This window comes from Rhizobium sp. GCM10022189, from assembly GCF_042656325.1.
Classification (GTDB): Bacteria; Pseudomonadota; Alphaproteobacteria; order Rhizobiales; family Rhizobiaceae; genus Rhizobium.
Window position 1 is genome coordinate 55959 of sequence record NZ_JBHSOR010000003.1, and the last position, 57671, is coordinate 113629.

The window sequence follows — 57671 nt, forward strand, 5'->3', positions numbered from 1 at the left end:
CGGAACTGTATGTAAGTGATTCCGAAACAAGCTTCGGCAATTGCCGGCGCGGCTATCAACCACGAGGATCTTTTTCATGATGCAGTTTCTGGCGAAGGCAGGGTTTGCAGCCCTTCTTTCCGCTGCTGCGCTGGCCGGCACGGTTGCGCCGGCTTCCGCACAGGTCAATATCATTATCGGCGAACCCGACCGTCGTCCGCCGCCGCCGGATTGGCGCCGTCCGCCGCCGCCGCTGCCGGGTTACGGCCGTCCGCCGCGTGGCGGCTGCAATCCGCGCATGGCGGAAAATATCGCCGAGGATTACGGCCTGCGCCGCACGCATGTCGTGGATATCACGCCGCGCCGTGTCGTCGTGCAGGGCTGGAGCCGTCGCGGCCCCGACGAGATGACCTTCGGCAACGTTCGCGGTTGCCCGCTGCTGCGCCGCTGATATCAGGCGCCCGACCGCCTATCGCATAAAAACCGCCCTTGCCGACAGCAGGGGCGGTTTTCTTTTGCGCGGCTTTCCGGCAGGGCAGGGCGCCGAAGCGCCCCCACGGACCTTACTGCTCGATTGCGAAGGTCACGCTGACGGTGACGTTGTAGCTGTTCTCGCCGCCCTGGACCGGCACGGAAGCGGCATCGGCGGCTTCCTTCATCATCGCGGTGCGGTAGACCGGCTGCGGCATCGGGCGCATGGCATTCTCGCTGATTTCGATGACGCGGCCGATCTTGACGCCGGCGGCCTCGCTCAGCGTCTTCGCCTTCTTGATCGCGTTGGCGACGGCATCCTTGCGGGCGGCCTCAAGCGCCGCTTCCGGCTTGTCGTTGGTGAACTGGATATCGCCGCCCTGATTGACGCCGAGAGTGACGGACTGGTCGATGATCTCGCCCAGTTTGGACAGGTCGCGGACGCGCACCGTGACCGAGTTGCTGGTCTGATAGCCGATCAGTTGCGGCGGCTGCGGCTGGTTGTCGACCGGCTGCGGGTAATTGTACTGCGGCTGGATCGAGAAGCCCGAGGTCTGCAGGTCGCGGTCGGCAATGCCGCTCTTCTTCAGCGCGGCGAGCACCTCGCTCATTGCCTTGTTGTTTTCGTCGAGCGCTTCGCGGGCGGTCTTTGCCTGCTTGACCACGGCCAGATTGACGACGGCCATATCGGGAGCCAGCGTCGATTCGCCCTCTGCGGACACATTGATGACCGCTTCGCGCGGCCGGTTCTCCTGCGCCAGAAGCGGAGCGGATGCCGCCAGCGGCAGGCTCAGAAAGGCTGTCAGAAGGGCAGTCTTGGTATAGTTCGGCGCCATGTTCGTTCCTCGGCTGTTTGCGTCCCTGCGCGCTTTGTGTCTGGGGATTGTGAAGCTATTGCGGCAGAAACCGATAAGGGAAAAGCTTTACCATGACGATCGTTTTCGACTAAAGGGTGTAGAGGGGCAATCAACGCATGGTAGATAATGCGAGCATGTGGCTGTTGCCCGCGGTTCAGCCACGACTTATAGAGAACCGCATTTCCGTCTCCTGCTGAAATTTCGCCTCTATGAAAATCGGTGCCTATGTCATCAACCTGAACCGTTCCATCGCCCGCTGGGAAGGGCTGTCGCGGAAGGCCAGTTCGCTTGGGCTCGACGTCGTCAGGATATCCGGGGTGGATGGCTCGCAGATCGAGGCCCACGACAAGGCTGATATCGACAGGCGGCAGTTTCTCCTTCGCAACGGCAGGAACTATCTGCCGGGCGAGCACGGCTGCTATCGCAGCCACGTCAAGGCGCTGACCGAGTTTCTCGACAGCGGCAATGATGCGGCGATCATCATGGAGGACGATGTCGAACTGCAGGCCGATCTGATCGAGCGTGCGGAAGCCGTGCTTGCCGCGCTCCCGAAAGCGGAACTGGTCAAGCTGCTGAACCACCGCTCCAAGGGGTTCATGCAGAAGGCGACGACGAAATTCGGCGATGCCATAGGCCGTTGCATCCACGGGCCGCAGGGCTCGGCCGCCTGTTATCTGGTCACGCGATCGGGGGCAGGCAAGCTCCTGCGGACCATGGCCGTCATGGTCTATCCCTTCGATGTGGCATTAGAGCGCGGGTGGTCTACCGAGGTTAATACCTTTACGGTCAAGAACAATCTGATAGAGCTAGGGCCGAACAGCCACGAGACCGCGATTGCGACGAAGCTCGACTACAGGCGGCAGAAATTCAAGGGAATACGCCGCTCCGTCACGCATCTGCTTCGCGCCGCCGATTATGCAAGAAGGGTGCAATATTCTCTATGGTAGCGAGCGAAGAGCCGATCGCCACGCCCTCCCGCGTCACATCCGTCCTTGTCATCCTGTGGCTGCTGATGATTTCGGCTCCCATCGTGGAAAGCGATACCTATCGCTATGTGGCGCTGCTGCTGATCGGGACGACTTTCGTCTGGTTCAAGCCGAATCTGAACCTGCTGCGGCGCGACTGGCTGGCGAATGCCTGTATCGCATGGGGCGCCTATGCGCTGCTGCGCTTCCTTTTCGGCCTGATCGTCGACGGCGAGAAGGGCGCGTCGGACTGGCTCTATGCCTTTCCGCTGTTTTTCCCCGCGGTCGGCATCGCGCTTTATTCCGGGCGCAAACATGTCGAAACGGTCTTTGCGATCTATTTCCCGGCGGCGCTCGCCGCCCTGCTGGTCTCCACCGACTACCGGCTGATCCTTGAAGGCGACGTGCGCATTTCGCCGCTCTACCACAACAACCTCATTCATGGCGCGATCGGCTGCGGCTTCCTGATGATCGGCGCCTTCTACTGGCTGCTGAATGCCTGGGAGACCGGCAAGCTGGCGCGCCGTTCCGGTGCGTGGATCATTGCCGTCAGCATGTCGATTATCGCGCTCTGCCTCTTCAATATCTACGGCTCGAAGGCGAAGGGCGTCTGGCTGAGCCTCGTTCTCGTCGGGCCTCTCATGCTCGCTTCGCTGCTGCTTTACGCAGACAGGCGCCGTGCCGCCGTTGCGGGTCTGGTCGCTTTGCTCCTCATTTCGCTCGGGATCTGGGTCGGCTGGAACAGTATCTGGACCTTCGCCGGCCCGACCTATGAGGCGGCCGCGCGGATCGCCACAGAGGTTTCGCAGCGCGGGGGAGTGTGGAACGCTGTCGCCGCCGCCATTGCGTCCAGCGATACGCCGAATGCCATGAGCGAGCGGCTGCAGCTCTGGGCGAACGCTTCGGAAGTGATTGCCCAGGCGCCGTTCTTTGGCGCCGGAAACCATTGGCTCACGCTCTGGCGCTCGACCACCTATGCCAGCGTGCCTTACACGCTTCTCCACAACGGCTATTTCGAAATGCTCGTCCGCCACGGGCTGTTCGGCATCGTGGTTTTCGCCATTCTGGCGGGCGCCATGTACAGGCGCGTCGTGGCCGCGCGGAGGCAGAGGCTGATCAGCCTCAGCGCATTGCTGGCATATACGATGGTGACGCTGTTCTTCCTTGGAACGATCCTGTCCAATTCCAACAACCGGCTGGCAATCGGCGAATCGTTCTTCTTCGTGTTTTCCGCGGTCGCATTCGCCTGCGGGATCATGATGAAGAAGGGGGAGATCAGGCAGGATACCGGCATCGTATCTCGGGACCGGAAGGCTGCCTGAGAGGGCCGGGGACCTCAGCCCAAAGGCATTGCAGAGCGCTCCTGCAACGGAGCGCCCGCGTTGTCAGATACCGAAATCGTCCAGAAACGAAGGATGGATGGCGGTTTTGCGTGCCTCGCGCGCATCACGATAGCGCTGCTGGGCAGAACCGAAACCATTGACGATCCGTCGCATGAGGCCGCTTTTGCGGCGTTTGAAAATCAGGGGCATAGAAAGCTCACTTTTTCTTATTTTTGTTAGCCGGCGAGCATATAATTTGTGCGCGATGCTGCAGCAATGGGCATTTTGGCATGCCACCTATGCAGAATATGACAGTGATATGACATCGGGCGCAACGTCTCGTTGTCCATTGCAGCCAATGGCATCGGTTATGGCGGTCATGTAAGATGCCGGCCATGTCGTCCTTTCGGGGGAAGAGACGGACATGGAACGCCGCCTTGCAGCAGTACTGATTGCCGACATTGTGGGCTATGGCCGTCTAAGCCAGGTCGACGAGGAGGGCACGCGTCTGCGTTTCCAGGCAGATCTGAGGGACGTCGTCGCGCCGCTGATCGCACGCCACAGCGGACGGCTGGTCAAGACGATGGGCGATGGGCTGCTGGTCGAATTCCACAGCGTCGTCGATGCCATGAACTGCGCCATAGACGTGCAGAAGCAGAAGGCCGAGCGGAATGTCGGCGTACAGGCCGACCGGCGCCTGGACTTTCGCATCGGCATCAACCTGGGCGACATTATCGTCGAGGGCGAGGATATCCATGGCGACGGCGTCAATCTTGCCGACCGGATGCAGGCGCTCGCAGAGCCCGGCGGAATCGCGATCTCGGGTGCGGCCTACGACCAGGTGAAATCGAAGCTCGCGGTCGGTTTCGTCTCTCTCGGCACTCAAAGGGTCAAAAGCATCGCCGAACCCGTGCGTGTCTACCGCGTGGTGTTCGATCCGGCCGCGGCGAAGACGTTCGCCAACCTGCGCAGCTATCTCGGCCGCCGGCGCACCGGGGCGATCGCCGCTGCCGCCGTCCTCGCCGTTCTGGCGGGAGCGGCACTGTGGTGGCAGCCGTGGGGGCTGCTCGAAAGCCCGTCCTTGACCCAGCGCTTCGCCTATCCCCTGCCGGACAAGCCTTCCGTTGCCGTTCTGCCGTTCATCAATGTCAGCGGCGACGTGGCGCACGATCATCTTGCCGAAGGCCTGACCGACGATCTGATTACGGAATTGTCGAAAGTTTCCGGCCTGTTCGTCATCGCGCGCCATTCCGTTTTCGCGGTGCGCGACGATGGCGGCAAGATACAGGATGTGGCCGCCGAACTCGGGGTTCACTATGTGCTGGAGGGCACGTTGCAGCGCGCCGGTTCGCGATTGCGCATCAACGTCAAACTGATCGATGCGCTGACCGGGCTTTCGATCTGGGCCGAGCGCTATGACCGCGAATATGCCGATCTCTTTGCGGTGCAGGACGACGTCATCAGCAAGATCATCGCCGCACTTGCCATCAGGCTCAGCGACGGCGAGCGCACGCAGCTGGCGCAGATCCCGACGGAAAATCTCGAAGCCTATGATTATTACATGCGCGCCGAACAGGCGGGGCTCACCTATGGAGACGTGGCGACCTATCGTGAGGCGCTGTCCTATTACCAGAAGGCGATCGATCTCGATGCGAATTTTGCCGATGCGCATGCGGGAATCGCGCGGATTGCCGTCGATGTCTGGCGCAACGACTACAATATCCTCTGGTCGGCCGCCGTTGCCCGCAAGATCGCCTACGACGCGGCAGGGGAGGCGCTGAAGATCGATCCGAACAATGCGCGCGCGCATACGGTGCTTGCCCTCCTGCAACTGGTCGACGGGCGCCAGACGGAGGCGCTGATTTCGGCCAACCGCGCCGTGCAGGCGCAGCCGAGCGATGCCGAAGCCTATGCCAACCTGGCGCTGGTGCTTGCGCATATCGGCAGTCACGAGCAGGCGGTCGAGGAAATGGAGAAGGCGCTGCGTTTCGATCCTTCGCCTTCGGCAGGCTTCCAGCTGCTGGCCGGCATCGTTTTCTACATCGTCGGAGACGAGGACCGGGCGATCTCGCTGATGGAGGCCGCCCGCGACGCCTTGCCCAATGCGGAGGCGGCACGCGAATATCTGACGGCGGCCTATATAGACGACGGGGACAGGACGCGCAGCCTGCAGGAGAAAACCAAGCTGCTCGAACTCTTTCCCGAGAGCAACCTGACCTATTACAGCTATCTCTACGACTACTGGCGCAGCGACGATCTGAGCAAGCATCTCGGCCGCCTGCGCAAAGCCGGCATTCCCGATTGGCCCTTTGGTTTCCAGGGCGAGAAGGGCGATCTCGTCACCGGCGAAGAGCTGCGCGACCTCATCGGCGACAAGACCTGGACCGGCAAACACCGCAACGGCACGCAGTTCGTGCAGTTCTTCGACAAGGCGGGCAATACCGCCTATCGCAGCGCCAATACGAACATTACCGGTACTGTCGAGATCAGGGGAGACTGGCTCTGCGAGAAATTTCCGGGCTATTTCCTCGACCGGATGGTCTGCGGCAACGTCTACCGCAATCACGCCACCGAAGAGCCCGGCGCGACATATGTGCATGTCACGCCGCAGGCGCTGAAATTCTTCTCGATCGAGCGCTGACGGGCAAAGCCCGGATTGTCAAAAGGGCAGCCGCCTATTGGGCGGACGGATGCTGCCAGTCCTTCTGCGCCTTTTCCGAGATCAGGATGTTCTGCACTTCCGACCAGTGCTTCTGGGAATCGACCACTTTCGTCGGGTTCTTCACCAGCCCCTCGGCGGCCCCCGGATCGTAGCTGATATAGAGCTTGCCGTCGATGATCCGCCAGGCATTCGGGTCGATATTGGTCGTCACCGTTCCGAAGGACACGCCATCGGCGCAGTAGCCGCCATATTGCGGGGCATATTTGCCGGGATCCTTGACGAACATGTCGCGATGTTCGGCGCTGGCGAAATACCAGGTCGCGCCCAGCCAGTGGTGGGAATATTGCGGCGATCCCTGCACCGCCTTGTCGTCGGTGAAATAGGCGACCGGGTCATAACCCTTGATCGCCACATCCCCGAAATAGCCGGTATTGACGAAATCCTCCGCCGGGGCGGGTTCGGCAAGCAGCAGGACGGCAAGGCCGCCCATGGCCGCAGCCTTCACAAATCCATTCCAGTGAGACATTTCATTGCTCCCGTTTCCAGGCGCGCACGGTCATTTGCGCTTCGTGCACTCGTCATAGAGCCACTGACCCGTAAGGTCCGCGCCCTGACAGGCGGCGCCCGCTTTCAACAATAGGGTGACGGAATCCCAGTGCGACCGCCATCCGGCCTGCGTCACCGGCGTGTAGCCGTTTCGTTCCTTCGGCTCGATATCGGCCTTCTGCGCGAGCAGGAAAGCAATGATATCGGCGTGGCCTTCTTCGGCTGCGGCGTGCAGCGGCGTCATGCTGTAGAAGTTCTTGTGGTCGTTGACCGAGGCACCTCTCGCCACGAGAAGTTCCACGACATCGAGATGGCCGCCATAGGCCGCCGCATGCAGGGCCGTCAGCCCGCCCTTGTTGCGGATTTCGATATCGCAGCCCCGGTCGAGAAGAAGGGTAACGACATCGGCCTTGCCCGAAAGAGCTGCAATCAGCAGCGCCGGCTCGCCGGTGGCGTCAGGCTCGGAGAGGTTTGCACCCTGATCCGCAAGCTGCCTGACGCGCTCGACATTGCCCTCGCGCGCAGCGTCATGCAGCGGTCCCGCCGAAGCGGCGGAAATCCCAAGGCCGAGACAGATGAAGCTTGCCCAAAACACATTCATCGCGCACCCCCGTCTTGCCATCCCTGGCCTCACAAGCGCGAAAACGTGGTTAAGCTATCATGAATATGCGCAACCGACAATAAACAGGGGTGCCATTGAAGGGGACCTATGGCCACTTTGGCGGCTTTGGAAAATGGTGGGCCCGGAGGGACTCGAACCCCCAACCAAGCGGTTATGAGCAGTTTGGCCGGTCGGTACCAGGCGGTGTCATTCGGTAACATTTGGTACTAACCAATTGAAATCATTGACTTCACTATCGCCGAGGGGTTTGATTCCCGACAGGCGGCTAAACACGACCGTTCGGCGGCATTGCCGCCCATCGCGCTGCCCAAACTGGAGCACGGCAATGAAAAGAGCGCGTGTATTGGATGAAGAAAGGATCGAGAGGCTGAAGCCCACCAAGTCCGGGAGGCGATATGACGTCCACGACGGCGACGTCGCCAACCTCGTCGTCAGGGTGGGCACGCGGACCAAGGTGTTCGTGCTGATGGCCAGGTTCCCCGGCGATGCCAGGACTACCCGCAGGAAGATCGACGAATTTCCGAAAATCTCACTGGAGGCGGCGCGGATCACCGCCCGCGATTGGAACGAGAAGATCAAGCGTGGAATCGACCCGGCGGAAGAACAGGAGCGGACAGAGCGGGAGAAGCGCCTCGAGGAGCGAAGGGTCTTTCGCTCGGCCCTCGTAGATTTCATCTCCTGGTTGCCAGACCGGCGATACACGCGACATGTTCCGGACGACATCGGCGTGATCCGTCGGACCCTTCTCGACAATCCCGAGGCCGCCGAAACGCTGGAAAAGCCCGTCGCCGAGGTGACACGAGCGGACCTCGGTGTAATCATCGAGGACGTGAGCTGGCGGACCATGAGCCAAGCCTATCTGCTCTTCGAGCAGCTCCAGGCATTCTTCAAGTGGGTCAACTCGCCGCTCCGCTGCGGGCCCTACGGAATAGCAGTCAACCCGTTGGAGGGGGTGAATCCCGGAGACCTCGAGCTTTGGAAGAACGCGCGGCTGCATGTCCTGGAACCATGGGAGTTGCGGGCGTACTGGCAGGCCGCCGAGGAAATGCCCTATCCATACGGTCCGTATTTCAAAGTCCTCCTTCTGATTGTCGAGCGGAGGAGCGCGGTCGCGGGGATGCGCTGGTCAGAGTTGGACCCGGGGCGGAGAGTCTGGAGAGCGCCTCCCATTAGAGTCAAGGGCAAGCTCGTCGAGCACCTTGTCCCGCTTTCGGACCAACTGATGGAGTTGCTCGCCGACATTCGCCGCAGTCTCTCCACGGGGCATGGAGACTACGTGTTCAGCTCGAGCCACGGCCAGTCGCCGATCAACGGTTTCGGCGCGGCGACGAACGCTTTGCGCGCCAGGGCGGAGGCGGCCCTACGGGAGATCGATCCGACCAAGGTCATGCGGCATTTCGTGCTGCACGACGGGAGGCGGGTGGACCGGACGGCGCTGTCGGCTCTGGATGTTCCCAGCGACGTGGCGGAGGGAATCCTCAACCACAGCAAGAAGGGAATGGAGGGACTGTATGACCAGTTCCGCCAAATTCCACAACGACGAAAGGCGATGGCGAAGCTGCATGACAGGCTCGGCGAAGTGGTCGAGGGTTCCAAGGGAGATTTCTGGGACGACGAACCCGCGGGCGGTTCATGGGAGGACTTCCGCCCCGCGGAGGCGACGGAAGCCGAGAAGACAACGCGAGGGAGGCGGCGATGACCACAATCACCCGCGACGACCTCTACGCGTTGGTCTGGAGCGTCCCCGGCGTCGAGGCAGCAGCGCGTCTGAAAATCTCCGACAGCTACCTCGGCCACGTCTGCCGGGCCCTGGAAGTTCCAAAGCCGTCGCGCGGTTATTGGAGAAATCACGAAACCGGCAACGCCGGCCCCGTGCCCGAGCTCCCCGCGGCAGGCCCGGGTACGCGGCAGTCGTGGAAAAAAGGGGATGCCATCGGGTTTGCGCGCCGCCGCAAGCCAAAGAAGCTGAAGCTCGCCGCGCCCCAGAAGGAAAGGCCGGCCCTCGCACCTAGAAAGAAAGACGAACCGCACGAACTGGTGCGGCGAGCGGAGGATGACTTCCGGACTGCTCAAACCGGTTCCGACGGTTATTACCTCAAGCCACGCCGGAAGCTCCTCGTCGATATCGCGACGTCGGCTGCGGGACTGGACAGCTGCCTGCGGTTCGCAAGCGCGCTGTTCAACCGACTTGAGGCGTCCGGCCATCCCGTCGGAATCGCAACCGGTTCTAAAATCCTTATCCGGGTCGATATCGACAACTACGACGAGGCTGTCCAGCCTGATCCGGCACGACCGGACAGCCCGCTCCCGTGGACACCGCTTCGGCCGACCGTGGTGCACATCGGAGGCGTTCCGCTCGGCCTTTCGCTCGTGGAGGTCAGCGAGAAACAGCATCTGGCATATGCTGGCGACGGCAATTTTGTCCCAGCGTCGCAATTCAACATGGCCGAGTTCGTTGGCTATACATGGAAGACGTACCGGAGGAGGCCGAGCGGCCGATTGAAGCTTACGGCCTACAGCCCGTTCCACGACGTTCCGTGGCGGCACCAATGGATCGAGAAGCCGAAATCGGCGCTCGGCGATAGACTGGAGGAGATCGTGGCGGTCCTAGAGGCCGGCGCGATCGATCTCTCGCTGAGGCTCGAAAAGGCCGGACGCTTCTTTGTATGAGCGGTGCCTGAAACCGACGAGAGCGGCGGGGCCGCCCTCCATCCGCCATCCCCGTCATCGTCGTCCTCGCCGTCCTCGTCGTCGCCGTCGTCATCCGCGGGCGAGTCCTGTCCCAACCGGCTCGCCATCCACCGGTGGATGACCGGTATCGGCCAGACTTTGGGGCCATTGGGGTTGTCCGTAAGGTTCCCGGGCTCGGGAAACAAGCCCTTCTTCCGGAGGCGGTAGATCGTCTGCCTGGAAAGCTTTGTCAGCTCGCAGACCTCGCGGTAGGTATAAACGCCATGCGGATTGGAGAACGCACGAACATCTCGTGGTCTGCGCGGGGGGCGCTTGGCCATCGCTGTCACCTTCCGATTTCATCGATACCAAGCGAGAAAAGCACAACGCGAGAGTGGAATCAAAATCGGTAATTGAGGTAACAAATACGATACGCGAATTACAAAATCGGCAGGAATTTAGGAGCGTCGCCACCCGGCCTCGCGGTTTGCCCAAAGCCCTGGGCGCAAGCGTGCTTCCTTGGATGCAACTCGAACCCCAAGCCCGATGTAATCGCGGACGCTCGTCCTGAAGCTAAGAAACTCCACTCCGCTGTCTTCGAAGAAGCCGCGGAGCCGATCGTAACCCTTCCTGGTGAAGGACCGCCCGCTTTCGAGGTTCCCGATCTGCCTCGGCGTCAGGCCCGCACCCCTGGCCACCTCCCGCTCCTCGAGCCCCAGGAGCGCCCTGGCGGCAGAAAAGTTCGCATCGCCGGGAAACAACGATGACGCACATCTACACCACAGTGCCGCCAGTTTCCAGCAAGCGCCCGACCCGTGAACCTCGTTGGTGGTCAAGTTGACCGTCCCGAGGAATTCTATGCCAGAGCGTTCGTAGTAATCCCGAAGCGCGGCGATCGTCTTCAGCGTGGCACCCGCTCCCGTCTCGCAAGCGGCCAGCGACCTCCGCGACATCCCAAGACAAGCCGCCAGTTGAGTCTGCGTGAGACCCACCATCGCCCGTGCCGCTCGAAATGCGCCGGGATGGGCATAAGCGATCGGAGAGGCGACCGACCCTGGCTCCCGCGTTCCAGAGCGCTCCCGCGGCCCCGTGTCGCGGATGATCATGACGGGACCGGCTGCGACGCGGGTTCCGCCTCAAGTGACCTCGGAGACCAGCGGACGCCCACGCCGAAATAAGACCGCTCCCCACCAGCGTCGACGCCGACACCGAGGAATTCCATGCCGGTTTCTTCGTAGTAGTCCCGAAGCGTATCGAAGCTCCGCCGGGTAAAGCCGCCGTATCCCTGCTCGAGGTTTCTCACCTGCTTGGGAGCAAGCTTGGCCCGTGACGCGACCTGCCGCTGTTCAAGCCCCGAAAGTGCCCTCGCGGCAGTGAAGGCGAAGCCCATGTGCTCGCGATGCCATTGGCTGCCGGTCGAGGCTCCGTCCGGCGACGCCTGATACTTCCACCGCACGCCGGCACCGACAACGCGGTTCGTCGTGAAATTCAGGCAACCCAGGAACTCGATGCCGAGGCTGTCGTAAAATTGCCGAAGGCGGGCAATTGGCTCCAGCGTAGGAGAACCGTCGGTCTCGCACGCCCTCAAAACCTTTCTCGAGACATGCGCTCGGCTTTCCACGGAGCGCTGGTCGAGCCTTGCGAGCGCTCGGGCCGCCCGCAAGGCATCCGGACTGAGAAAGACGATCATGGACACGAGGAGCCGGCGAAACCGGAAATTGTCAAATAATGCCCTTGCGGAGTCCTTTTAGACTCCACAAAGGACTATTTCTGCTCTATTGCAATTCGTGACGCCAGCGACACGACGAATCAGGAGAGAAAATGAAGACCCTGAACCCACCCGGAAGGTCGCCGGCCTGCCACGTTCGCCGATCACGGCTAGCCGCCTCGGCGATGGTGTTGGCCGCACCGCGAGACGGTTTCCGATTCATTGACCGCAGGACAGACAACAGATGGACGATAGAGAAGCAAACGGTGCCCTGCCTGGGTCGTTCAATCGGACATCCCATCCCGTCTCCGATGGCAGGTCGACGTGTCCGAGCGCGCTTATTTACATGGATTTCCGATCGGTGATCGCGCGTACGGTGTCCCGTTGGCATCGGCTGGGCCCTCTGGTCGATCCGGATTGCTGGAGCGATCGCACCCAGCAAACTGCGACGATGAATCTTTCCGCGCTCAGCGCTGGGTGACCCAGCCACCGGAATTTTCGAAATTCGAGGAGATAGCAATGCCGACAACACGTTCCGGCAAACGCACACGTGTGCCTTGGAAGACGGATACGCAGGTCCGCAATACGACTGTCACGTTGCCTGTTTTCATGGCGTACTGCGGGGTCGCGGCGTCACTCCGGGCTTGGAACATATCGCAATCGAAATTCATTGTGACCCTTCGAGCCAAGGATGATTTCTACTATCCGGTCTATGCGGAAGCGGTGGAGGCTTTCGCTGCCGGCATCTGGACGTGCCGGGAGTTCACATCCTACGCCTACGAGTGGAAGGACCGGTCATTTCGCGATGAAATGGAGGCTCATAAAAACAAAAGAGCGATCTTCATCGCTCCGCCCGACTACAATCTCGACGACGACGAGAGACTGTTTTCCGACGCGCTCCTGGATTTGAAGCCACGGACGAGGCGACATGCAGAAGCTGCGCTTCGACGTGCCGGTCTGCCGCTATGTGAGCGGGACGTCGACCTGCTTCTCTCGGAGCCCTGGCCGCGATTGGTCAAGGCTTTTCAGGATCGACGTCATCCCATGCTTGCCCTGGAGAGATTGCGAACTCATTCGCGCATGCCGTCGAAACCCGCGCCAGAGGTCTCAAAATCGTTGGGACCGACACTTGCCGACATGCACGGATACGGACCTGCCCTCGAATGGGGAACCAGTCTTGCGAAGGACCTCGCCGACTACAAGGCGGGTGTTCTCCCGTGGAGCGATGTAGACAATGGGGTCTTACTTTCCGGACCTCCAGGTGTCGGAAAGACGATGTTTGTAAGCGCGCTCGCCAATTCCTGCCAGGTGCCGATCATCTACGGGTCGGTTTCGGAATGGCAGGAAGCAGGCGCGCTTGATAGTCACTTGAAAGCCATGCGGGCTTCCTTTGCCGAGGCGAGAGAGAAAGCGCCGTCTATCCTGTTCGTCGACGAGGTCGATACGTTCGGCGATCGCACGGAGACAGATCGAAACCGCGGCTATTTACGAGCCGCGATGGCGGGGTTCCTGCAGCTTCTGGATGGCTTCGATCGTCGCGAGGGCGTCGTTGTGATTGGAGCCTGCAATTATCCCGACCAACTCGATCCCGCGATCCGGCGGCCAGGGCGACTGGATCGGCAACTCGAAATTGCGCTTCCTGATGCGAGGTCACGGTTATCGATCCTGGCATTCCACAGCGGCCTCGATTTGGATCAGTCCCAGGCCGAGAAGTTCGGCATGGCGACAAATGGCCTGTCCGGTGCCGACATCGAACAACTCGTCCGGGATGCCAAGCGGGTGGCGCGGCGGCGTGTGGAAGTCCTTTCGGGAGATCACATCGTCGAGCAATTGCCGAGGGTAACGGAGCTGCCGGAGGAGTTTCTGCGCTCGCTTGCCGTTCACGAGGCAGGTCACGCTATCGTGGCATTCGAAATCGGCTACGGGCGCGTGAGCGAGGTCAGGATTTCGCGCTACAGGATCGATGGGAAACGCAGTGGACTGGGCTACGTCCAGTACGATCAAACCCGCGATAGGCCAAAGACGCCTGCCGACTATCGTAACGCGATCGCCGTGTGCCTTGGCGGCATAGCTGCCGAACTGGAACTCTTCGGATCATTTACCGACGGCGCTTCGGGCTCGGACACCGCCGACTTAAACAGAGCAACCGAGCTAGCGACAATCCTCGAGGGGGGGCTCGGCATGGGGCATACCCTCGTCGTCGAGGACCAGGTCCAGCTTGAGCGGTTGCGTACATACAATCTCGAATTTCGGAGACACGTTCACGCGGTCCTGGAAAGCGAGTTCGAGCGCGCGAAGTCCGCTGTGCGAGCCCGGCGGGCCGCTCTGGATACCATTGTCGATCGACTGATGGACGTGACGGTGATGTCAGGCGACGAAGTCTTCGAAATCATGGACAGGCATCGGCGACCGACCGTGAGTTTAGCGAAGAAGGCGGCTACGTGATGGGAAAAGCAAGGCGACCTCGCAACAGCCGAACGGTTAAATCGAAAACAGCATTGCCCGGCTCTTTGGGAGAGGTGCTCGACAGCGCTGGCTTCACATCGCTCGGACGCCGCATCGTGGTCGGTGGGCCTAAGCACGGCGATGAGGAACGGTGGCAGACCGTCGCACCGCAGCGGGCGGAGTCCGAATGTCGCTTTGATAACCGCACGACCGCCCCTGCGTGGACAGCGCCGGTCATCGAGTTTCTTTCGGACAATCTGCCCGGCGATCCCTCCGTCGCGTGGGACCACCTCTTTATCACAGCGTACGAGGTCGGTTGCGACGCGTTGGCGGCACTCGGACAGGCAAGGACGATATTTGGCGGAGCAATACCGATCGCTGAACCCGAAATACCCGAAGTCCTACCACGCTGGGATGACGTAGCGACCGCAGTCATTTGGGTCGCGGCGCAGAGCAACCTCCTCGGTTACCGTCATTTCGCAGGCTCCCGCGGACAGCCCAATCCGCTGGGGCGCTTTCGGCCAAACATCCGTGCTTCGCATGGCTGCGGTCCAGCTTACCTCGCACCGGAAGCGTTCGACGCTTTTCGATGTCTGGGGCTCATCGTCGGCGGGTGGTGGACCGAGGCTGCGGAACCGATCTTGTGGCGTGACGATCCGCCCGAATGGGCGATGGATTTCACTCGGAACGAGCGTTTCCTCGCAGCATGTAGTTCGGCGCTGGAGAGCGTTCCCGCTGATATTGCCGCCGAGATCGAAGAGATCGCATTGGTAACCGACGACGAGGTCTGCGTCCGGCATGCGCTCGAGGTGCAGCATCGAGCCCAGCCGAGAACGAAGGACGAAATCCGGGTCCTGCTGGAGGGTTTCCACCGGGATCATCTGGATGACCTCTTCTGCCGCCGATGGCGTCTACAGGACGGATGGCTTCCACCGGATGAAGTCAAACGGTCGCTCCGTTTACCTTACGACCCGCTTGCCATGGAACTGAGGCGAGCGTTCGCGGCTCGATACCTGCCTCACCATCCATTTCTTTCCAAATAGGACCTGCGTTAACTGGAAGACGCCGATGGAATTGGGATCGCCCGCACGCGAGGCCGAAAGCGCCGCTCCCCCATCTGCAGCGATGGATAGGCACGACAAGGGATAGTGAATGAGAATCTGGATCGTTTCCGATCTTCACCTGGAATTCGGATGGCCATTTACAGAGACCCCGCCGGAAAACGTCGACGTCATGGTTTGCGCCGGCGACGTACTGACGAAAGGCGTGGTGCCCAGTATCAAATGGCTCACCCAATTCGCGGCCGACATTCCGGTAGTTTTCGTCGCGGGCAACCACGAGTTCTACGGTGCTTGCTTGCAGTCAGGGATTCTGGACGCCCGTGGGGCCGCCAGAGGTCATTCAAACGTCCACTTCCTGGAAAACGACGCCATCGACATCGGCGACGTCCGGTTCATCGGCGGGACCCTATGGTCGGATTTCCGGCTTTTCGGTCGAAATCCCGGAGTCAGCATGGCTTATGCGCAAAGCGGGATGAACGACTTCAAGAAGATCAAGTATTCAAAGACCCCATATCGCAGGTTCAAGCCAATCCACGCGTATGGGAAGCACGTCGAGACCAGGGACTACATCGCATCTGAACTTCGTGCACGTACGGGTCGGAAGGCGGTAGTGGTCACGCATCACGCGCCATCTCCTCGCTCGATTTCCGCCGAGTTTCGACATGATCCGCTTTCGGCTTGCTATGCTTCGGATTTGGAAGACCTGATCTCCGAGGTCGGGCCAACGCTGTGGGTGCACGGACATGTCCATCACCGTAGCGACTACCTGGTTGGCGATACGCGCGTTGTCTCGAATGCCCGTGGTTATCCAGGGGAAAGCACAGGGTTCGATCCGAGTCTTCTTGTTGAAATCTAACATCCCCCACGGTTCCGACTCTCGGCCCGGGAGGGCTTGCAGAGCCGTTCGACGGCAAGCCTCGTTCTATTGCGCAAGGGTTCACAGCTCACGCATAATGACTACGAAGTCGCTTAGTCGGCGTCGGGGTCTTCTTTTCCAATCAACTCAGCATACATCGAGTCCTTGAACGGGCGTATGAATTTGCTCACGCTGTCGAACTCACTCGCCTTCAAGAGATGATAAGGCTCGTCGAATTTTATCACCTTGTCGAAGCGGAACGTCGTAGGCGCTTCCACAGCCAATATGATCTGCATGTCCGCGGGCAGTTTGGTGGCGATGTACTCGATCATGATTGGTAGGTTAGCGGCGTCCTGTCCTTGTTGCTGAGGGGAGTCGATCACGGCAGGCACAGAGAACGAGCCGTAATCACTCAGCGAGGTTCGCCAGAGCGCCGCATAGTACGCCAAAATAGACCTCGGCCCCCCACTGCCGGAAAGCTTGGGACGGCTGGACAACTTCATTCCCTTCGTGTCCACAGGCGGCATGTTCAGGGCCTGCAAGGCAACCGCATAGGACGTTCGAAAAATGGTGAGGATATCCTTGGACCTCCTCGTGCTAGTCAATTCTCTGAGTTGGTCAGTCAGCCTATCGATGGTGATCACAAGCGGATTGATCTTCGCTTCGAGATCGACCAATTCAGCCTCAAAGGCGGCGAACGCTGTCTCGGCCCCCATGGCCCGGACGACGTCTTCCAATAGCAGGTCGCCGCGCCGTGTCTCGAGGATCGTCGAAATCCGCGCGTATTTTTCGTCGAGTTGTCGGAGACGGGCCTTCGATGTGGCTAGGACATTGCTCGCCTTGCGAGACTCGTCTTTCAATTGAACGACCAGGCTCCGGAGCACACGAGCGTCCTCGGAATACCGCAGAATATCCATGAAGGTCTTGTCGTGCTCGGCATGGCAGATTGGACAAACCAGCACCTCGTGCGGCTCCATCTGCAGAAAGGCCGCATCGCTGTCGTAATGGGCCAGGGCCTGTTCCGCCATTTTCGTCTGCAGCGTCAGACTTTCGGCGGTTTCTCTCTCCCGAACGATCGTATTCCTGAGTTGCTCTTGCTCGATGTTCAGCGCCGTGATCTCTTCGGTCAGCCGCGCAATGTCTTGGTCGAACATCTTCGGTATCGTCTTCGGGCCATCGAGAGGCACGGTTTTGCCGAACCGCTCCTTGATGCTCTTGATGATTTTCTCCTCGCTTTTGAATTCCGCGAGTTCCTTCTGATGGACGAGCTTCTGGGAATTGAGCTCGTAGTACTCGGGCGGCTTAACGCCCGTAAAGTACTCAAGCACGGATTCGATCGGCTTTTGGTACTGCTGCAGGTTGGCGAATGTCGACCAGGCGGAGAGCCAGCTTCCGTCCTGGTTGATGTAGAACGGCAGGAAGAAAGTCCTCGCATCACCCGTCACTGACCTCAACTGCCTGTCGGTCAGAACTAAATTGAAACCGGTGAGATCGGCGAACCTGCGCCCCCAATCGGTCGCGTTGGCGGACGCAAATTCCAAATTTCCCCCGGCGCTGAAAAGCCCGCGGTGATTGTGCTGCTGGACGACGTAATAGACCACGTCGTCGACGGAAAACTCCACCAGAACCGTCGCGTCCTTGCTCCATCGATCGAGATCGCCAGTGGGAAAGGCCCCAAGCGCGATGAAGAGTGACTTAATCAGGCTCGACTTGCCCGTGTGGTTCATCCCCACCAACAACGTTTTCTTCGGGCTGAAGCTCTCCGTCCTGGCCCGCTGCTCGTTTTCGGAGAGCAGCCATATGCTTTTGAATCTGAAGTTTTTCATATGATTTTGTCCGCAGACTCCTGACGAGGCGCGCTAACTCGGGTCCACGCATTTCTCGATCGCTTTCAACAGAAAATGGGCTTGGAGATCGGCTTTCTTAGCCAACGGGAATTCCGAGCGCAAATGTGCCATGCCGCTCTCGAAAACAGGCATGAGACTAGCGCCCATCGTGTTGACGGCGAGCCACGCTTCGCAGCATGCCGAAATGTCGACATCTGCAGGCAGTGGGGTCCCGAGCAGCTTCCGACTGAATATTCCAGTAGACGCCGCGAGTATCTGCGAAATCTCCCAGAACACGAGCCCTTCTTTCGCGAGCTGGTCGAGCCATTGCCTGAGGTGGAAGTCGACGTCGGGGGTCTGCTGTAGGGCTCCGAGCGCAGCGTTCAGCTGTTCCAAGCTATAGCCGTGCCTGGACTTCATGTCTTCTATCGTCGTGGCCTTCGCTGTCTTCGCTCCGAGCGGACCGAGCTTGGCCAGCAGGCTCTCGACGAAAGACCGCGCCTGTCCGGCGTGCATGGGGCTCACACTGTCCAGGAATTTGTGGACGATCCCAATGGTATAGGTCTGGGCGTCGTCCACGGGAACGTCGACCTTCTCGAGCAGGACCTGCGACAGGTCAGATTTCGCGCTTCCTGGCTTGTGAACGGTATCGAGCGCCGCGTGGAGCAGGTCCGTGAAGTGTGCCGGGAGCTCGGAAAGCGCGATAGGGAGGGAAGTTGCCGCGTTACCGCCCGCAGCGAGCTCGAGGTCGCATCCCGCGTTCGAGATGAAGCCTCCCGAGACTTTCAAGGTCTTGAAACCAGAGAGGGCGGCGAAGAGCTTTCCGAGTGGGCTTTCGGCGAATCCGTCCAGCGGCTTCGTCTTCTTAGCTTTTGCCTTCGATTTTTTTGAAGGATCATCGGGGACATGTAGGTTCGTGAGCGACGCCCACGTCCATTCCTTGCGGTCCTTCTTTTTGACCTGAAAGACTTCGATTGTGGTGGGCGCGGTCGAAGAGTTCAGAACGGCAATATCCTGTACAGCCTCAAAGAGGAACAGGAAGTCGATGTCGCCCTTTGCCTTCAAGGCGAACATCTTCACGATCGCCCAGTTCTTTTGGAACTCGATTCCTTTCTGATTGTGAGCGCCGCCCCTTTCTGCGGTGTCGGGATCACCTAAGGCCAGCATGACCTCTTGTAACGCAGTGCTCAACTAAAAACGCCCCCCGCGAATTCGATGCAACCTACGTCCACACTCGGCCGGGGGTCAAGGAACTCCTCGTTGGTTATCGGAAGTGAGCTGTCGACACAGAGGCATCGCGCCTTGGCGCGGTCGATCTGGCTCTGCTTATGGCCGTTGCCAATGGCCGTGAGCGTGGCGGTCAGATAGGCCAGGGACAGGGACGACATCTCCTTGGACAAGCTCGAGGTCGACGCGGTCGAAGGCCTCGTCACGCGCCGTCATGGCGCGTCTCGAGGACCAGATTCTTGGTGCACGTTGCGCCGCCTGCGATCCCGACAATCGGGTCAACCGGTGGGAGATCGCGAGAAGATGGGGTGGCGACGCATTGCCGTCGGCTTGCAATGTTGCCGCTGGGTGATCCCAGGGCCAAGGTGGCAGCTGCTCGTGTCCTGCTCGGGGACGATGCTCGAGCGAACGCCGAACTGCGAGCGCCAAGCGATAGGCTCGGCTTCACGGCATCGACCTCGGCCCCGTATCCGTTGGCGGAAGGCAACGTGCAGGTCCGTGATGGCCTGCAATCTATCCATGACATTTCGTTTCTCTCCAGAGAGAATACAGAGAGAAACGTCATTCTTTTTTGCCTCATGGGCCTGTTCTAGTTTTTCATTGACATTGTCGGGGAAATCTCTATGTTTGTTCCAAACAGTATTTAGAGAGAAATGAGAAAGAGAGGAGAAATGACAAACGTCTCTGGAACAGCCGAAAAAATCAGCACCCGCGCTCATCTATTTCAAATTGCCGTTCGCGCTTTGGAAAACGAAGGATGGATGGTCGAGCGCATTAGCAGGATCGGCAAGGCGAGCGTTCGCAGGATTACAAAAGGCAAAGTATCAAAGAAGGTTTCAATTCGGACATCCCAAGACACATGGATAGCATTCCCTCGCAACAAAACTGATACCGACTGGGCAACGCTCGCTGACGTCGATTTCGTTGTCGCTTCCAGCGTCGACGACCGTGACAATCCCAAGTTTGCCCAAGTCCACATGATCGACGCGGACGACATGAGGGCGAGATATGACCGCGCCTATGCCGCGCGAAAGGCGGCTGACTATACAATGCCGGTCGGCCGGGGGATTTGGCTCTCTCTCTATGACGAGGAAAAAGACCAGCCTGTAACCCTGGTTGGGGCTGGGGCCGGATTGGCTAACCCTGCAATAGCTAAGGTGCCGATGATTGCGACCACTCTCGATGAACAGGAAGAGGATGACGTTGAATCTCAGGAGAAGGCCGAAGCAACTGAGGCTCCGCTGACTATTGCTGAAGCGAAACGCCGCTTAGCTGTCACCCTGGGGGTGTCTGAGGCCGACATCAAAATCACCATCACGGGATAATCCGCGTCGCCCGGCCAGAAAGACGGGCGTTCTGAAAGAGGCCGAATCGAGATGCTGGGTTGCAATTGAGCGAATGTTTAGCTCTCTATCCACCAGGGCTTGCAAGTGCCTTCGGTGGCAAAATAAAGATGAACTTACAAAACAATTCGTTAGGGACAAAGGCGCGAAGGGGGCGACCGTGAACGTCATTAACAAGGTTAAGAACACGGAGACTCCCGGCGCGATCAGTTATTACACCACGAAGAGGTTCGATGAGGCGCTCCACAAGGCCTTCGTGGGTGGCGCGCAGCGCCACAAAAAGGCTGTAAGGGTCAAAGCAATACTTGGCAGCCTAATGGACCCCAATCCATTTTTGGGCATATCTGTAACAAACCACGGTGAGACTCGTATCTCCAACGCCGTCAAATATGACCTCGGTGACGGCTGGAGGCTAGTCACCCAACAGACCAACAAGGTCTGTGCATTTCTGTTCGTTGGTGACCACGAAGACACCGAAAAATGGCTAAACGGACAAAAGGGGTTGAAGTTAGGCGTGCGCGATTGGCGTGCTGTTGTCATACCAGGCGCTGGCGAGGAGATTTCCCATAAGAATGGTGTCCGTGCCGAGCACCATGACACGCCGTTGGTGGATCGGTTGGACCAGGAGGGAATGGATCATGTACTCGAGGGCCTGCCCCGTAGCGTCGCCCGACGTCTTGAAGCACTCGATGCCAGATCGACGACCAAGGAACTCGAAGCGATCGTACCGGATGTCCCGGAAGACAGGCAGGAACTCGTTTATGCCGTTTTTAACCTCTTGCTTTCCGGAAACTACGAAGGAGCGCAGGATCATGTCGACTACAGCCTCGGCCGTATAAGCGGACTCGACGACGTCGACGAAGGAGAAATTCTTGAAGTCGAGGACGGAGAAGATATTCGCCGTCTGCGTATAGGTTCACCTGCATATGAAGAGTGGCTGAACTCGTTCGAAAGGCGTTCTACTTGGCAGGAATGGTTTCTCTATTTGCATCCTGAGCAGGAAAAAGTGGTCAACGCTGACTATCAGGGTAGCTCGCAGTTGTCAGGAGTTTCAGGAGCGGGCAAGACCTGCGTTGCCGTTCGTCGCGCCTTGCGCCTGGCAGAGAACGATTCTGCGCGCGTTCTCCTACTGACGTTGAACCGTAGCCTTGCAGGCCTGCTAAAACAGTTGATCGAAACCGCCTGCACAAAGTCAGAGGTGCGGGAGAGAATTGAGGTCATTTCTTTTTTCGAACTCGCACAGAAACTCCTGCACGAATTCGAACCAGAGAACGACAAGCTCTATGTCGACGTCACCTGGAAACATGATGAGCATGTGGACCTGATCTTCCGCGAGTACTATCGCCAGTGGCTGAACAATTCGACCGCCAAGGTGCTTCTGGCGTTGCACAAGTCTCTGACCGCCAGGGGCGTCAACAGCGAGATGTACGTAAGGGAAGAATTCGACTGGATCAGAAGTGCTGTCACACCCGAACAGCGTGCCTCTTACCTTAACCTGGAACGGCGCGGGCGAAAATTTCCTGTTCTTCCCGAGCGCAGGGCTGACGTTCTCAACGGTCTGTTGGGTTGGGAGCGGAAAATGCAAGACGTCGGAGTTATCGACTATCTGGGTCTGACTGCAGCCCTCGCCAAGCATCTGTCGTCTATTTCGCCTCGCTTCACACATATACTGGTCGATGAGGCACAAGACTTCGGGACCACGGAACTCAGCGTAGTCCGTCGCCTTGTGGCTTTCGGAGCAAATGACATTTTTCTATGCGGAGACATTGCCCAGACAATCTTGCCCAAGCACCGGAGTCTCGCGGAAGCCGGCATAAACTCGGTCACTCGCGAGCGGATTCAGAAGAACTACCGCAATAGCAGAGAAATTCTCAAAGCCGCGTACGAAGTTCTTCGAAAGAACCTCAGCGAGGATATGCTCGATAGCGAAGACCTCGAAATCTTAGACCCCAAATTTGCGAATTTCAGCGGATCGGTGCCGATGGCACTGGCGGCCGATAATCTGGAGGAGGAGATTGCCTATGCGCGAGCTTATGCGCAGACAGCACTCGAAAGCACCGCACGCACCGTGTGTATAGCGTTCGCTGGCTTTTCTGCGCGTGACGTAAAGGCCTATGCGGCCAATTGCAACATAACAGCTCTCGATGGCGCATATGATCCTAGTACCGACCGCTTGGTGTTTTGTGATCTGGAACAAACCAAGGGATATGAATTCGATGTATTGATCATTTTGAATTGCCGAGACGGTGTGCTGCCGCCCTTCGACGCCCCTGAGGAAGAGGCTTACCGCGCATCCTGTAAATTATATGTGGCGATGACGCGAGCAAAGCGCGAACTGATTCTGTCCTTCCATGGTTCGGCAAGTCCGTGGATCGCTGAAGTCAGCGAGACGATCGGCAGTGATCTTTGGAGCTCATTCGAGGAATTGAAGCCTGATCTGATTAAAGGCGTTCCCGATGTGCTACCGGAATTCGAACCAGATCGTGAAGTTGATGACATCGGCAAGCTGACGGGCCAACAATTTGTCTACTCATCCGCGGCGCTTCCACTTTCGGTCGAAGCGCAGGACAAACTGATCGAACTCGTGGACGGGAGAGGCATGCGTTCAGCAGGGTCCGGCCCTGGAGGCGGACGTAGGCTAAGATGGCCAACCATGCAGGACCTGCTATACGACCTGGGGGAGAACCGGAGAAGTGACACTTTGTTCGGCCCTAATGTCGCAGTCGAGCTTCGCAGCCTTGCCGCTCGCCTGAAGGGAGCTGGGCGGTAACATCTCGCTGTAACAGACCTTATTTCGGTGTCGACTCCGTGACAGGTGTGGCACTTAGTTGGCTCAACACTCTGTTGATCAATCTGTCCGAGAGGGCAATTCACATGGAATGCTTGCGCAGCGTCCGCAAACACGCGTCGACGGACGTGGGGGCAACGACAATAAGGACCACGCCAAAGGTCCGGCGATCGTGAAGCCATTGGAGAAACACTACCTAGAATCGCTGTTTGCAGCGGCGAAGGAATCTCTCGGCCGTGTTCTCGGATAAAAAGAGCAAATCGGGAGAAGATAAAACTTGGGGGCAAGGTCAATCAATGATCCGGCAGACAAATCCCTGCGCGCTGGCGATGGCGTTCGATTCAGCTTGGTCCGTAACCCCAAGAATGATCGACTGGATGCATTCAATGTGGAGCCGAGCGAACTGCCCGACAAGGACGTCAAGCTCGTGCATGGCCAGCTCCGCCGCAATCCAAGGGGTTCGCTTTCGTGGATGACGCCTTCGTCGCGCCTGCCTTGATCGATTCCGTCGACTGTACCATTGAGGGCGTGGTCGGCGTGGCCGTTTACGGAAAACATCCAAAGGAAGACAAGCGCACATGGCGCGTGATCTCCTTGAAGGCGGCGGTGTAAAGGCTTCGAGCGCCGCCCCAACTGCAGCGTCCGGCGACATGTCTATTGATGAAATTGCGAGCCGTCTTTCCCGTCTGGGCAAGATCATCAGAAGCGAAACAGCCTACCGAAAACCTCCCTCAAACTGCACCCTAGCTGGCGAGAATGTCGCTTTCGATGTATCTCTTTAAATCCGCAACACTCTGGAAGCAACGGTAACCAGCCTGGCTGGCAATGGCGATCACCTCGCCGGGTTCGTTGAGAAGCAAGGCCGCGGGCTGGCTCAATTCCTCCTGAATACCATTCGGCCAAGCAAGATCAAATACGGCCCGCTGCTCCCCGGTTGCCGCATCCGAAAAGTCAAACGAGACTATTCCATGCGGCAGGCCGTGCTCTTCCATCCAACGATTGAGAGCTTCAACCTGCTGTTCTTCCTCTTCACTGGTGATGCCACCAACGACCGGCACAGCGACAGGTACTGGCGCAGCTGCTCCCTCGAGCCAGCGCAAATCACTATGCAGGAGCTCCTCCATCCGTTTGTTGACTTCCTGCGCCAACAGTTTCTTGCGCTCATCCAGGAAGGCACGGAAGTTTTCAATTTTCCATAGCTTCGGATCATCCGGTATCCATTGCGATGCCAACGCACCCGGATGAGCCTTTTCGACCTCAGGAAAATATTCTTCTGGTAGTCGGTCGCTTATGTGGAGATTGGTGTCTTTGGTCAGGAAACAGAAATTGGCCAATGCGTTGACTTCAGCGCGCCGGAAACTCAAATCGTCGCGCTTATAGAGCTGCCCCTTAGGGAAGATATGATGCACTTCCAGCCTGCTCATTTTTCCGAGCAAGTTCGCTTTCAACGGCAGTCCGCTACCCCAATCCTTGGCCTGCCCCATCCGCGAGAGCATATACAGAACCGGGTAAAACCGCGCTCCCAGGCTCCACCCTGTAAAATGAGCTGGTTCCACACGCAACCCACCATGCCACAATCGCAGCTGCGTCAAGAGCTTGTCGAGCCCGCCTTCCGTGCCTTCTAACGCTTCAAGGTCCTGATCGATCACCGTCTCTGTCGAACCTGAGAAACGTCCCCACATTCCGGCCTGGGCGAACCAGAATAGCAGCTTGTCACGATCCCTTTCGTTCAGAGCACCGCCATGCTTGTCAAGAAATCGCACCATGACCGGCACTCCGAAACGGCCGAAGAATACCTGGTCGTGGTCGAGCCCAAGACGACTGCCGATCATGTTCAGGCAGGAATCGATATGTTTCGTTGCGCGCTTGAGAGCCGTCTCGATTTCGTCCGCTCCCTTATCGTGCAGGTAGAGGAACTTTGCCTCTCCAGTCAGGACCGTATTAACCGAGCGCAACAACCAATCGAGATTGAAGTCATAGCCGGCGGCCTGCCATTCCTTCAATCTCGCTTTCATCGTGTCTCTGGCCTCAGGCCAATCTGCGCAAATCTTCGCAAGTGCCAGATCGCCCTTCGACAGTTTGGTGCCGCCACTATTCACCCGATTGAAAATATCGACCACGACGTCCAGAGACTTGTCGGCACCGGTCACTTCTTCAATGTGCAGGTCGATATCCGTCGTGCCGAGCAATTTACTCAGGCGACCGACATAGTCGCCCACCTTGGCGGAATGCGCCGGTATCGCACTAACCCGGGCGACATATGCGCCGAGACCGGAATTTCCAGCCTTCATGAGTTCCGTGACATCGATCCACAGCGGATCGTCTTTCATCTTCACTGGCTGATAGAACCCGAAGGTCTCGGTATCCAAATGAAAATAAAGCCCGCTGAATGCCTGCGCGTTTCCATCGAAGAACTTGGGAGCCCTACCCCGCACAACGCCATAGAGAGAGGTAATGCGCTGCTGCCCATCGAGCAGAAGCTTCACAACACCACTGGCCAACGGCCCTTCGCCTCGATGAGCGGCGGTCCTGGACTCGGTGGCCCAAACGAGCAAGCCGCCGACGGGATGCCGCCGATAGAGGGAATCGAACAAGCCGCGGACCTGGTCACGATTCCAGACATAACCCCGCTGAAACTCTGGCAATGCCATGTGACCATTGTCGATGTGGTCAAGTATCGTCGAAATCCGCATTCAAAAATCCCCGGATATATTGCGTTCAGTCCGCGGCTTTCAGCCTTCCCAGCTGTCCAGGAAATGCTCGGATATCGGGATCATCTCCAGAGGAACTTCACCAGTAAAGGTAAGACCGAAATATGTAGCCGCTCGCGTTGCGCCGACGTAAAGGTACTTGTTGAACAAAGTAGGTTTCTTCTGGATGAGACTATCCATATCCATGAAGAATGCTGCCTGGAACTCCAATCCCTTAATGTGCTGAATGTCGAAGACCCTTATAGTCTTTTCACTCCCGATCGACTTGCCATCCTTGCAAGCCTCGGCCCTGTAGTTGATGTCGTGCAGCATCTTGTTGAGCTCGAGCGCCAACGGCTCGACGTCCTCCTCGCTGTTGACCAGTACAGCGATTGATGGCAGCCGATTGTCCCGAGCTTCGATTTCTCCAATACGCGCCCGAAGCCAACGAGCTTTCCCCTCGACGGTACTAAGCCCCTCTCCCCATACCGGAGCAATCCCATCGATGTCATTGAAGTCCGGCAGGCTCACTTCCTGGTTTGCTCCATCAAGCGCAGTGACAGCACTTGCGAGCTCAACCAGCTTGCGTGTTTGGCGATAAGATATCGATACGGACCGTCGCTCGAAGCTTTTGCTGATCCAATCGAAATCGCGGTCGGAGGTTATTCCCCACTCCGTCAAACGCTGGTTGAAGTCACCACATACGAAGAAGGAGTGCAGGTTCGGATGTGCAAGCTCGTGCATGAGAGCAAGTTGGATGAGAGAGAAGTCGGTGACTTCGTCGACCAGAATTTGATTGCGGTAGAGCGTCTTGATGTCAGCTAAGATGCCGCGGCTCGGTGGCTCGGCATCCGGGATACGAGCGACGTTGCTGCTGACTTCCGCGCCGACCCGCATCGTCGCCAACATCAGCACATCGAGCTCTTGCCAAGATATCACCGATGCGGACGATGGAGCCTGTGTGTACCAAGCCCTTGACGAGGCTTCCTCGGCGCGGAAGCTCCTGAACTTCGTAATGATCGAGCGCATGATGAGACGGTCAGGCCGCATGAACTTGCGCAGCCGGCGTTGCGACCGCGCAATCTGCGCAAGTTGTTTCATCTGTTCGTCATTTGGAAGGCGTTCGTCGCCCAACCAGGCAGCAAGCTTGCCAGCGTAGCTTTTGGGACCGGGTTTCTTGCCGTTTGACCGCGCGTTGGCAAGTGTTCGAAGGAGCTGCGCATAGCGCGCGTAAGCCGCTTGGACAGTCTGCGACGTGGGATGCGAGGGTTCTTCGTCCTCATCACCATCGAAAATCTCGTCAGTATCCTCGTCCTCCGGCTCCTCTTGCTGACCGCGGCGAAGGTCCGCGGAAACCTTGCCGAACTTGTCGAGGAAGTGCTGATCTGACAACAGAATGCTTCTGAGTAGCGCATCCGAAACTTTTGCGAACGCTTTCTGCAGACTGGAGACGGTCTGTTCCAATTCGTCTCGAATCCGCGCCAAATCCACGATCACCCGAGCGTCCAACCCACTTCTCTGCGTGGTGAGAATGCCCGAGACCTTCGTCCCCACTGGGGCGACCGAGGAATCGGGAGAGCGAGCGAGCGCATCAGCTTCGGATGCGAGGTCTGCACCCAAGGCATCCCAGAAATATGAGAGGAATGCATCATACCAGGCAGCATCCCCCGATGATCCGCACCGGTCAGCCAGATAATCCGGCTTTTCCTTTGCCAGCACAAACAGGCCCTTGCGATTGGTGGTGTTCAAGAGGCCGAGATAGTCGCGCGCCACCTCGACCCGATACTGGCTCCATGTCTTGATGTTCTCTTCGGATGCCGGCACGCCTTCCCGCGCGAAGTTCTCCTTCACGTACTGCTTGAGCAACTCCGTCGGTGAAAACAGCATCCAGCTCCTTGGATGGTCGGCAAGGTCGCCAACCCGCTGAATTGCCGCGCGCTCCGTCTCTGAGAGCACGTCTTCGCTGAGATCGACTTTCTGGCCCAGCCTGCGGATCAGTGTCGTGGTCTTGCCTGTTCCGGGCGGACCGGAGAGGAACAGTCTCCGATTGATCGGCATACGGAAGATTTCATCCTGGTATTCGTCGACGATGCGCTGCTGGCGCAACGTGACGCCGTCGACCTCGGGGCGAACAATGCCTGAGATAACAAGGGAGTCCTGCTCCGCTGTCGCAAGAATTCGGGCCAGGATGTCTTCCTGTTCCTGAGCGGGCTGAGTACCGGATGTGCTGCTCTTGAGATAGCGCAGCAGCGAGGGGATCGTGCGAGTATCATCCCGCAGGATGATCTGGCTGTTTATCGAGTCCCATTCCTTCGCGTGCTTCTCCGGGTAGAGCTTGGTAACGGCCGTAATCAGAACATCGTGTTCGCGCCCATCGACCTTGAGTGTGTACTCAGCGCCCGGCTTTTTCGATGCAATGCTTCCGACCGGGGAATTGAGGCTGGCAACACGCGGCCCGCCAAGTCCCGCTGGTGGCGCGACCGGTGCGATGAATATCGCGTCGCGCTTGCCATCTTCGTCCTCGTAATCGACGCGAGCTAGAATAGGCTCCTTGCGAAGTCGCTCAAGTGAAGCCGTGGTTTCACGGCGTACTTTCGCGTATTCCTTGACCTGGTTGGGCGTATTGAAGGCATGAACCACAGCGAACTGTCCACCCGCCTCAGGTATCGATGCTTCAGGTTCGGCTTCGACCTTGCCCGCTATTTTCTGCATGCAGTCGAGAGATGTCCTCGCCGCATTTTCTATGATCGGCCTGCTTTCTTCCATCCTAAGCTGTTCCCCCCGACGCGTAATAAGCGCCTAAATTTTTTGCATGTTTCCAGAAAACAGCGTGATCTGTAAACAGGCTTGATTCACTTTCTGGAACAGCAAAAGGTTGCGTCATCAACAATGGTCGCCCATGCCATGGGATCAGCCTGTCAATCGGCCCGCCAGCGACGAAGCCGGTGCCAGGCGAGGTTTTCCCGATGGGCGGGCGTCAGCGAGAGCGGTGGGGCAGTAGAAAGGGAAAGCTCTTCGGCGGCGATGTCAGACAGTGCGGGGGAAGCAATGGGCTTGCCGTCGTCGCCAAAGCTGATCAGGCCGGCATCGAACGCGGCATCCCAGAGAGAGGACAGCAATATGCCATTGTGCACATCGAGGCGCAGGGCATCGGATGAGCATTCCGCCCAAGGAATGATGTGCGAGGCGCGGAGGAGTTCGCGGTCGATGATGCCGGTTAGCGGGCACGCGCCGTTCCAATAGTCCATGAGCGCATCCCGGAAGATGTTTTGGCCGATCCGAATGCGAGTGACCGCTTCCGCCTCGGTTTCCCCCAGCTCGGATGTCTCCTCGTGAAACCGCTCGAGTGGAAGCGTGGGGAGGCTCATCGAAAGTCGGTAGACCTGGCTGACCCCGGCATAGAGCTGTTCGAGATCGGTGAATAGGAAGGCCGCGGAATGTCCCTTGGCGCATGGTATGGCCTGATCAAAGCCGCGCCCGATCATTTCCCGCGCGGCACCTGCGTGTTGCACAGACAGGAAGAATGGTCCGGCCTCCGACACCGCTGCCAAGGCGATTTCGCCCGGCGCAGACGCCGAGCGGAAAAATATCCACCCGGCCGCCTGCTCAGGCCCGATGCGATAACCCTGATCAAAGGCTGCGTCCCGAAGGTTAGACTCCGTTACGATGGGGATAATCCAAAGGCGCTGGTTGACGTCGGTCATTTCGCTACCAGACGATCGTAGGCCCCAAGTATTAGGTGGCTTGTGCGATATTCATCAAATCGTCGAATTTCAGTGTTTTTCAATACACGGAAAGTTTCCGTGGGATAGTCTGGGCCCATGACCTCGGCCGGATCGAGAATATAGCGTAGTTCGTCACGGGTCAGGCCGTACTTAATGGCGTAAAACGCATCCAACTCGCACTGCATTCGATGACGCGTCCCAGCAGACCAACTAACCGTACTTTCGCCTTGGTCAAGATCAGACGAGAAGCATTTTAGCGCCTCTGTCGTGGATACAAGCTTCGCACAACGCTGCCTGATGAAGTCAAGTTCCTCTGCAGAATAGCAGTATGGCGGAAGCACTGGGAATTGCTCAATAAAATAGAAACTCATGTTGATGCCGCCGACTTTTTGACGGACTACAAAATCATGCACGAGAGAATTCAGATTGCATAGCAACGCCGCCATAAGGATTGGTGACTGGCCGGAAGTGAGAAGAAAAATGCTATCGCCGATTCCAACCCTCGGAAGGATGGAGGATATCATTGTGCGCTCGTCGGTCGCGCGAGCATTTCTTCGCCAGCCCACCAGCCAATTTCGAGTCCAACCCTTTACCGCAAGCCTACCTTCAACTTCCTCTTCTGGAACCCAGTAACGCGGGGTAACTTCGAAGTCAGGATTCTGTTTGTCGATATCTGTTACATCGATGGTCTCCGTTCCCTGGTAGCTAGCCCAACGATGATCAAACTGATGTATCATCTTAGCCTCGTATAGCGGAACGTAACGTTTATTGGCTTGCCTCCAATTGGTTCCGTCCCGCGTGAAGCCAGCCTTGGCCAAATCAGCAGCGGTTTGAAATAAGCCACTATCAGAGGTCATATTGAACAGCCCCTGTCGAAACTCGATACCCCAAGGGTTTCCGTCGGCACCCTTGCTCTGGTCGATCAGCACCGGCACGCGGCCATAAATCTTCGCAGTCAATTCCGCGTCGCGCTTTGATCGGAATACCGGTGCAGTCTTGGTGTTGGGGTTGATCCGGGCAATCTGCTCCGGCGAGAGGCGGAAGCGCCGTCTTTCATCGTCCATCTGCGACGGGTTAGTGAGGAAAAAGGAAAACTCCGCCGACATCACGCCCGCGCCGATGGTCAACAGACAGAACTTCATGCGGCTGTCGACTGCGGCGAACAGCTTTTCTCTATTCTCGAAATCTATCAAACCAGCTAGTCGCTGTGTTTCGACCAGATGTCCGAAGAACGGTGCCGTCGTCGCATCCGTCGCAATGCCGGTTGGGACAATGATGCCGGCTCGACCGCTCTTCTTGTTTGCCAAGCGAAGAAAATGCTCGGCAAAAAGCGCATAGGTGTTGACCTTCCCGCGTGCGGTCAGATCAAATCGGCCAGACTCCCGCGAAAACTCGTTGACAGCCTCGAATGTGCGCTTAGCCCGCTCGTAGGATCGATGGAGTTCCGGGTTTGCCCTTGTCAGTTCAGCAATGGCCCTCTTTCGAGCGGCACCGGCCAGCGCGGCGATATCGGCGTCGCGGGTGGCGAAGTACTCTTCTTCCGAGAGCTGCATAACTTCCCAGGGTGGATTGCCGATGACGACATCAAAGCCACCGGCAGCCATGATATCGGCGAACTCCAGCGGCCAATGGAAGGCGTAGGCACTGCCGCCGAGATCAATTGCGGTTGCGGTCAGTTGAGGGTTGCCCTGCCCGCCGGCAAGCGCGGTTCGGACATCGAGCGTCGTTGGCACCAGATCGAGTTCCTTCGACGTCGTCATGGCCGACTTGCGGAACTGCTTTGGTCGTAGAAAAGCGGCAATGTACAGATCACTGGCGGTCTTCTTTGCCCACCAGCCTTTGCCACGATGAAGCGCTGCAAAGGCCTCCGCCTTGGCCCGCAATTGCGCCGGCGTTTCCTCGCTCATCTCGTGCAGCTTCTTCGCGGCGGCAGCGAGATCGGTGGCATCTGCATGGCCGAACAGATCACAGTTCCTCGAGTCGCGCTGTTGCTTGTTGACCTTGCCGGCAACTTTTGCGGCTTCCTTTTCATCTCCGGTCAGCGGCTTGTAAGCCGCATCCGGAATTCCTTTTTCCAAGACCTTGAGATCGAAGATTCCAAGCAGGCTGTCGCCGCAGCGAATATTGGCATCGAGGAATCCGAGCGGTTTGCCGGGTTCGACCGTCTCGATCCACAGCGCCACCTTGGTCAGCTCTACGGCCATGGGATTGCGGTCGACGCCGTAGATCGAATTGCGCACGACATCGCGCATGGCGGCGTTGTAATCCGGCGCATCCGGGTTCCTGCTTTGCGCCACGCGCGTCGCCATGCGTCGCGCGGCACCTAGCAGAAAGTGACCCGAGCCGCAGGCCGGATCAATGACGGTAAGATTGAGGATAGCGTCTGCGCCGCCTTCGGCCTCTGCCTTGTCGAGCACGGGATCGAGGGTCGTGTCGAGCAGCGCCTGAACGAGGGTATCCGGCGTGTAGTAGGAACCCGAAACCTTCCTCGAATTGCCCTTGGTCTCCGCGCCGCCGGCGAACGCGAAGGTACGTCCCTGGTTCTCGCGGATTGGCACGAGTTCGAGCAGGCTCTCATAGACCGAGCCTAGCTCCTCGGTCGCTATGTCGCGCCAGTTGATGCGCACACGCTGGCCGTCATCGACCAGATAGCTCAGCCGGAAGACCGCGGCCAGAAACGCCTTGTTCGGGAGCTTCAGAGCATTGATGTCGCGCGTCAATTCCGGTGCGAACAGGCCGCCAAGCGACGGCAAGCCGAGCAGCTTTTCACCACGTTCGAGCGCGGAGAACACAACCTGCATGCCTTCCCAGGCGTCATGATGATGGTCATGGGCGGTGCGCCTCGCGGAGCGCTCACGAAGATAGTCAAAGCCATAGGCGCTCTGGTAGAGACCTCGTACGTGGGCTGAAGCCTGTCGGGGATGCAGAAGATCGCGATCCTCGGCGACCGCAAGGAAGATGAGCCGATACACTACCCGGAGCAATTGCTCGAACCAGATGTTGATCTGGACTTCGTTGTTATCCAGCCGGGTACGAAATTCCGGATTAGCGTCCAGGAAGCCTTGACCGAGTGCGACCAGGGCATCCTCAACGTTTCCACGCAGACGATCACGGGCGGCCGTGCCAGCCTGCTGACCGGCGACCCGCCAACGTTCGAGCGGGCAATTTTCCGGAGCTGCGTCTTCTGCGCCGAAGCGCGTTGCATGAATGAGCAACCAGAGTGCGGTAAAGTCCGCGAACATCTCATCGCGGAAGATCGCCCCAAGGTCGGCTTCGATGAAGGCTTGCCGGGTGATCGAGGCATTGTCGCGCATCAGTCTCAGGCGATCACCAGCAAAGCACAGGCCCCAAAGGACCCTGTCGTTGGCGTTCAACCAGTCCTGCAAAAGAACGACGGGAGAGCGGCGGGCGATCGTGCCGCCGTTGTTATCGCCTAGTTCGGGCAGCGACTTGGTGAAGGCATCCGCATCTGGCAAAGGAGCGGCAACAACGATCGGCACGCGTCCATTTTTCGCTTCGAATGTAATGCGGTAGTCATGCTCCTCGAGATGATGCCGGCGCGGCCCGATGAGCTTGTCGAAACCGAAACCCTGTTCCAGGAGTGCACGGACAAACTCTGCCGTCTGGACGCTGTTGGGCCGCTCGATCCGGGCAAAACCTTGCCAATGGGCCTGTGCTATGCGGAAGTAGCGGGTAATTTCGTCGCGGAGGCTTGTGCCCTTGGGGCACCCGTAATCCTGCGCAGCCTTCTGGTCCGGCGTGGTGGCAGCGACAAGCGCAACCTGCGCCGGCGAGATGAGACCGCCCTCTATGCTGATTGCCGACAGGCCGATATCGCTCGATCTTCTGGCGTGACGCGCCATTATGCCCCCTCCGGCAACAGTACATAGATGCCAATAACGTCGGCCGGCATGACCGCCTGAACCTCGACCGTCGCACCGCCGCGCGCCGCTTCGGTCAACCGCAAATGGTCTTCTGAAAGGACGTCGGCCCGCAAGCGGGCAAATCCCTCGATGGCAGGTTCATAGATTGCATATCGCTCGAGTGCCCTCGTGATCTGTCGCTGGATGGCCATCTGATCGAGGTTGCCCGATGCTTCATGCTCAAGGAGAGCGAGTGCGCCCGAACCAGTGAGCGAAGCAACGAGTTCCGTTCCGGGAAATGCAATACCGGTCGCTTCCTCTGCGAGCAGGAGTCGGTTGGCTTTGCTACTGGTGACGAGCTTGAAGCGGAGGCGCAACACCAGAACGGTCGTCATTTCCGTAACCGCATTCGTTCGCCATGCGCCGGCACGCCCTAATGGCGTGAAGGTCGCAGAGCGTGGGTCCAATGCGCCCTCGGTCATCCCCTCCGCGAGGGCCGCGACAAGGGGATGGGCGCGGCCAACCAACATCGTTTCGGGCTCGGGTTCGTCTGTGAAACCGACGCGACGGGTGCCGCGGATACCACGGAGTTCCAGTCGCTCGCGAAGGCGGTCGGGCAGCTTGTGGAAATGGACTTGCGGCACTTTGCCGGTTCGGTCGATCGGCGAGCCAATTCGCTTGAGAGCGCGGTCGGCGAAACGGGCAACCTCCTGCGGCCCTCCGTTCAACGCTCGCATCTTCGACCACTCCGGAATGACCTCATCAGGCTTCAGGGCACCTTGTGCATAGCGCGCCCGGCTGGCTTTGGCATTCTCTTCGGCATCACGCCATTTGGCTTCGAACCGGTTGACGGAGGAACCGAAATCGAAATTGTACTGAGTGCGGGGCGTCTTGGACCGCAACAGGAGTGCCTGCATCAATGCCGCGGTCAGCCCGTCGCTGTCCTCCGGCATCGGTACCGCGATACCTGTCGCCTTTTGGATCGCGTCCGCCTTTTTCTTGATAACTTGGAGTACCGCACCGTCGATCGCGCTGTTCTCGCCAAACACAGTAATCGAGATGACTTCCTTCGATCTCTGGCCATAACGATCGACACGCCCTTCCCGTTGCTGATGACGGGTTGGGTTCCAGGAAAGGTCATAGTGGATGACGGAATTGAACAGGCTCTGTAGGTTGATGCCTTCCGACAAGCAATCCGTCGCGACGAGAATGCGTTTCTCGTGCTCTTCCATGGAATCGACGCGGGCGCGTCGCTCTTCCGGCGGAAGGATACCCGTTACCACCTCAACACGATGAGACGGGAACAACTTCCGCAACTCCTCGCCGACGGCCTCGGCGGTGGCAATGAAGCGGCAGAAAACTACAGGCTTTGCTCCCTCGGGTAGAATTTGCTTCAGGATAGCCTTGATGTGGCTGATCTTCGGATCACGGTCACGCTTGTTGTCCAGCGCATCTGCTAAGCCGATCAACTCGTGGAGAGCTCTCGTTTCCTCATTGTCGGCGTCGGGCGTGCCCGGCTCGATATCGCTCTCATCAATCAATCCGTCAGTTTCATCGAAGACGACCGGCTCGATCGCCTCCGCATCTGAAATGCCTGATAACCTGTTGCGGAGAGCATTGGCAGCAGCCGCAGGCGACGAGCCAACGCATCGCATCAGCGCCAGCGTTCCCCAAAAAGCAAGCCGACGCCGCCCCTGGTCCTCGCCCGCACGGTTGGTCACCGCCATGCAATAATCGAGAACCTTTTCTTGAAAATCCGCAAAATCGCCCGCAAGCGTGTAGGCGAGATCGGTCTTCTTGTGCTTTGCGAACGCGCGCTGCTCGTTCCAGCCCCCCTCCATAATATCGGGCCGTCGGCGTTGAACGTAGTGCTGAGCAAGCCGACGTCGGTATCGCTCCTGGGCATTGGCGTCGTGTGCCGAGGGACGATTTGCGAAATCATTGTCGACGAGACTCAGCAAGCGATCGAACGCATCCTCGTCCCCGCTGTGCGGTGTCGCGGTCAACAGCAAAAGCTGTCGGTCATCGCTTGAGGCGAGACGCTGCAACAGTTCGTAGCGTTGGTGTCTGCCCTTTTCTCCGCCGACACAGGTGTGCGCCTCGTCGACAATCACCATGTTCGGGCAGGCTCGCGCAAAATCATCACGGCGACCATCCGCCTTGATGTAATCAAGGCTGACGACCGTGAAGGGGTAAGCCTCAAACAGGCTCTGCGAGGCCGGCAAACCCCGTTCGAGGCTGCGGGCGCGAGCTGAGGTGACTGCCACAGCATCGATATCGAACTTTTCGGCAAGCTCGGAGACCCATTGTTCGACGAGATGCGGAGGGCAAATGACGGTGAAACGATCGATTGTTCCGCGATCCAGGAGCTCGCGTACGATCAGACCGGCTTCGATGGTTTTGCCTATACCCACGTCGTCGGCGATCAGGAGACGAACCGTGGGTAACTTGAGTGCCATCATAAGTGGGACGAGCTGATAGGCACGTGGCTCAACTCCTAGATGGGCGGCGCTTCGGAACGGACCGGCCCCGCGTCGTAAGGATAGCCTCAATGCATCCGCGAGGAGCCTGGCTCCATCTTGAGTATCGATTCGATCGTTGCCCGGGAGGGCGAACGTCGCCGGTTTGACGGGCTCTCGCTCAAGGGCGAGGACAAGACGCTGTGTATCTTCCTCTGACCCGAGCAGCGGGCGGACGTTGAGAATGCCCTCATCCGGAGAAGGAAGCACAACCCATTCCCTTCCACGGGCTTCGACGAGGTCGCCCGGAGCAAATCGAACAGTCATGACTTATCTCCCGAAGTACGATGCCAAACTGGCAGGCAGGTTTTCTGGTGGGACAGTTGGCACTTCAACCACGTCGTAGCCCATACGCCCCCCTGCAGCTCGCAGCTCTGTGGACGCCACCCCAGGCACTGCGATCAAGGTGAAGGTCGGCCAGACAAGATCGCAGACCTCACCGCCGATCTCCCGGCGTTCTGGTTTAGGTAATTGCCAATTTTGGATTGCCGCGAGCCAATCGCCCTGTGCTGGCATCGTCTCCGCCGGCATGGCGTCGTCCACGGAGGAGTGAGCCAATTCGCAAAGGAACGCGACAACCTCTTTATCGCGGCGGTCGATCAGTTCGTGGTCGGTTTGGTTATAGTATGAGAGCAAGCATCTATAGCACCCGGCGATACAGGCATTTTCCATCTGCTCGACGCCGGCGGTAGCCTCGTCGAACTTGTAATGCATGATCTCGAGTGCTTCGCGGGCGACCTTTGCAACCTTGTTTTTGTCTGCCACCAGCCGGTTTAGCACGCCTGCACCACCCTCCGTAGCTTCGTAAAGCAATATGACATTGCGATTGTCACGCGCGGGCAGCGGCTCACCAAGTAGCTCGCCTTCCTCCAACTCCGACGACACCTGGATGCCACGGACCAGCGCATGTTGCAGCGTCGCCATCTGTTCGCTCGTGAACGACGCATGAGGCCGAACAAGCAGAGCGTTCTTGTAGTCCTCCACAATTGGCACAATACGTTGCGCCCTTGCGGTTCCGATGTCTCCACCGTCGTCATTACCGTCATCGGCGTCGTCGGCGACCCACCGTCCGTTCGAAGGGTCGATCATAAAGCCAAGAATGGATTTTTCTTTCCGCCGCCTAAGACCCTTGTTGATGCGAGACAGCTTCGCTCTGTTCCCGAAATCAAGCATAGCAACTGGCTCGCCGTCAGCCCGCGCGACAGCTTGCCTGACGTCAAGATTGCCCTGCTCACCGGTCCACTCGAAAACAGTCTGAATATCAAATCCACGCCGCTGGCGATCCTCGTCGTTGGCGGTAATTCGAACAGATGGAGCAGTTTCCACATTGTCGATCCGATAGACTTCGTTGACACGTGTCGTTCCTGCCAGAGACGAAGCGCAAGCGTGACAACGCTCCATATTTGGATCGGAGTGTGATGCACCGCAGGCGTCGCATATCAACAAGGTGGAGGTCGCCAGTCGGCTGTCTTCGGCAATTCGTCCGGTGGACGACAGCTTCGCCTTGGTTACGCGAAATGCTCTACCTTCGTGGTAAATCAGGCTGTTCGGACCGAACTCTGCGATCGCGAGGAATCGAGGTCGCTGCAGCACCGACGATCGTTTCGTTCCAGGGATAAAGGCATAGAGAGGAAGCCTCGGGAAGTTATATCCGGGCAAGAAACCTTCGGTAGCAAGGTAGCGATAGGTGTAAAAGTCGGAGCTGGCCGAATTGTCTCCTCTTTCGAGAAGGTCAAGTTCTTCGGTTGCTCGATAGTATCGGCGGGCTGCCTCTTTCCGTTCACCTGGGCGGAAAGTGGATTTCTGTTGGATTTCGTTGCTCTCCGTCTGCTCACGCTTTGCGCCATTGTAGAGATCGCGCCATCGATCAAAGCTATGTGCGAAACGGTCGGCAGCGGCAGAATCGATCTCCTCGACGAAGCCATCGAGATCGTCAAGCCAGCGGGCCTCCGTCTTATCGACGACATTCATTGTGGCCTCGAGCAGACGCTTCATAATCGGCTTCGCATGCCCCTTGCTTCGGACTTCCAAGAACGCGTCCGTTATAGCCTTCTCGACCGGAAGGGCGGGCTCGTCCATGTCAAGATTGCCCGGGATGGCGGCATTGAGGGCAACTTTTGCTGCGGCTAGCCACTCAGCATGCATATGACTGCGTAAGAGATCGGCGTTTGCCAGGTCCAGTGCAGGCGGTTTCACAATTCCCGAAACCAAACCGGTTCTGTTTTCAAAGTAGTATTGATCGTGGGGGGATTGAGCGGCGCAGTAGGTCACTACAAGTGCCGCCTGTCCGCTTCTCCCCGCGCGGCCCGCACGCTGCGCGTAGTTGGCTGGCGTCGGCGGAGCATTCCGCATGTAGACGGTGTTCAATGCGCTGATGTCAACGCCGAGTTCCATTGTTGGCGAACAGAACAGCGCCGGCAAGAAGCTCGTCGGCTCTCCTTCAAGCCGCATGGCTTCTTTGTTTTCCTCGATCCTGCTTTGATCTCCCTTGCCATAGCGGAACCGGTCTTCACGCCACGCTCTGACCTTCTGATCCACTTGGGCGGTGTGTTCGCGCGCTTCGAACGAGTAGGGCATGTCACCGGCTTGACCCAACAACTCTGCAACGCGTTCATACGCTTCCCGAAAATACGGATTTGGACGTCGACCATCTGATCTGTTGGCGGATGGAAAAATGCGGACAGCGTTCGAGGCGAGCCGCCACGCTGGCTTGTCATACCCATGCGCCGAAACGCGCCGGACAAGCTGATGCGCCTCCGCAGCTCTCAACAAATCCTCGACCACGTTCTGATACTCATTTGTCGGCAGAGTATCGCCCCATATGTCCTTGTTCCGAATCGCTTTGCCCAGTTGGGTGCGCCATCCTCCACGGATAATGCTTATCTCGTCCCGAGCTCGGGTCTGGTCGCGTTCAGGCGGCTCCAACATGAAAATGGAGGCCGAACGCAGTTCGGGTTCTTCACTTTGGTCAATAAGCCACGGGTCACGTAGATGGCTCCGGGAATCTTGGGCAACTTGTAGAACTTTCGTTCGATCGAGTGCCTCCGTGGCGATCGCCAGCCCCTTTCGCATGTAGTCGAAAAGTACTGAATAAAGCGCCTTGCGTTTCTCGGGGCCTAGAGAAACCAGCCGAGCGCTCGAAACGAACTCCTCTTCGTCGACGACAAGCTCGTTCAATCCCAAGAATCGAACTTCAATGAGCCCGCTCTCCTCAAGGTTTGGATTTGTATACCGCCACCCCTTGCGGAGATCGGTCCAAACGCGGTGAGCGAGGACACTCGTGAGCGTCTCCTCCGCGGCTTGTCGAGGTGACATACCCTTCACTTTTGGATCAGCCATCCACTCCGACAAGCGGTTGGGAACTTCCAAATCAAAAGCCAGCGCCTTGCGAACTTCATCTCCAAACTTCGAATCCGAAAGACCCTTGGACGCGTTCTCCCTGGCCGCTCTCAGGATCGCGCCCCTCAAAAGCACTACGAAGATGAAATCATTAAAATGGCCGGCTTGCAGTGCAGCGTCCTGACGATTGTCGGTGAAACCCAGAAGCTTCCTGGTGTGTTCTTCGAGGCTCGGATCGTTCTCCATCAGCGCGAGCAATGTCGAAACGATCAGTGTGGTTGCTGAACTGCGTCCTTCACCGGAAAGTCCGGCAAGCTTGTTTATGTCGCGAGCTTGCGAGGCCGGCTGATGGCGGCAATGCGGACAGAAGCGATACTTGCCACGGAAGAACCAGGCCGGCACACCGTCTTCACCGAGACCGCCATCGGGCTTCACATGGAAGAGCACACCTTCGTGCTTCTTCCGATGTGAGCTTTTTAGTTGCAGACGATCCCCTGCCTTTGTGTCTAGCCAGTCTTCCGGATAATCTCCAGGTGCTCCAGCGAAGCTAAAATCCTCATTGACAGCCGGCACCAGGAATCCGGCCAAGGCTCCGTCCGTTCCTCCTTCATCGGTAATTGGTTCATCGATGGGACGTGCAAAGATTCGGCGACCATCCTCCGTGTCGGATACGGTAACACTATGGTGTTCCTGTCCGCATTCACGACAGAAATAGAGAGGATATAGCCGAGCGTTCTCATCCTCCGGGTGGAAGACTTGTGCGTCGAGAACGACGCGGCGTTGCCCCCTGGGCTCCAAAGTTGCAAACGCTTGGCCTGCGCCTGAAATAAACCGGTGCAACTTGAAGGCAAGAAAGGCACGGTCACTTTCACCGCCGCGGAGGTCTTCTCTACGCCCCATTATCTGAAGCATATTCACGATCGCGTGCGCACACTTCTTATTATCGATGCCTGTCTTTTCGGCAAGCTTAGTAGCGGCGTCGGAAAGGGTAATTGACCGCCGGCGTCGAAGCTTTTCTCCATCGTCCAGTCCGATCTCAAGCTCAATCCAGCATGCCAGTGGGTTGTTGTAGAGTTGAGCGTTCGAGAGAGTGTCCGGCAACGCCTCCACGGCTTTTCGAAGATTTTCGCCGAGCGTCGATATCTTTATCGATGGGTCGGTCGCTCGCTCTAAATGCTCATCGATAATCGATGTGGATTTGACGGGCTGACCGAACAGTTTGCTGCCAACCTCGGCAACGGCCTTCGCTCGGTCCTCTTCTACCTCTGCGCTAGACATGGTCGCAGAAGTGCCGATGCAAAGGAGGGGCCGATCAGCGCACAGGCGATCCTTGACCCGCCGCACCAACATCGCCACGTCGGCCCCCTGTCGGCCGCGGTACGTATGCAATTCGTCGAGGACGAGAAACTCAAGTCCAACCGCATTCTCAATTACCGCTCGATCGAGTTCATCCTGCCGTGTCATAAGCAGTTCGAGCATCATAAAGTTGGTCAGGAGTATATCCGGCTTGATCGCGGCAATCGCAGTACGTTCGGCTTCCGTCTCCTGACCCGTGTAACGCTTGTAGATGGGCTTTAACTCGTCATTCAAACCGGATTCGGCGACGAATTTATCCAGTTCTTCGAGCTGAGAGTTCGCCAAAGCATTCATTGGATAAATGATGATTGCGCGGGTTTTTCTAGCCTGCCCCGCGCGGCGTGCGCGGATAATACTATCCAGGATGGGTAAGAAGAAGCAAAGCGACTTTCCGGAACCTGTCCCGGTAGTGACGATAAAACTCTCTTTCTCCGCGGCCTTCATAATCGACCGCTCTTGATGCCGGTGAAGGGTGATTGGTGTTCGGTGTGGTCCAACCGAAAAGACCTTAGCTGTCGCCTGGTCCAAGACACCGGCGTTGGATAACTCCTCTACTGATCGGCCTTGCTCGAATCTCGGATTGATCGTGATGAGCGGTTCCGGCCAGAAACGGCCGGACTCGTATTCGCCATCAATCTGACGCTTCAACTCCGGAGCGCGAATTTCAGAAAATGAACGCGCGAATGACGAATAGCGATCAATAAGTTCCCTATCGAGGTTGAATATGTCCATCAGATTTTCTGCCAGCGATTCTCGTCCCAATACCTCAAAATGCAACGCCCTATAGGCAACTGCAACGGGAAATCTCAGTGGTAACTGGATCAGCAACGCACTCGCTATGCCGCAATGCGAGAGCCACAGCTGAACCGCGGCGGGTTTGCCGGAGGCCGTTTGGTTTACGTTATGCAGCCATGGCTGGTTCGTCCAGCATGGCGTAATACTGCTCCTCGGCTTCCGCTGGCGGGATGTTGCCCAGGGCTCAAGACGCCGTTGATGGTTGAACCAGTCCACCCATTCCAGGGTGGCGAATTCAACTGCGCCCTCGCCGATGGATGGCGGAATCTGCGTGTCAGGCAGCGACGGCCTCACCGAGGATATCGCTACCGACCTTTCGCGTTTTCGGCAGATGCAGGTGATCTCACGCTCGACGGGAACCTGATCGGCGACATCAGCGAAGCTGTGGCTGTCGAACTGTTCGGATTGGCGCTCTCCACGCGAAACGGAACAGGCATCGATGGTGGTCATGCACCTAACTGCCGAACCGTTCAGGTGCGACAGGGATCGGACTTGGCCCACGACGAACTGGTCGACGCGGCTTGACGGAACCGACAGGTTGATCCGACGTTGGGTTTTTCCAAGTTCAGGAGTAGAATTGCGCTTGTGCGAGGCGGCCGAGTGGCATGGCCGGAGACTTTGATTTTTCCGACAACCCTCCGCGCGAATCGTTCTGGCCGCCGGTAGGCGGCACCACGGGTTTCCCGACGAGGGTGGCTTTGCCGCCCAAACCGCCGCCCAGTTTCCGGAGCTTGCCGTCGGGACCTCGCACCGTCTCCGCCAACATCGGGCGTCCTCGGCTGGCTCGAACCACCGGCCAAGCGGCTTTTAACCGCTTGGCTGATCAGTTGGCCGCAAACCGCTTGGCTGCGCCCAGCTCGTCGACTCTGTAACATCTTGAAAATTTTGTCTTTTCTGACATACTGAAGATAGTCGGAGGGTCGACGCAAGACTTCGATCCGACGCCCAGAAACGCCGGCGACACGGGCAGGCACGGCGAAATCTCTGGAAAAGTGGTGGGCCCGGAGGGACTCGAACCCCCAACCAAGCGGTTATGAGCCGCCGGCTCTAACCATTGAGCTACAGGCCCGGCACGTATCGTGCGGTAAGCCGGGGCAATGGCACCCGCGGCTTTTGTCCGCTTAACGCAAATCCGGGGCAGTCACAAGCCATGAGCGCAAGCATCTGTGGACGATGGATATTTCCGCTTTGCCCTCTGGAACCTTCGCGCGCCGGCTACATTTATCGCAGTCAGATCACAGCATGTCGCGCAAAAGTGCGGAGCGGTTTTGCGATAACGACATGCGAAAACAGGAACCTCATGTCGCGCAAAAGTGCGGAGCGGTTTTGCGATAACGACATGCGAAACAGGAACCTCATGTCGCGCAAAAGTGTGGAGCGGTTTTGCGGACGAGATGGGAGAACGAGAGGCTGAAGCGTTGCACGCGGATCGAGGGATTACGGCGCGCTTTCGGGCTGAAGAGGGCAATCGCAGAATGGTGGCTTCCCAGGGTGCCGTGGTGCTCATCGTCGAGGATGAGCCGCTGATCAGGTTCAATATTCTGGACGTGCTCGAAGACGTGGGGCATGTGGCGCTCGAGGCCGGGAACGCGGATGAGGCGATGGTGCTGCTGAAAGCGCGCAACGATGTCGATATTCTCTTCACCGACGTCAACATGGCCGGTTCGATGGACGGCATACAACTCGCCAAGCGGGTGCGGGCAATGCGGCCGAATATCGGCATCATCATTACGTCCGGCCTGGTGCGGCTCGATCCCATGTCGCTGCCGGCCAATACGGCTTTCCTGCCGAAACCCTATCAGCACGAGGCCCTGATTTCGACGATCGCTTCGATGACGCGCTAGCCGCTGTTGCCGCTCTCGATCTCCGGGGGAGTGCCGGAGATCGAGAGGCGCGGCCAGGGCTGAAGGGGAGGTCTGCTTCAAGCCCGGCCGCTGCCCCGGGGAGCCGTCAATTGTAGCTGCTCTTCAGCAGGTCGTTTTCCTGATGCGCCTTCTTTTCGTAGATCGTGAAAAGAGCCATCGAGAGGAGATAGGAGAGGAAGGGGTCTCCCATCTGCGTGGCGATATCGCGGGATGCGAGGATATGCCGTTCCAACGCACCGATGTCTTTTTGTACGGCGGTTTCGTTTAAGCGGTTCATGCTGCCATCTCCAGAAATTGGGTCACGACGGAACGCGTCGGGACGTAGCGGGTATAGAGGGGAGTATCGATGCCGAGGGATGCGCGCATCTTGGTGAGAACGCGCTCGGAAACTTCGAAGGCGCCGCAGCAAACGGGATATTTGCCATAACCGTCGGCGCGGCCGAGTTCCTCGACTTCGGCGCCGGCGCGCTTGTAGACGCGCTTAAGATGGGGTTCGTAATTGGAAATCATGGTGTGGATGCCGTGATCGAGGGCGCATTCGCAGAGCGCGAGCAGCAGCATGGAGAAGGCGCGGCCGGCATCGATGTCGGGGAAATCGGCTGATATCGCTTCTTCGTCGATGCACATGCGGGTGCCTTCCCAGATGCCGGGGGCGACGAGATTGGCCGCCTGCGGGAAGGTTGCGCGGAAGACGTCGTAGAGGAGGGTCGGTCCGGTCGTCGGCATCAGGCGCATGCCGCCATAGAGGCGCGTGCGGGTTTCGTTGCACCAGACGAGATAGGCCGGGCAGAGCGAGTCGTAGCTGTCACGCTCGAAGGGGCCGATTACCGGAACGTTCCAGCCAAGAGTGTCCGCAAAGACTTTCTTGCGCAGGCGGAACATCTGGTCGAGTATGAAAGCGTATTTCTGATACTCATGTGCCTGAATGATAACGAACATTTTGCCCTCCAGCGTGTTTGGTTCGTGAGGGCAGAATGGTTCAGGAAGGCGGGGCCGGAAATTCCCTCATATGGGCGCCCACAGATGATCCCCCGCATATGAGGGGGTCGCCCGGAGGCCTTTCCGGGCCGCCGGCAGAACGCTTCGATCCGTCGAGGAAGCGAGCGGAAGCGCGGCGCGATCCTTCCGGTCCGCCCGCGGCACTTCAGGTCTTGTCGGCGCAAGACGGACGGCTGCCGGTCCTTGCGCTGCAGGCTCAGGGATTGATGATGCGCAGCTGCACGGCCCGCGAGGCGGCTGCGGAAATGGTGGCGCAGCCGAGTTTGAAGCGGGCGGTTTTCAGGTAGTCGCGGGTCGTATGTTCGGAAATCCCGAGAATGACGGCAATGTCCTTGTAGTCCTTGCCGAGTGCCGTCCAGTGCAGGCATTCGATTTCGCGCGGGGAAAGCGCCGGCACCGGGTCGTTCTCGCCATGCAGTTCGTAGATGGCCTTGCGGTGGACGAGATGGGCGATTTCGATCCACTCGTTGCGATAGGTCTTGACCATGGTGGTCCAGTCGTCGAGCGGAATGCGGGCATTGATCGACAGCAGCGCGCGGCGCTGCGCCTTGTCGGCGACGGGGATCGAATAGCCGTTGCCGCCGATCCCGTGCTTCTGGGCGTCGACCAGCATGGCATAGGCTTCCGGTGTCGGCTCCACCTCGCTCCAGTCGAAGGGCAGCTGGCGCTCGAAGCCCTGCTTGACGATCGGATCGACCTTCACATAGCTGTTGAGCAGGTAGCGCGAGACCCAGGCATCGGGATAGGTGGTGCGCACGAAGGGGGAATCGATCCTTGCGGCGATGGTCTGCGCGAGGTGATAGGTGACGTAGTCGACGGCATACTCCGCCTGGAAAATGCGGATGGAAGCATCGACATTGGCCGCAGCCTTGATCTGTTCGAAAACAGGTTCGAACTTTTGCGAATAACTGATTTCCGTCATCGTGCCGCCTGCCTCAAACCGTTCAATCCTACCGCGAGGAATGTCAAAAATACAAGGCATCCCCACATATGCGGGGAATGACTTTTTCAGACCCGTCTGTTAGCGCCTTTTTCGGGGAGGCTCCAGATGGACAGCAAGAGAACGTTCGATATCGCCGAATGCCATCAGGCAGCCAAGGGGCTGAGATCGAGCTGGCAGGATATGGCCGGCTCCGAAGCGCTGATCCGCGCGCTCGTCGCCGAGCGCAACGGCGATACGTTGCTTGCCTTGTTCTGGACCGAGGTTCACCGGACGCTCTGCGAAGAAAAATAGCCGCTCCTTTACCCTAACATCAGCCGGGAAATTCATTCGATATAGACGGGATTGGCGAGCGCGCGCCGGATCGGCTGCTGCGCCAGTTCGATACCGCGCAGCTGCCAGGAAAGCGGCCTGCCGGAGATCGCAGCGTTGAAATCGTCAAGCAGTCTTTCGCGCGCGGCTTCGGCAATGATTTCCGCGCGCAGGAAGGTTTGGGGCCGTCCCGAAAAGCTGCCCTGCCATTCCTGCGCCTCGATCGTTGCCTCGGCGACAATGCCTGACGCGTCGAGCCAGACCATGCGATCGCCCCTTGCGCCGCGGATCTCGGCCGTCGCCGAGACCGGCCCGGAAACGGTCGCGCCCATCGGGAGGCCGTTGACTGTCAGCGACAGATGCGGGCCGTCGGGGCTTTCGGTAACGCAGCCGCGGCCGGCCTTCATGGCGGCAAGGACCGCCGCTTCCGAAAGCTCCTCCAGCCACAGCACGGTCGTCGGTCGCGCCAGCGCGAGCGGTCCCTCGGGCATCAGGCGGGCGGGCTGGTGGAAATCGCTGCCGCCGATCGCCGAAAGGCGCCGGCCGGTTGCGAGGCGCTCCTGGTAACGGGCGAGGGCGACCCAGTTCCAGGCCATCCAGCTCGATTGCCAGACTTCCATGCAATCGGCCTCGGGAAGCTCATAGTCCCAGGGAATGGTCGGTTTGTCGTGGTTGATCGACAGCAGGCCGCCACGCTCGTGCACGAGCCTTGCCAGCGTGTGGGCGTGTTCGGGCCGCGTCATGCGAAAGTCGATCCAGTCGTCGATGCCGTAGACATTGGCGTGACCATTCGCCGTCGTCACCTCCATGGCGCGGATAAAGACGAGGTTGGGCGAGGAGGCCGGATGAAAATAGCGGCGCTGGCTGATCGTATTGTGATCGGCCACGGCGAGGAAATCGAGACCGGCCTGTCTTGCTGCTTCGTGGAGCAGTTCGGGCGCGCCCGCCGCATCCGAATGGAAGGTGTGACAGTGAAGGTCGCCGCGATACCAGCCGGCGCCCTTGCGCACCGGCAGGGTGCGGACCGGCTGCGGCCGCAGCTCGCGCGGGCTTGCGTCGTAACGGAGCGTCAGGGCGATATCGGCGCCCGACGGCGGCACCTTGTAGAGGCCGAGCATGATGCGCCAGCGTCCGGCCGGGATTTCGCCGTGAATATAGCCCGGCGTCGCGTCGTCGGTGGCGACGAAGAAGCTGTCGCGGGCGCCGCCGCTCCAGCCGCGAAAACCCTGGGATGATGGGTAGCCGGTGGCACGGGGATCGAGAATGCCGAGATCGATGATGCAATCCTCGGCCTTTTCGTAGGCCATCGTCACGTCGAGGCGGGTGGTGCCGGCCGGAATATCGAAGGGCACGTAGAAATAAGGATCGCTCGCCCGGTCGGCAGGTGTGACGTGGACAGTGAGTTCGCTCATCGAGTGGGCCATCGCCAGAGGTTCGGATACGTCGTGTAAAGCAGCAAGATGACAGGCATATCGCGAACCTATTGCGCCGACCATCCAGGCGGAATGGCGTATGAACACGTCTTCATTTTCGGCCGTCAATTAATGAGCGTCTCATGATTCAGGCAAGGCATGCGAGAGCGAGAGAGACAAAATATTCAGCATATTCCGATATCTCGCTGAATTATGCTTGACGGATCGTTACCATGAAGCGCAAAGGTGCCTGTGGAAACGATTACACAGCCGCGGTTGTATCATATCGGGAAGGATGGCCGGTCCGGCGTTGGATGCCCAGCGTCCTGCCTTGAGCGCGGGGCTGCGGCGGCAACGGCCCAATGGAATGGAAATGACCGAAAAGCGCGTGCATCTGGTCTTCAAGACCCATCTCGACATCGGCTTTACGGACCATGCCGAAAAAGTCCGCCGTCAATATCACGAACGCTTCATCCCGCAGGCGATCGAGACCGGCGCGCATTTTTATGCCGAGAACCCGAAAGAGCCGAAATTCATCTGGACGACGGGCGCCTGGCTGATCTGGGATCACCTCAATTCGCGCTCGCCTGCCGAGGTCGCCGCACTTGAGCAGGCAATCGAACGCGGGCTCATCCGCTGGCACGGGCTGCCCTTCACCACTCACACAGAGCTGATGTCACCGGACCTGTTCCGTGCAGGCCTTTCCTATTCGCAGGAGCTTGACCGCCGTTTCGGCAAGCGGACGATCGCGGCGAAGATGACCGACGTTCCGGGCCACACGCTCGGCATGGTGCCGTTGCTGGCGGAGGCCGGCATCCGCTTCCTGCATCTCGGCGTCAATACCGCGTCGCCGCCGCCCGACGTGCCCGACGTTTTTCGCTGGCGTGCGCCCGATGGGGCGGAAGTGGTCGTCATGTACCAGCGCTCCTACGGCGAGACCTATTTTCCGGAAGGCTTCGACGACGGGCTGAGCTTTGCCCATACGCAGGACAATATCGGCCCGCAGAGCGTGCCGCAGACGGCCGAAGCCTATCGCGACATGCGCCGCAGCGAGCCGGATGCGGTCATCCGCGCGGCCACGCTGGAGGATTATGGCGCGCTCCTTTGGGATGGGCGGGAGCGTTTTCCGGTGCTGGAGCTGGAACTCGGCGACAGCTGGATCCATGGCAGCGCCGCCGATCCCATGAAGACGGCGAAGTTTCTTGCCCTGCAGCGGCTCTATGACCGGTTTGCGGGCGAGGGGCTTACGGCGCGGCGGCTCGCCTTCGGCCGTGGGCTCGCCATGGTGGCCGAGCACACTTGCGGCGTCGATATCAAGTCCTACCTGCGCGATGACAAGGCCTGGGCCAGGGCCGATTTCGAGGCGGCCCGCAAGGCGGACTACCGGTTTGCCTATACCGAGGCGTCATGGGACGAGCAGCGCGGTTATATCGACCAGGCGGTCGGCGAACTCGATGCGGCCGACCAGAAACAGGCGCAGGCCGTCCTTGCCGAATTGTTTGCGCCCGCGACTGTCACCGGCGGGGGACGTGAGGCGCACCTGGCGGCCGGCGGCTGGTCGATCGAGCTGGACGAGGCGACCGGCGACGTAAAGGGGCTGACCTCGCCGGAAGGGCGGCGGATATGCGGGCGCGATGGCGCACTGATCGCCTATCGCTACGAGAGCTACGACGCTGCCGACGTCAACAGGCATATGGACACCTACCTGACGCATCGGCAGGAATGGGCGGTGCTCGATCATGACAAGCCGGGCCTTGGCCGATCGGGTGCGGCGCTGTCGAAAATCTTCGTGCCCCGCCTCGAAAGCGCGGGCGAGGGCGCACTTCTGCTTTCCATGCCAGCCGAAGCCACCGAGCGCTTTGGTGCGCCACGGCAGCTTGTCATGACGTTTTCTGCCGAAGGCGACATGCTGCAATTGCGGCTTTCGCTGCGCGACAAAGCCGCCAACCGCATGCCGGAGGCGAGTTTCCTGTCCTTCAAGCCTGAGCGCGCCGGCGACTGGGCGTTCAGGAAAGTGGGCCTGTGGCACCCGTGCGGACATTATGCGCGGTCCGGCGGCGCGCAGCTTCAGGCCGTCGCGGCCGTCCGCGGCATGATCGAAGACGCCGGGACGCTCGATATCGTGCCTCTGGATACGCCGCTGGTCGCGCCGCAAAGCTGGGATTTCATGGCCTTCTGCAAAGACCTGCCGGATTTTGAAGAGGGGGTCCGCTTCAACCTGCACAACAACAAGTGGGGAACCAATTTCCCGATGTGGTGGGAGGGCGAATTGTCCGCCCGTTTCCGGCTCCGCCTGGGTTAGGCGGCCTGCTCATACCGCTCGCGGAAGCTTGTGGTTTTGGCTGATCCGGACCGCAGGCTTGCGCGGTTGTGCAATTTTCGGGCGGAATTTTATGAGGACCTCGTTGCCGTCTGCCGAGGCGCGCGTGCGCTCCAGCCGGTCGCGCTCGGCCGTTGCCTGATGCCAATGCTCGGCGTCGCGGCCCTGCGGCCTGCCTTCCGCTTCCCAAATTGCGTAGGCGCGCTTGCATATCCACTCGTGCCGGGAGGTGTCGCTCATGGTTGCGTCCTTCTTGAGCCGCTCTTTGGCCGCCACCGAAACCACACGACCGGCCCTCCGCCGAAGGCGGTACCTCAAGCTCGTCTTGTGGATGGTTCCGGCAATGTGCCGGCATTTCGATGGGGCGGGCATGGCGTTCTGCCATGCTCACGGTAAGAACGATTTCACCTGAGATGTGTTCCCGGCATGGTCCGTGAAATTTTGCCCGAAGCGAGGGCCGGCAGTCCGGGCGCGAGCGCGCATTGGCGGCTTCGTGCCGTTTGCGGATTCTGACCCTGCCATCGCTACTCGCGGATGTGGTCCGGCAGTACCGGCGGGCGGCGCTTGGCGGCCATCAACAGGTCAAGCTCGACCGATGATGGTCCGAAGCGGGTAAAGAGGCTTTCTGCCTGTTCGTTTTTCAAGCCATATTTGGCGGCGAATTCGTGAAGGCTGTACGGGCGGCCACGCAGGGGCCGGCTCCGTCGTTCGGGTTGACGAATTTGCGTCATATTGATCTCCCCAGGCTCGATTGCTGAGGGGAAACCGGTCAGGCCGTTAAAAGTTCCGAAGGCCGGTTTCAGGGCGGTTTTGCCGCCGGAATGGCCGCTTGCCTCTCTTCCTGCGCGAAAAAATGCCCTGGACTATTCATGAATTTCAATCGGTTAGATATTCCGGCCGGTCGGGCGGGCAGAAATGGCTTTATCACGCCTGTGTTACTCTATAAAATGAATCGTGTATCCGGTCCGAAGGAGGAGCCGAGCGTTGTTCCGCGTCGATCCGGACCGGATCCGAGGAAGCTGGCTAAATCCATCAGAGGAGACAGACATGATGAATGCACTGCCGCCACTTCACAACGGACATGCCCCGTTTACCCTGCAACAGCTGTTCCGCGAGGCGCTTTACGCCTACGAGGAATGGGACAGCGAACTGACGGAGCCAATTGTCACCCATGAAGGCAGGGTCATTCCGATCAGCTTCGTTTTCGAAGCGATGCGCGAATGCACCGATATCGTCCCGGCCAATATCGTCGGCGCCGTCACCGAACGGCTGACCAAACCCTGGGAAGGCGAGGGACCGCTGGACCAGATGACGTTCTCCACGGCGGCGCGCGTCATGCGCGTTCTGGTGCGCAAGCGCCTTCTCGCCAATGGTACGCCTGATATAGCAGCCCTTTCGACGCGCGCATCCGAAGCCGAGCCGCGCGAATAGGCATTCGGGATCGCGGCGCTCGCCGCGATCCTCTCCCTTTGGGAACCCTGCTCATTTCCAGCCGTTGAAACAGGCAAAGAAGGAATGAGCACCATGTTGAGATCCATCCTGCAGGAAATCATGGGAACAGGCGGTCGCGAGGCGCATCTGCCGCGATCGCTGGAACAGTTCCTCGGTGAAAAGAACGTGCTGATCGTCTTTGCCGATGCCGAAGACAACAGGCCGATCGTTCAGGACGAATTGCTGCGCCGCTCGCAGATGCGGCTTATCGAAGACGATATCGAAGTTTTCACGATCGCCGGCGGCGGCGCCTTCTCGCTGTTCGAGGATGGGCGCGACCTCGACGCAGACGATGTGCGCGAGGAGCTTCAGGGACCGCGCGACGGCGAATTCGGGCTGGTGCTGATCGGTATCGACGGCAAGGTGAAGCTGCGCTCCAGCGAGCCGATGAGCGTGGAGGATATCAGCCGCGCCGCCGATATCCCTTCGCCCAATCATTGATCCCGCGGGGCTTATAATACCCGGCCCAGGAATTCGTGCGTGCGACCGGCTATCTCTTCGCTCCTGTCGGCCAGGGCGCAATGGCCGCTGTCGGTCAGATGGATCTCGGCGCCCGGCAGCACCTCGCGATATCGCTGCTGGTTCTCACCCGTAAACAGGATATCGTTCCTGCCGCTGACGACCAGCGTCGGCGGCTTCTGTGCAAGCAGGTAGTCCTGGGCGCTCTTCAAGGTCGGGCCGTTGGTGCGGATGTTGTAGAGCAGGTCGAGCGAAATGTCTGCGGCACCCGGACGCTGCAGCGAGGAATAGTCTGCCTGCCATTCGCCCGGATCGACAAGGGACGGATCGCGGACACCGGTGAGGTAGAGATCGCGAACCACATCAAGGGTGAGATAATGTTCCGCCGCCTTCCGGCGGCTTTCGGCCGTGCCGTCCTTCCAATAGGGCACGAGCGGGCCGAACCACGGGCTTTCGCTGAGGAAGAGCGGATTGTTCTGCGCGATCAGCGCCTTCATCCGGTGCGGCGTTTTCAGCATCACGCGGTAGCCGACAAGGCCTCCGAAATCCGTCGCATACAAGGCGAATTGCCTGATGCCGACCTTGTCGACGAATTTGCCGATCACTTCGCCGAGAGCGTCGAACGTATAGGGGGCGCGGGAGCGATCGGGCGTCTGGCTGTTGCCGAAGCCGGGATAATCGGGCGCGAAGACGTGATAGTTCACGGACAGGTCGCGGATGAGATCGCGAAACATCGCCGACGATGACGGCCAGCCGTGCAGCAGAAGCACGACCGGCGCGCCGGGGGCGCCGGCTTCACGGTAGAAGACGGAAAGCCCGTCGATATCCACGGTGCGGTAGCGGGTCGGGAAAGCCGAGTTTCCGGCGGGAGGCGATCTTGTGTCCGGGGTGGCGGTCTTGGCCGCTGCCGATGTTGCGCCGGATATGGCCATGGCTGCGGGGGCGGCGAGAAAACTCGTTGTAAAGAAACGACGCGTGAGCATGATGGGATAACCCTGCTAAGGTGGAACAGATGAATTATTTCAAGCATCTCGGGCCGATCCTCTCTATCTTGGAACGATCGGTCCATCATAGTTGGAACGATCGTTCCAGGATGTCAAGCGGCGGAAGATGAGCGGCAAGCAGCAATATGATGACGAGTCCGTGATCGCGGCGGCAATCGCGGTGTTCTGGCGCAACGGCTATGCGTCGTCGGCCATCAGCGACCTTACGGAGGCGACGGGCCTGTCGCGCTCAAGTCTCTATCAGCGGTTCCGTGACAAGGACGGCCTGTTCCAGGAGGCGCTTGTCGCGTACACGGAGCAAATCGTGGCGGTGATGCGTTCGGTCAAGGGAGAAACGGCCCGCGGGCGCCTGGAGGCGTTGCTGCGGGAATTCCGGCCCGACCCGTCTTCCCGGCCGCCGGGTTGTCTGATCGCGCGAAGCTGCGTCGAGATATCGGCGCTTTCGGTCGAAGGCCGCAGGCTTGCCCTGGAAGGGGCGGAGCGGCAGCGCGGGGTTCTCGAATCCATGTTCCGCGAGGCCCAATCAGCGGGCCAATTGCCCGCTGATACCGATGTCGCTGCCCTTGCCTGGCATTATCTGGGCGCGCTTTATGCCGTGCTGAACTTGCCGCAGGCGGGCATAGGCCCCGAAATGCTCGACCGCATGATCGAGATCGCGATGTCGCACTGGCCCGGTTCCAGCCGCGGCTAGAGGCGGCATTGCCTAGAGCTCGAAGGCTTCCTTGAGGCCGAGGCTCTTGCGTTCGCGCAGGTCGAGATCGGCCTCGATATGGGCGATGTGGTGGAGCATCAGATGACAGGCGCGGTCGAGTTCCCGGCTTTCGATCGCCTCGATAATGTCCCCGTGTTCGGCATGGCCGCAGCTCGAAACGGTCGATTGCCCATAGAGCGCGATTACCAGAGACGAGCGGGCGACCAGTTCTTCCATGAAGCGCTGCATGATCGCGTTGCCGGATATGGCTGCGAGCGTCAGGTGGAAATCGCCCGAAGCCTTGATCTCGGCCCGTCTTGCCGTCTGGCCGCGCTCGCCCATCAGCCGGCCTTCTTCCAGAAGCAGCTGTTTCAGATGCTGGATATCCGAGGGCGTGATGCGGGCGGCCGCTTCGCGCAGGATGCCGGGCTCGACCAGCCGGCGGGCGGCGAAGATCTGCCGGGCCTCGTCCGGAGAGGGATAGGCGACGAAAGCGCCGCGATTCTTTTCGACGCTGACGAGGCCTTCATAGGAGAGCGCCTGCAAGGCGGCGCGGGCGAGCGTGCGGCTGACGTTGAAGAGATTGCCGACATCGCTCTCCGACAGTTTCGTGCCGGGCGACAGGCGCCGCTCCACGATCGCATCCCTGATCGCATCGCGGATCTGCGGGGCGCCCGTTTCCTGGGAATCGTCTTGGCTCAAGCCGCTGGCGGCGGATTTCATGAAATCGGTTTCCTTGATGTCGTCAGACCATAACCGTCTTCGTCTCAAAAGTTAAATGGATTTTGTGCGCATAATTCATGCATGATTGTATACGATTTTCTGCACGAATTGAGCACAAAAGCTCATTTTGTGTGCAGTGCGAAAGCGGCGCCGGAATTCGCCGATTCCGACTATGTCACGAAAAATTCATATTTTGTAAGGGTTTGGGACGCACGCCGCAAACTGGCATGGCAGATGCATCGTCTCTCCCGAACAGGGGAAGACACGATGTCGAAAGCGGCAGAGATCGATATAGCATCCGTTTCCAAGGTCTATGGCGCCACGACGGCGGTTCATGCCATCAGCCTGAAAATCCCGGCCGGCTCCTATTGCTGCTTCCTCGGGCCATCCGGCTGCGGCAAGACCTCGACGCTGCGCATGATCGCCGGTCACGAGAGCATTTCGTCGGGCGATATCCGGCTTGGCAATGTCGTCGTTACCGATTTCCCGCCGGCCAGGCGCGGCACGGCGATGATGTTCCAGTCCTATGCGCTGTTTCCGCATCTCGACCTCGTCGACAATGTCGCCTTCAGCCTGAAGATGAAGGGTATCGACAGGGACGAGCGCCGCGCCAAGGCGCTCGAGATGCTGAAGCTGATGCAGATGGAGGCCTATGCCAGCCGCCGGCCGGCGCAGCTTTCCGGCGGCCAGCAGCAGCGCGTGGCGCTGGCGCGCGCGCTGATTACCGATCCGGAGGCGTTGCTGCTCGACGAACCGCTTTCCGCACTCGACCCCTTCCTGAAGATCCGCATGCGCGCCGAACTGAAGAAGCTGCAGAAGACGCTCGGCATCACCTTCGTGCATGTGACGCACAGCCAGGAAGAGGCGATGGCGCTCGCCGATCTCATCGTCATCATGAATGACGGCAGGATCGAGCAGGCGGCTTCCCCGCGGCAGGTCTTCGAGAAGCCGGCGACGGCCTTCGTCGCCCGCTTCATGGGCGACCACAATGTGCTCTCCGGCCGCGTCAGCTCCAGCGGGGACGGCATTCTCACGCTCGCAGCCCCCGAAGGGCAGAGCTTTTCGGTGCGCGGGACGGGCAGGGAGGTCGGCGAGGCCATCGATATCGGCATCCGCACCGACCGGGTGCGCCTGACGGCCGCCGACGACAGGACGCTCGGCTTCTCCGGCATCGTTTCCAACATCGAATATCGCGGCTCCTCGGTGAAGATCACCGTTCTGGGCGCCGGCAGCGACGACTTCACCGTCATCGCGAGCGACAGCGATTACTTCGCAAAGCCGGTCTCGGTCGGCGATGCGGTGTCTCTGAGTTGGGCTCTGGAGGATGCCGTCCTCCTTGGCCGCATGTCCGCATAACCTTCAATATCAAGAAAAGGGGAACTGCCATGACGACTGAAACGAAGACCACCAAGGCGGAGAAGGGAATTTCCCGCCGCTCGCTTCTCAAGACCGGTGCCGCCGCCGTCGGCGCCATTGCCGGCTCGGGCGCCATTACCGGCTTCCCGACCATCTGGGCGCAGTCCAACATCACGCTTCGCCAGTTCGGCACGGGTGTTTCGAACATCAATGCGATCGCCGAAAAGTGCAAAGCCGATCTCGGCATCACGCTGGAAATGACGGCGACCGATTCCGATGCCGCCGCCCAGCGCGCCGTGACCCAGCCGGACAGCTACGATATCGCCGATATCGAATACTGGATCTGCAAGAAGGTGTTCCCGACCGGCGTGCTGCAGCCGATGGACGTCAAGAAGCTCAAATATTTCGACAAGGTCGTGCCGATCTTCACCACCGGCAAGCTGAAGGCCGACAGCACGATCGCGCAGGGCACGGCGCCGCACACGGTCGGCTTCGTCGAGGCGCAGGACTCCAAGACGTTCGCCAAGGAACCGACCCAGTGGTTCACGATGATGCCGACCATCTACAATGCCGATACGCTCGGCATTCGTCCTGACCTGACCGGTCGCGAAATCACCTCCTGGGCCGATATTCTCGATCCGGCCTACAAGGGCAAGACGGCGATCATCAACGTGCCGTCGATCGGCATCATGGATGCGGCGATGATTGCCGAAGCTTCCGGCAAGATCAAATATGCCGACAAGGGCAACATGACCAAGGAAGAGATCGACAAGACGATCGAATTCCTGATCAAGACCAAGGGCGACGGCCAGTTCCGCGCCTTCTGGAAGAGCTTCGACGAGTCGGTCAACCTGATGGCCTCGGGCGAAGTGGTCATCCAGTCCATGTGGTCGCCGGCCGTTGCCGCCGTCCGCTCGAAGGGTATCGCCTGCACCTTCCAGCCGCTCAAGGAAGGCTATCGCGCATGGGGCGGCGGTCTCGGCCTTGCCGCGCATCTGAAGGGCGCGCAGCTCGATGCAGCCTATGAATATATCAACTGGTACACGTCCGGCTGGGTCGGCGCCTATCTCAACCGCCAGGGCTACTATTCGGCCTGCCTCGAAACCGCCAAGGGTTTCATGACCGCCGACGAATGGGGCTACTGGATGGAAGGCAAGCCGGCACAGGGCGATATCCTCTCGCCGGAAGGCAAGATCATGGAGAAGGCCGGCGCCGTTCGCGACGGCGGCTCCTTCGAGGATCGTATCGGCCATATCGCCTGCTGGAACTCCGTCATGGACGAAGACCGTTACATGGTTCGCCGCTGGAACGAGTTCATCGCGGCTTAAGCCAGTTCGGCGTTTGCCGCTTTCCCCTCCCCAACCCTCCCCACAAGGGGGAGGGAGTCCGGCGAGGGTGCGGCAGAAAACTCCCTCCCCCTTGTGGGGAGGGTTGGGGAGGGGGCTTTCGATCCCTCCCTGTTCGGACAAGGACAGATTTCCGAAGGGGGAAGAATGGCCACGATCGCTTCAGAGCAGACGATACCGGCGGCGGAGACGCGCAAGCGCGCCTTCCGGCTTGCGCCATCTGCGATTTCCTATCTGCAGGCCATGCCGCTGATTGCCATTCTCGGCTTCTTCTTCATCCTGCCGATCGCCATGATCGCGGTCGTCAGCTTCTGGGACTATGATTTCGCCGGCATCTATCCCGATTTCCTGACCATGAACTATACCGAAACGCTCGGTTCATGGGTCACATGGAAGACCTATCTCAATACCTTGAAATTCACCGTCGTCGTCTGGGCGCTGACGCTCTTCATCGGCTTCTGGGTCGCCTATTTCCTGGCCTTCCATATCCGCAAGACCTCGACGCAGATGATCCTCTTTCTCGTCTGCACCGTGCCCTTCATGACATCGAACATCATCCGCATGATCTCGTGGATCCCGGTGCTCGGGCGCAACGGCCTCGTCAATTCGGCGCTGGTTGAGATGGGCATCGTGCCGCAGCCGGTGGAATGGCTGCTCTATTCGGATTTCGCCGTGGTTCTCGCCATGGTGCATCTCTACACGCTGTTCATGGTGACGCCGATCTTCAACACGCTGATGCGCATCGATCGCTCGCTGTTCGAGGCGGCGCGCGATGCCGGCGCCTCCGGCTGGCAGGTGTTGTGGAACGTCGTCATTCCGCTTGCCAAGCCCGGCATGGCGATCGGCACGATCTTCGTCGTCACCCTCGTCATGGCCGATTTCTCCACCGTGCAGGTCATGTCCGGTGGGCAGAGCGCTTCGGTGGCGCTGATGATGAAGAACCAGATGTCGCTCCTGCAATATCCGGCAGCGGCCGCCAATGCGGTCGTGCTCCTGGTCGTCGTGCTGATGATGGTCGCGGCGATCCTGCGCGTCGTCGATATCCGCAAGGAGCTTTAGGATGAACCGCGAAAAACGCTCCCTCGAATTCTACGTGCTTGCCGCCTTCTTCGCCATCT

The 57671-nt window shown here is 59.1% G+C and carries 46 protein-coding genes, 1 tRNA gene and 2 pseudogenes (1 of these 49 only partly in view); 24 read left to right on the forward strand and 25 right to left on the reverse strand.

Features of this window, described 5'->3' with window-relative positions:
- The first annotated feature begins 76 nt into the window (after positions 1-76).
- Positions 77-430 (forward strand): hypothetical protein, encoded by a 354-nt coding sequence (locus ACFPWW_RS03850; RefSeq protein ID WP_113412193.1) that lies wholly within the window; start codon positions 77-79, stop codon positions 428-430.
- Positions 431-542: 112 nt separating this feature from the next.
- Here ACFPWW_RS03850 and ACFPWW_RS03855 read toward each other — a convergent pair whose 3' ends face one another.
- Positions 543-1286: an SIMPL domain-containing protein gene (locus ACFPWW_RS03855; RefSeq protein WP_112703880.1), complete on the reverse strand. Its 744-nt coding sequence runs from the start codon at positions 1284-1286 to the stop codon at positions 543-545.
- A gap of 230 nt (positions 1287-1516) precedes the next feature.
- Between ACFPWW_RS03855 and ACFPWW_RS03860 the strand changes: the two genes are divergently transcribed.
- From ACFPWW_RS03860 to ACFPWW_RS03875, 4 genes are all read left to right on the forward strand, one after another.
- Positions 1517-2254: a glycosyltransferase family 25 protein gene (locus tag ACFPWW_RS03860; RefSeq protein ID WP_112564607.1), complete on the forward strand. Its 738-nt coding sequence runs from the start codon at positions 1517-1519 to the stop codon at positions 2252-2254.
- Positions 2248-3594 carry an O-antigen ligase family protein gene (locus tag ACFPWW_RS03865; protein ID WP_377310491.1) on the forward strand — a complete coding sequence of 449 codons (1347 nt, stop codon included), beginning with the start codon at positions 2248-2250 and terminating at the stop codon, positions 3592-3594. Before ACFPWW_RS03860 ends, ACFPWW_RS03865 begins: the two co-directional genes overlap by 7 nt.
- 60 nt (positions 3595-3654) lie before the next feature.
- Positions 3655-3834 carry a hypothetical protein gene (locus ACFPWW_RS03870; RefSeq protein ID WP_162706878.1) on the forward strand — a complete coding sequence of 60 codons (180 nt, stop codon included), beginning with the start codon at positions 3655-3657 and terminating at the stop codon, positions 3832-3834.
- A gap of 184 nt (positions 3835-4018) precedes the next feature.
- Positions 4019-6235: an adenylate/guanylate cyclase domain-containing protein gene (locus ACFPWW_RS03875; RefSeq protein ID WP_377310493.1), complete on the forward strand. Its 2217-nt coding sequence runs from the start codon at positions 4019-4021 to the stop codon at positions 6233-6235.
- Positions 6236-6269: 34 nt separating this feature from the next.
- On the opposite strand, the gene ACFPWW_RS03880 is transcribed toward ACFPWW_RS03875, so the two are convergent.
- Positions 6270-6782, reverse strand: coding sequence for a YHS domain-containing (seleno)protein (locus ACFPWW_RS03880; RefSeq protein ID WP_377310495.1), 513 nt, complete (start codon positions 6780-6782; stop codon positions 6270-6272).
- 30 nt (positions 6783-6812) lie between these two features.
- Entirely contained in the window at positions 6813-7403 is a 591-nt protein-coding gene (locus ACFPWW_RS03885) for an ankyrin repeat domain-containing protein (RefSeq protein ID WP_112703877.1), read from the reverse strand.
- 346 nt (positions 7404-7749) lie between these two features.
- Here ACFPWW_RS03885 and ACFPWW_RS03890 point away from each other — a divergent pair, with 346 nt between their 5' ends.
- Both ACFPWW_RS03890 and ACFPWW_RS03895 read left to right on the forward strand, forming a co-directional pair.
- Positions 7750-9123: a tyrosine-type recombinase/integrase gene (locus tag ACFPWW_RS03890; RefSeq protein ID WP_377310497.1), complete on the forward strand. Its 1374-nt coding sequence runs from the start codon at positions 7750-7752 to the stop codon at positions 9121-9123.
- A complete protein-coding gene (locus ACFPWW_RS03895) occupies positions 9120-10094 on the forward strand; it encodes a hypothetical protein (protein ID WP_377310499.1) in 975 nt (324 codons plus the stop codon). Before ACFPWW_RS03890 ends, ACFPWW_RS03895 begins: the two co-directional genes overlap by 4 nt.
- A gap of 209 nt (positions 10095-10303) precedes the next feature.
- Here ACFPWW_RS03895 and ACFPWW_RS03900 read toward each other — a convergent pair.
- The 3 genes and pseudogenes from ACFPWW_RS03900 to ACFPWW_RS03910 all read right to left on the reverse strand — a co-directional run.
- A pseudogene (locus ACFPWW_RS03900) lies at positions 10304-10435 on the reverse strand (hypothetical protein); the annotation flags it as partial.
- Between the two features lie 117 nt (positions 10436-10552).
- The gene (locus ACFPWW_RS03905; protein ID WP_377310500.1) at positions 10553-11200 is read right to left on the reverse strand and encodes a helix-turn-helix transcriptional regulator; all 648 of its coding nucleotides are present in this window, start codon (positions 11198-11200) and stop codon (positions 10553-10555) included.
- On the reverse strand, positions 11197-11784 hold the full coding sequence (locus ACFPWW_RS03910) for a hypothetical protein (protein WP_377310502.1): 588 nt from the start codon (positions 11782-11784) through the stop codon (positions 11197-11199). Before ACFPWW_RS03910 ends, ACFPWW_RS03905 begins: the two co-directional genes overlap by 4 nt.
- Before the next feature lie 537 nt (positions 11785-12321).
- On the opposite strand from ACFPWW_RS03910, the gene ACFPWW_RS03915 reads away from it, so the two are divergent.
- From ACFPWW_RS03915 to ACFPWW_RS03925, 3 genes are all read left to right on the forward strand, one after another.
- Entirely contained in the window at positions 12322-14247 is a 1926-nt protein-coding gene (locus ACFPWW_RS03915) for an AAA family ATPase (RefSeq protein ID WP_377310503.1), read from the forward strand.
- Positions 14244-15290, forward strand: coding sequence for a hypothetical protein (locus ACFPWW_RS03920; protein WP_377310505.1), 1047 nt, complete (start codon positions 14244-14246; stop codon positions 15288-15290). The genes ACFPWW_RS03915 and ACFPWW_RS03920 overlap by 4 nt, the downstream gene beginning before the upstream one ends.
- A gap of 109 nt (positions 15291-15399) precedes the next feature.
- Positions 15400-16164 carry a metallophosphoesterase gene (locus tag ACFPWW_RS03925; protein WP_377310507.1) on the forward strand — a complete coding sequence of 255 codons (765 nt, stop codon included), beginning with the start codon at positions 15400-15402 and terminating at the stop codon, positions 16162-16164.
- 113 nt (positions 16165-16277) lie between these two features.
- Here the strand turns inward: ACFPWW_RS03925 and ACFPWW_RS03930 are convergent, their stop codons facing one another.
- Complete coding sequence (locus ACFPWW_RS03930) at positions 16278-17990, reverse strand: hypothetical protein (protein WP_377310509.1); 1713 nt, start codon at positions 17988-17990, stop codon at positions 16278-16280.
- Between the two features lie 33 nt (positions 17991-18023).
- A complete protein-coding gene (locus tag ACFPWW_RS03935) occupies positions 18024-19181 on the reverse strand; it encodes a dsDNA nuclease domain-containing protein (protein ID WP_377310511.1) in 1158 nt (385 codons plus the stop codon).
- 707 nt (positions 19182-19888) lie between these two features.
- Between ACFPWW_RS03935 and ACFPWW_RS03940 the strand changes: the two genes are divergently transcribed.
- Together ACFPWW_RS03940 and ACFPWW_RS03945 are read left to right on the forward strand one after the other, a co-directional pair.
- Entirely contained in the window at positions 19889-20542 is a 654-nt protein-coding gene (locus ACFPWW_RS03940) for a hypothetical protein (protein ID WP_377310513.1), read from the forward strand.
- A 178-nt stretch (positions 20543-20720) separates the two neighbouring features.
- Positions 20721-23330, forward strand: a complete 2610-nt coding sequence (locus ACFPWW_RS03945) for a UvrD-helicase domain-containing protein (protein WP_377310515.1) — start codon at positions 20721-20723, stop codon at positions 23328-23330.
- Positions 23331-23637: 307 nt separating this feature from the next.
- Here the strand turns inward: ACFPWW_RS03945 and ACFPWW_RS03950 are convergent, their stop codons facing one another.
- A complete protein-coding gene (locus ACFPWW_RS03950) occupies positions 23638-23781 on the reverse strand; it encodes a hypothetical protein (protein ID WP_377310517.1) in 144 nt (47 codons plus the stop codon).
- A 35-nt stretch (positions 23782-23816) separates the two neighbouring features.
- On the opposite strand from ACFPWW_RS03950, the gene ACFPWW_RS03955 reads away from it, so the two are divergent.
- On the forward strand, positions 23817-23960 hold the full coding sequence (locus ACFPWW_RS03955) for a hypothetical protein (protein WP_377310518.1): 144 nt from the start codon (positions 23817-23819) through the stop codon (positions 23958-23960).
- Between the two features lie 131 nt (positions 23961-24091).
- Here ACFPWW_RS03955 and ACFPWW_RS03960 read toward each other — a convergent pair whose 3' ends face one another.
- The 7 genes and pseudogenes from ACFPWW_RS03960 to ACFPWW_RS03990 all read right to left on the reverse strand — a co-directional run.
- Positions 24092-26041, reverse strand: a complete 1950-nt coding sequence (locus ACFPWW_RS03960) for a GmrSD restriction endonuclease domain-containing protein (protein ID WP_377310520.1) — start codon at positions 26039-26041, stop codon at positions 24092-24094.
- A gap of 39 nt (positions 26042-26080) precedes the next feature.
- Positions 26081-28804: an ATP-binding domain-containing protein gene (locus tag ACFPWW_RS03965; RefSeq protein ID WP_377310522.1), complete on the reverse strand. Its 2724-nt coding sequence runs from the start codon at positions 28802-28804 to the stop codon at positions 26081-26083.
- 152 nt (positions 28805-28956) lie between these two features.
- Positions 28957-29742, reverse strand: a complete 786-nt coding sequence (locus tag ACFPWW_RS03970) for an HNH endonuclease (RefSeq protein ID WP_377310524.1) — start codon at positions 29740-29742, stop codon at positions 28957-28959.
- On the reverse strand, positions 29739-33626 hold the full coding sequence (locus ACFPWW_RS03975; RefSeq protein ID WP_377310525.1) for an Eco57I restriction-modification methylase domain-containing protein: 3888 nt from the start codon (positions 33624-33626) through the stop codon (positions 29739-29741). The genes ACFPWW_RS03970 and ACFPWW_RS03975 overlap by 4 nt, the downstream gene beginning before the upstream one ends.
- Complete coding sequence (locus ACFPWW_RS03980; RefSeq protein WP_377310527.1) at positions 33626-36412, reverse strand: DEAD/DEAH box helicase; 2787 nt, start codon at positions 36410-36412, stop codon at positions 33626-33628. The genes ACFPWW_RS03975 and ACFPWW_RS03980 overlap by 1 nt, the downstream gene beginning before the upstream one ends.
- Positions 36413-36415: 3 nt before the next feature.
- Complete coding sequence (locus ACFPWW_RS03985; RefSeq protein WP_377310638.1) at positions 36416-41572, reverse strand: DEAD/DEAH box helicase; 5157 nt, start codon at positions 41570-41572, stop codon at positions 36416-36418.
- Between the two features lie 169 nt (positions 41573-41741).
- Positions 41742-41878 (reverse strand): annotated as a pseudogene (locus ACFPWW_RS03990) (IS3 family transposase); the annotation flags it as partial.
- Between ACFPWW_RS03990 and ACFPWW_RS03995 the strand changes: the two are divergent.
- Complete coding sequence (locus ACFPWW_RS03995; RefSeq protein ID WP_377310529.1) at positions 41834-42160, forward strand: DUF6998 domain-containing protein; 327 nt, start codon at positions 41834-41836, stop codon at positions 42158-42160. The pseudogene ACFPWW_RS03990 and the gene ACFPWW_RS03995 sit on opposite strands and share 45 nt — an antisense overlap.
- A gap of 468 nt (positions 42161-42628) precedes the next feature.
- Here ACFPWW_RS03995 and ACFPWW_RS04000 read toward each other — a convergent pair.
- Positions 42629-42704: transfer RNA gene (locus ACFPWW_RS04000), tRNA-Ile, on the reverse strand.
- Between the two features lie 406 nt (positions 42705-43110).
- Here ACFPWW_RS04000 and ACFPWW_RS04005 point away from each other — a divergent pair.
- Entirely contained in the window at positions 43111-43479 is a 369-nt protein-coding gene (locus ACFPWW_RS04005) for a response regulator (RefSeq protein WP_377310531.1), read from the forward strand.
- A gap of 106 nt (positions 43480-43585) precedes the next feature.
- On the opposite strand, the gene ACFPWW_RS04010 is transcribed toward ACFPWW_RS04005, so the two are convergent.
- From ACFPWW_RS04010 to ACFPWW_RS04020, 3 genes are all read right to left on the reverse strand, one after another.
- A complete protein-coding gene (locus ACFPWW_RS04010; protein WP_112564623.1) occupies positions 43586-43777 on the reverse strand; it encodes a hypothetical protein in 192 nt (63 codons plus the stop codon).
- Positions 43774-44439, reverse strand: coding sequence for an acyl-homoserine-lactone synthase (locus tag ACFPWW_RS04015; RefSeq protein ID WP_112564625.1), 666 nt, complete (start codon positions 44437-44439; stop codon positions 43774-43776). The genes ACFPWW_RS04010 and ACFPWW_RS04015 overlap by 4 nt, the downstream gene beginning before the upstream one ends.
- A 256-nt stretch (positions 44440-44695) precedes the next feature.
- Positions 44696-45421: a LuxR family transcriptional regulator gene (locus tag ACFPWW_RS04020; RefSeq protein ID WP_112564629.1), complete on the reverse strand. Its 726-nt coding sequence runs from the start codon at positions 45419-45421 to the stop codon at positions 44696-44698.
- 126 nt (positions 45422-45547) lie between these two features.
- Between ACFPWW_RS04020 and ACFPWW_RS04025 the strand changes: the two genes are divergently transcribed.
- On the forward strand, positions 45548-45733 hold the full coding sequence (locus ACFPWW_RS04025) for a hypothetical protein (protein ID WP_007824145.1): 186 nt from the start codon (positions 45548-45550) through the stop codon (positions 45731-45733).
- 32 nt (positions 45734-45765) lie between these two features.
- On the opposite strand, the gene ACFPWW_RS04030 is transcribed toward ACFPWW_RS04025, so the two are convergent.
- Positions 45766-47163: a CehA/McbA family metallohydrolase gene (locus ACFPWW_RS04030; protein WP_377310533.1), complete on the reverse strand. Its 1398-nt coding sequence runs from the start codon at positions 47161-47163 to the stop codon at positions 45766-45768.
- Between the two features lie 373 nt (positions 47164-47536).
- Here ACFPWW_RS04030 and ACFPWW_RS04035 point away from each other — a divergent pair, with 373 nt between their 5' ends.
- Positions 47537-49465, forward strand: a complete 1929-nt coding sequence (locus tag ACFPWW_RS04035; protein ID WP_377310535.1) for a DUF5054 domain-containing protein — start codon at positions 47537-47539, stop codon at positions 49463-49465.
- Positions 49466-49474: 9 nt separating this feature from the next.
- Here ACFPWW_RS04035 and ACFPWW_RS04040 read toward each other — a convergent pair whose 3' ends face one another.
- Positions 49475-49723 carry a DUF2934 domain-containing protein gene (locus ACFPWW_RS04040; RefSeq protein ID WP_377310537.1) on the reverse strand — a complete coding sequence of 83 codons (249 nt, stop codon included), beginning with the start codon at positions 49721-49723 and terminating at the stop codon, positions 49475-49477.
- Between the two features lie 284 nt (positions 49724-50007).
- On the reverse strand, positions 50008-50214 hold the full coding sequence (locus tag ACFPWW_RS04045; protein ID WP_377310539.1) for a hypothetical protein: 207 nt from the start codon (positions 50212-50214) through the stop codon (positions 50008-50010).
- 316 nt (positions 50215-50530) lie between these two features.
- Here ACFPWW_RS04045 and ACFPWW_RS04050 point away from each other — a divergent pair, with 316 nt between their 5' ends.
- Positions 50531-50914, forward strand: a complete 384-nt coding sequence (locus ACFPWW_RS04050; RefSeq protein WP_112564635.1) for a hypothetical protein — start codon at positions 50531-50533, stop codon at positions 50912-50914.
- A gap of 93 nt (positions 50915-51007) precedes the next feature.
- Positions 51008-51415, forward strand: coding sequence for a DUF4174 domain-containing protein (locus ACFPWW_RS04055; RefSeq protein ID WP_112703988.1), 408 nt, complete (start codon positions 51008-51010; stop codon positions 51413-51415).
- 11 nt (positions 51416-51426) lie between these two features.
- Here the strand turns inward: ACFPWW_RS04055 and ACFPWW_RS04060 are convergent, their stop codons facing one another.
- A complete protein-coding gene (locus ACFPWW_RS04060; RefSeq protein WP_377310542.1) occupies positions 51427-52416 on the reverse strand; it encodes an alpha/beta fold hydrolase in 990 nt (329 codons plus the stop codon).
- A gap of 127 nt (positions 52417-52543) precedes the next feature.
- Here ACFPWW_RS04060 and ACFPWW_RS04065 point away from each other — a divergent pair, with 127 nt between their 5' ends.
- Positions 52544-53128: a TetR/AcrR family transcriptional regulator gene (locus ACFPWW_RS04065; RefSeq protein ID WP_377310543.1), complete on the forward strand. Its 585-nt coding sequence runs from the start codon at positions 52544-52546 to the stop codon at positions 53126-53128.
- Between the two features lie 12 nt (positions 53129-53140).
- Here the strand turns inward: ACFPWW_RS04065 and ACFPWW_RS04070 are convergent, their stop codons facing one another.
- The gene (locus ACFPWW_RS04070; RefSeq protein WP_112564641.1) at positions 53141-53851 is read right to left on the reverse strand and encodes a GntR family transcriptional regulator; all 711 of its coding nucleotides are present in this window, start codon (positions 53849-53851) and stop codon (positions 53141-53143) included.
- Between the two features lie 267 nt (positions 53852-54118).
- Between ACFPWW_RS04070 and ACFPWW_RS04075 the strand changes: the two genes are divergently transcribed.
- From ACFPWW_RS04075 to ACFPWW_RS04090, 4 genes are all read left to right on the forward strand, one after another.
- The gene (locus ACFPWW_RS04075; protein ID WP_377310545.1) at positions 54119-55207 is read left to right on the forward strand and encodes an ABC transporter ATP-binding protein; all 1089 of its coding nucleotides are present in this window, start codon (positions 54119-54121) and stop codon (positions 55205-55207) included.
- 29 nt (positions 55208-55236) lie between these two features.
- Entirely contained in the window at positions 55237-56535 is a 1299-nt protein-coding gene (locus ACFPWW_RS04080; RefSeq protein ID WP_112756732.1) for an ABC transporter substrate-binding protein, read from the forward strand.
- Positions 56536-56700: 165 nt separating this feature from the next.
- Positions 56701-57612 (forward strand): ABC transporter permease, encoded by a 912-nt coding sequence (locus ACFPWW_RS04085; RefSeq protein ID WP_377310548.1) that lies wholly within the window; start codon positions 56701-56703, stop codon positions 57610-57612.
- A gap of 1 nt (position 57613) precedes the next feature.
- Positions 57614-57671 carry the start of an ABC transporter permease gene (locus ACFPWW_RS04090; RefSeq protein WP_377310550.1) on the forward strand. It continues 764 nt past the right edge of the window, so the window shows 58 of its 822 coding nt (coding positions 1-58); it begins with the start codon at positions 57614-57616; the stop codon falls past the right edge of the window.

Bases quoted from the DNA above. Each gene is read 5' to 3' on its own strand.
- ACFPWW_RS03850 (WP_113412193.1), top strand. From the start codon at position 77: ATGATGCAGTTTCTGGCGAAGGCAGGGTTTGCAGCCCTTCTTTCCGCT.
- ACFPWW_RS03855 (WP_112703880.1), bottom strand. From the start codon at position 1,286: ATGGCGCCGAACTATACCAAGACTGCCCTTCTGACAGCCTTTCTGAGC.
- ACFPWW_RS03860 (WP_112564607.1), top strand. From the start codon at position 1,517: ATGAAAATCGGTGCCTATGTCATCAACCTGAACCGTTCCATCGCCCGC.
- ACFPWW_RS03865 (WP_377310491.1), top strand. From the start codon at position 2,248: ATGGTAGCGAGCGAAGAGCCGATCGCCACGCCCTCCCGCGTCACATCC.
- ACFPWW_RS03875 (WP_377310493.1), top strand. From the start codon at position 4,019: ATGGAACGCCGCCTTGCAGCAGTACTGATTGCCGACATTGTGGGCTAT.
- ACFPWW_RS03880 (WP_377310495.1), bottom strand. From the start codon at position 6,782: ATGTCTCACTGGAATGGATTTGTGAAGGCTGCGGCCATGGGCGGCCTT.
- ACFPWW_RS03885 (WP_112703877.1), bottom strand. From the start codon at position 7,403: ATGAATGTGTTTTGGGCAAGCTTCATCTGTCTCGGCCTTGGGATTTCC.
- ACFPWW_RS03890 (WP_377310497.1), top strand. From the start codon at position 7,750: ATGAAAAGAGCGCGTGTATTGGATGAAGAAAGGATCGAGAGGCTGAAG.
- ACFPWW_RS03895 (WP_377310499.1), top strand. From the start codon at position 9,120: ATGACCACAATCACCCGCGACGACCTCTACGCGTTGGTCTGGAGCGTC.
- ACFPWW_RS03905 (WP_377310500.1), bottom strand. From the start codon at position 11,200: ATGATCATCCGCGACACGGGGCCGCGGGAGCGCTCTGGAACGCGGGAG.
- ACFPWW_RS03910 (WP_377310502.1), bottom strand. From the start codon at position 11,784: ATGATCGTCTTTCTCAGTCCGGATGCCTTGCGGGCGGCCCGAGCGCTC.
- ACFPWW_RS03915 (WP_377310503.1), top strand. From the start codon at position 12,322: ATGCCGACAACACGTTCCGGCAAACGCACACGTGTGCCTTGGAAGACG.
- ACFPWW_RS03925 (WP_377310507.1), top strand. From the start codon at position 15,400: ATGAGAATCTGGATCGTTTCCGATCTTCACCTGGAATTCGGATGGCCA.
- ACFPWW_RS03930 (WP_377310509.1), bottom strand. From the start codon at position 17,990: ATGAAAAACTTCAGATTCAAAAGCATATGGCTGCTCTCCGAAAACGAG.
- ACFPWW_RS03940 (WP_377310513.1), top strand. From the start codon at position 19,889: ATGACAAACGTCTCTGGAACAGCCGAAAAAATCAGCACCCGCGCTCAT.
- ACFPWW_RS03950 (WP_377310517.1), bottom strand. From the start codon at position 23,781: ATGCACGAGCTTGACGTCCTTGTCGGGCAGTTCGCTCGGCTCCACATT.
- ACFPWW_RS03960 (WP_377310520.1), bottom strand. From the start codon at position 26,041: ATGCGGATTTCGACGATACTTGACCACATCGACAATGGTCACATGGCA.
- ACFPWW_RS03965 (WP_377310522.1), bottom strand. From the start codon at position 28,804: ATGGAAGAAAGCAGGCCGATCATAGAAAATGCGGCGAGGACATCTCTC.
- ACFPWW_RS03970 (WP_377310524.1), bottom strand. From the start codon at position 29,742: ATGACCGACGTCAACCAGCGCCTTTGGATTATCCCCATCGTAACGGAG.
- ACFPWW_RS03975 (WP_377310525.1), bottom strand. From the start codon at position 33,626: ATGGCGCGTCACGCCAGAAGATCGAGCGATATCGGCCTGTCGGCAATC.
- ACFPWW_RS03980 (WP_377310527.1), bottom strand. From the start codon at position 36,412: ATGACTGTTCGATTTGCTCCGGGCGACCTCGTCGAAGCCCGTGGAAGG.
- ACFPWW_RS03985 (WP_377310638.1), bottom strand. From the start codon at position 41,572: ATGGACATATTCAACCTCGATAGGGAACTTATTGATCGCTATTCGTCA.
- ACFPWW_RS03995 (WP_377310529.1), top strand. From the start codon at position 41,834: ATGGTTGAACCAGTCCACCCATTCCAGGGTGGCGAATTCAACTGCGCC.
- ACFPWW_RS04005 (WP_377310531.1), top strand. From the start codon at position 43,111: ATGGTGGCTTCCCAGGGTGCCGTGGTGCTCATCGTCGAGGATGAGCCG.
- ACFPWW_RS04010 (WP_112564623.1), bottom strand. From the start codon at position 43,777: ATGAACCGCTTAAACGAAACCGCCGTACAAAAAGACATCGGTGCGTTG.
- ACFPWW_RS04015 (WP_112564625.1), bottom strand. From the start codon at position 44,439: ATGTTCGTTATCATTCAGGCACATGAGTATCAGAAATACGCTTTCATA.
- ACFPWW_RS04020 (WP_112564629.1), bottom strand. From the start codon at position 45,421: ATGACGGAAATCAGTTATTCGCAAAAGTTCGAACCTGTTTTCGAACAG.
- ACFPWW_RS04025 (WP_007824145.1), top strand. From the start codon at position 45,548: ATGGACAGCAAGAGAACGTTCGATATCGCCGAATGCCATCAGGCAGCC.
- ACFPWW_RS04030 (WP_377310533.1), bottom strand. From the start codon at position 47,163: ATGAGCGAACTCACTGTCCACGTCACACCTGCCGACCGGGCGAGCGAT.
- ACFPWW_RS04035 (WP_377310535.1), top strand. From the start codon at position 47,537: ATGACCGAAAAGCGCGTGCATCTGGTCTTCAAGACCCATCTCGACATC.
- ACFPWW_RS04040 (WP_377310537.1), bottom strand. From the start codon at position 49,723: ATGAGCGACACCTCCCGGCACGAGTGGATATGCAAGCGCGCCTACGCA.
- ACFPWW_RS04045 (WP_377310539.1), bottom strand. From the start codon at position 50,214: ATGACGCAAATTCGTCAACCCGAACGACGGAGCCGGCCCCTGCGTGGC.
- ACFPWW_RS04050 (WP_112564635.1), top strand. From the start codon at position 50,531: ATGATGAATGCACTGCCGCCACTTCACAACGGACATGCCCCGTTTACC.
- ACFPWW_RS04055 (WP_112703988.1), top strand. From the start codon at position 51,008: ATGTTGAGATCCATCCTGCAGGAAATCATGGGAACAGGCGGTCGCGAG.
- ACFPWW_RS04060 (WP_377310542.1), bottom strand. From the start codon at position 52,416: ATGCTCACGCGTCGTTTCTTTACAACGAGTTTTCTCGCCGCCCCCGCA.
- ACFPWW_RS04065 (WP_377310543.1), top strand. From the start codon at position 52,544: ATGAGCGGCAAGCAGCAATATGATGACGAGTCCGTGATCGCGGCGGCA.
- ACFPWW_RS04070 (WP_112564641.1), bottom strand. From the start codon at position 53,851: ATGAAATCCGCCGCCAGCGGCTTGAGCCAAGACGATTCCCAGGAAACG.
- ACFPWW_RS04075 (WP_377310545.1), top strand. From the start codon at position 54,119: ATGTCGAAAGCGGCAGAGATCGATATAGCATCCGTTTCCAAGGTCTAT.
- ACFPWW_RS04080 (WP_112756732.1), top strand. From the start codon at position 55,237: ATGACGACTGAAACGAAGACCACCAAGGCGGAGAAGGGAATTTCCCGC.
- ACFPWW_RS04085 (WP_377310548.1), top strand. From the start codon at position 56,701: ATGGCCACGATCGCTTCAGAGCAGACGATACCGGCGGCGGAGACGCGC.